At 61.0% G+C, this 55,686-nt stretch carries 54 protein-coding genes and 1 tRNA gene (1 of these 55 only partly in view); 13 read left to right on the forward strand and 42 right to left on the reverse strand.

Annotated features, from left to right (window positions below; translation table 11 throughout):
• From NW804_RS04255 to rpmJ, 13 genes are all read right to left on the reverse strand, one after another.
• Positions 1 to 332: Hsp20/alpha crystallin family protein (locus NW804_RS04255; RefSeq protein WP_414422942.1), on the reverse strand; the 332-nt coding region annotated here is incomplete at its 3' end.
• Positions 333 to 498: 166 nt separating this feature from the next.
• Positions 499 to 792: a PepSY domain-containing protein gene (locus NW804_RS04260; RefSeq protein ID WP_414395878.1), complete on the reverse strand. Its 294-nt coding sequence runs from the start codon at positions 790 to 792 to the stop codon at positions 499 to 501.
• A 72-nt stretch (positions 793 to 864) separates the two neighbouring features.
• Positions 865 to 3,498 carry a bifunctional aconitate hydratase 2/2-methylisocitrate dehydratase gene (gene acnB, locus NW804_RS04265; protein ID WP_414422990.1) on the reverse strand — a complete coding sequence of 878 codons (2,634 nt, stop codon included), beginning with the start codon at positions 3,496 to 3,498 and terminating at the stop codon, positions 865 to 867.
• Positions 3,499 to 3,559: 61 nt separating this feature from the next.
• Positions 3,560 to 4,642, reverse strand: a complete 1,083-nt coding sequence (gene prfA, locus NW804_RS04270) for a peptide chain release factor 1 (protein WP_414395876.1) — start codon at positions 4,640 to 4,642, stop codon at positions 3,560 to 3,562.
• Positions 4,643 to 4,695: 53 nt separating this feature from the next.
• On the reverse strand, positions 4,696 to 4,920 hold the full coding sequence (gene rpmE, locus NW804_RS04275; RefSeq protein ID WP_414395874.1) for a 50S ribosomal protein L31: 225 nt from the start codon (positions 4,918 to 4,920) through the stop codon (positions 4,696 to 4,698).
• Between the two features lie 78 nt (positions 4,921 to 4,998).
• On the reverse strand, positions 4,999 to 5,412 hold the full coding sequence (gene rpsI, locus NW804_RS04280) for a 30S ribosomal protein S9 (RefSeq protein ID WP_414405850.1): 414 nt from the start codon (positions 5,410 to 5,412) through the stop codon (positions 4,999 to 5,001).
• On the reverse strand, positions 5,409 to 5,864 hold the full coding sequence (rplM, locus tag NW804_RS04285) for a 50S ribosomal protein L13 (protein WP_414410439.1): 456 nt from the start codon (positions 5,862 to 5,864) through the stop codon (positions 5,409 to 5,411). Before rplM ends, rpsI begins: the two co-directional genes overlap by 4 nt.
• Positions 5,865 to 5,869: 5 nt before the next feature.
• Positions 5,870 to 6,715: a tRNA pseudouridine(38-40) synthase TruA gene (gene truA / locus NW804_RS04290; protein WP_414410438.1), complete on the reverse strand. Its 846-nt coding sequence runs from the start codon at positions 6,713 to 6,715 to the stop codon at positions 5,870 to 5,872.
• A gap of 5 nt (positions 6,716 to 6,720) precedes the next feature.
• Positions 6,721 to 7,071, reverse strand: coding sequence for a 50S ribosomal protein L17 (gene rplQ / locus NW804_RS04295; protein ID WP_414395870.1), 351 nt, complete (start codon positions 7,069 to 7,071; stop codon positions 6,721 to 6,723).
• A 66-nt stretch (positions 7,072 to 7,137) separates the two neighbouring features.
• The gene (locus NW804_RS04300; protein ID WP_414410446.1) at positions 7,138 to 8,130 is read right to left on the reverse strand and encodes a DNA-directed RNA polymerase subunit alpha; all 993 of its coding nucleotides are present in this window, start codon (positions 8,128 to 8,130) and stop codon (positions 7,138 to 7,140) included.
• 115 nt (positions 8,131 to 8,245) lie between these two features.
• Positions 8,246 to 8,632 carry a 30S ribosomal protein S11 gene (gene rpsK / locus NW804_RS04305; protein WP_414395869.1) on the reverse strand — a complete coding sequence of 129 codons (387 nt, stop codon included), beginning with the start codon at positions 8,630 to 8,632 and terminating at the stop codon, positions 8,246 to 8,248.
• Positions 8,633 to 8,690: 58 nt separating this feature from the next.
• Positions 8,691 to 9,074 (reverse strand): 30S ribosomal protein S13, encoded by a 384-nt coding sequence (rpsM, locus tag NW804_RS04310; RefSeq protein WP_414395867.1) that lies wholly within the window; start codon positions 9,072 to 9,074, stop codon positions 8,691 to 8,693.
• 149 nt (positions 9,075 to 9,223) lie between these two features.
• Positions 9,224 to 9,340, reverse strand: a complete 117-nt coding sequence (gene rpmJ, locus NW804_RS04315; protein ID WP_414395865.1) for a 50S ribosomal protein L36 — start codon at positions 9,338 to 9,340, stop codon at positions 9,224 to 9,226.
• Positions 9,341 to 9,470: 130 nt separating this feature from the next.
• Here rpmJ and NW804_RS04320 point away from each other — a divergent pair, with 130 nt between their 5' ends.
• From NW804_RS04320 to NW804_RS04340, 5 genes are all read left to right on the forward strand, one after another.
• On the forward strand, positions 9,471 to 11,375 hold the full coding sequence (locus tag NW804_RS04320; RefSeq protein ID WP_414422943.1) for a carboxypeptidase regulatory-like domain-containing protein: 1,905 nt from the start codon (positions 9,471 to 9,473) through the stop codon (positions 11,373 to 11,375).
• A gap of 60 nt (positions 11,376 to 11,435) precedes the next feature.
• On the forward strand, positions 11,436 to 12,491 hold the full coding sequence (locus tag NW804_RS04325; RefSeq protein WP_414422944.1) for a carboxypeptidase-like regulatory domain-containing protein: 1,056 nt from the start codon (positions 11,436 to 11,438) through the stop codon (positions 12,489 to 12,491).
• A gap of 78 nt (positions 12,492 to 12,569) precedes the next feature.
• Positions 12,570 to 14,183: a phospholipid carrier-dependent glycosyltransferase gene (locus NW804_RS04330; RefSeq protein ID WP_414422945.1), complete on the forward strand. Its 1,614-nt coding sequence runs from the start codon at positions 12,570 to 12,572 to the stop codon at positions 14,181 to 14,183.
• A 107-nt stretch (positions 14,184 to 14,290) separates the two neighbouring features.
• The gene (locus tag NW804_RS04335; protein WP_414410434.1) at positions 14,291 to 15,343 is read left to right on the forward strand and encodes a Gfo/Idh/MocA family oxidoreductase; all 1,053 of its coding nucleotides are present in this window, start codon (positions 14,291 to 14,293) and stop codon (positions 15,341 to 15,343) included.
• 26 nt (positions 15,344 to 15,369) lie between these two features.
• Entirely contained in the window at positions 15,370 to 16,257 is an 888-nt protein-coding gene (locus tag NW804_RS04340; RefSeq protein WP_414422946.1) for a sulfite exporter TauE/SafE family protein, read from the forward strand.
• Here NW804_RS04340 and pheA read toward each other — a convergent pair.
• Together pheA and NW804_RS04350 are read right to left on the reverse strand one after the other, a co-directional pair.
• Complete coding sequence (pheA, locus tag NW804_RS04345) at positions 16,248 to 17,162, reverse strand: prephenate dehydratase (RefSeq protein ID WP_414422947.1); 915 nt, start codon at positions 17,160 to 17,162, stop codon at positions 16,248 to 16,250. The genes NW804_RS04340 and pheA overlap by 10 nt on opposite strands.
• Positions 17,163 to 17,166: 4 nt before the next feature.
• On the reverse strand, positions 17,167 to 17,544 hold the full coding sequence (locus tag NW804_RS04350) for a late competence development ComFB family protein (protein WP_414419880.1): 378 nt from the start codon (positions 17,542 to 17,544) through the stop codon (positions 17,167 to 17,169).
• A gap of 461 nt (positions 17,545 to 18,005) precedes the next feature.
• Here NW804_RS04350 and gap point away from each other — a divergent pair, with 461 nt between their 5' ends.
• Positions 18,006 to 19,019, forward strand: coding sequence for a type I glyceraldehyde-3-phosphate dehydrogenase (gene gap, locus NW804_RS04355; RefSeq protein ID WP_414395850.1), 1,014 nt, complete (start codon positions 18,006 to 18,008; stop codon positions 19,017 to 19,019).
• A gap of 4 nt (positions 19,020 to 19,023) precedes the next feature.
• Here the strand turns inward: gap and folK are convergent, their stop codons facing one another.
• The 7 genes from folK to NW804_RS04390 form a co-directional block, all read right to left on the reverse strand.
• A complete protein-coding gene (folK, locus tag NW804_RS04360; protein ID WP_414422948.1) occupies positions 19,024 to 19,530 on the reverse strand; it encodes a 2-amino-4-hydroxy-6-hydroxymethyldihydropteridine diphosphokinase in 507 nt (168 codons plus the stop codon).
• Positions 19,527 to 19,898, reverse strand: coding sequence for a dihydroneopterin aldolase (gene folB, locus NW804_RS04365; protein ID WP_414419883.1), 372 nt, complete (start codon positions 19,896 to 19,898; stop codon positions 19,527 to 19,529). The genes folK and folB overlap by 4 nt, the downstream gene beginning before the upstream one ends.
• Complete coding sequence (folP, locus tag NW804_RS04370; RefSeq protein ID WP_414422949.1) at positions 19,885 to 20,754, reverse strand: dihydropteroate synthase; 870 nt, start codon at positions 20,752 to 20,754, stop codon at positions 19,885 to 19,887. Before folP ends, folB begins: the two co-directional genes overlap by 14 nt.
• Before the next feature lie 420 nt (positions 20,755 to 21,174).
• A complete protein-coding gene (gene ychF, locus NW804_RS04375; protein WP_414410427.1) occupies positions 21,175 to 22,266 on the reverse strand; it encodes a redox-regulated ATPase YchF in 1,092 nt (363 codons plus the stop codon).
• 115 nt (positions 22,267 to 22,381) lie between these two features.
• The gene (gene rlmD / locus NW804_RS04380) at positions 22,382 to 23,776 is read right to left on the reverse strand and encodes a 23S rRNA (uracil(1939)-C(5))-methyltransferase RlmD (RefSeq protein WP_414405836.1); all 1,395 of its coding nucleotides are present in this window, start codon (positions 23,774 to 23,776) and stop codon (positions 22,382 to 22,384) included.
• Positions 23,777 to 24,020: 244 nt separating this feature from the next.
• Positions 24,021 to 25,328 (reverse strand): O-antigen ligase family protein, encoded by a 1,308-nt coding sequence (locus NW804_RS04385; protein ID WP_414422950.1) that lies wholly within the window; start codon positions 25,326 to 25,328, stop codon positions 24,021 to 24,023.
• Positions 25,321 to 25,686, reverse strand: coding sequence for a 2Fe-2S iron-sulfur cluster-binding protein (locus NW804_RS04390; protein WP_414395836.1), 366 nt, complete (start codon positions 25,684 to 25,686; stop codon positions 25,321 to 25,323). Before NW804_RS04390 ends, NW804_RS04385 begins: the two co-directional genes overlap by 8 nt.
• A gap of 112 nt (positions 25,687 to 25,798) precedes the next feature.
• Here NW804_RS04390 and NW804_RS04395 point away from each other — a divergent pair, with 112 nt between their 5' ends.
• The gene (locus NW804_RS04395; protein ID WP_414395834.1) at positions 25,799 to 26,251 is read left to right on the forward strand and encodes a phosphomannose isomerase type II C-terminal cupin domain; all 453 of its coding nucleotides are present in this window, start codon (positions 25,799 to 25,801) and stop codon (positions 26,249 to 26,251) included.
• 9 nt (positions 26,252 to 26,260) lie between these two features.
• Here NW804_RS04395 and NW804_RS04400 read toward each other — a convergent pair whose 3' ends face one another.
• The 3 genes from NW804_RS04400 to NW804_RS04410 form a co-directional block, all read right to left on the reverse strand.
• Positions 26,261 to 28,144 (reverse strand): M48 family metalloprotease, encoded by a 1,884-nt coding sequence (locus tag NW804_RS04400; RefSeq protein WP_414422951.1) that lies wholly within the window; start codon positions 28,142 to 28,144, stop codon positions 26,261 to 26,263.
• The gene (locus NW804_RS04405) at positions 28,104 to 28,646 is read right to left on the reverse strand and encodes a hypothetical protein (protein ID WP_414419889.1); all 543 of its coding nucleotides are present in this window, start codon (positions 28,644 to 28,646) and stop codon (positions 28,104 to 28,106) included. Before NW804_RS04405 ends, NW804_RS04400 begins: the two co-directional genes overlap by 41 nt.
• Before the next feature lie 420 nt (positions 28,647 to 29,066).
• Entirely contained in the window at positions 29,067 to 29,513 is a 447-nt protein-coding gene (locus NW804_RS04410) for a Fur family transcriptional regulator (RefSeq protein WP_414395828.1), read from the reverse strand.
• Between the two features lie 260 nt (positions 29,514 to 29,773).
• Between NW804_RS04410 and NW804_RS04415 the strand changes: the two genes are divergently transcribed.
• Together NW804_RS04415 and NW804_RS04420 are read left to right on the forward strand one after the other, a co-directional pair.
• Positions 29,774 to 30,154, forward strand: coding sequence for a hypothetical protein (locus tag NW804_RS04415; protein ID WP_414395827.1), 381 nt, complete (start codon positions 29,774 to 29,776; stop codon positions 30,152 to 30,154).
• A gap of 31 nt (positions 30,155 to 30,185) precedes the next feature.
• The gene (locus NW804_RS04420; RefSeq protein WP_414422952.1) at positions 30,186 to 31,391 is read left to right on the forward strand and encodes a D-alanyl-D-alanine carboxypeptidase/D-alanyl-D-alanine-endopeptidase; all 1,206 of its coding nucleotides are present in this window, start codon (positions 30,186 to 30,188) and stop codon (positions 31,389 to 31,391) included.
• Positions 31,392 to 31,447: 56 nt separating this feature from the next.
• On the opposite strand, the gene NW804_RS04425 is transcribed toward NW804_RS04420, so the two are convergent.
• The 6 genes from NW804_RS04425 to NW804_RS04450 form a co-directional block, all read right to left on the reverse strand.
• Positions 31,448 to 31,520: transfer RNA gene (locus NW804_RS04425), tRNA-Ile, on the reverse strand.
• A gap of 79 nt (positions 31,521 to 31,599) precedes the next feature.
• On the reverse strand, positions 31,600 to 31,854 hold the full coding sequence (locus NW804_RS04430; protein WP_414422953.1) for a DUF3134 family protein: 255 nt from the start codon (positions 31,852 to 31,854) through the stop codon (positions 31,600 to 31,602).
• A 62-nt stretch (positions 31,855 to 31,916) separates the two neighbouring features.
• A complete protein-coding gene (locus NW804_RS04435; protein ID WP_414422954.1) occupies positions 31,917 to 33,257 on the reverse strand; it encodes a UDP-N-acetylmuramoyl-tripeptide--D-alanyl-D-alanine ligase in 1,341 nt (446 codons plus the stop codon).
• 76 nt (positions 33,258 to 33,333) lie between these two features.
• Positions 33,334 to 33,831, reverse strand: coding sequence for a type II 3-dehydroquinate dehydratase (aroQ, locus tag NW804_RS04440; RefSeq protein ID WP_414405828.1), 498 nt, complete (start codon positions 33,829 to 33,831; stop codon positions 33,334 to 33,336).
• Entirely contained in the window at positions 33,809 to 33,940 is a 132-nt protein-coding gene (locus NW804_RS04445) for a hypothetical protein (protein ID WP_414395819.1), read from the reverse strand. The genes aroQ and NW804_RS04445 overlap by 23 nt, the downstream gene beginning before the upstream one ends.
• Before the next feature lie 93 nt (positions 33,941 to 34,033).
• Complete coding sequence (locus NW804_RS04450) at positions 34,034 to 34,234, reverse strand: hypothetical protein (protein ID WP_414405827.1); 201 nt, start codon at positions 34,232 to 34,234, stop codon at positions 34,034 to 34,036.
• Here NW804_RS04450 and NW804_RS04455 point away from each other — a divergent pair.
• Positions 34,233 to 35,534 (forward strand): Era-like GTP-binding protein, encoded by a 1,302-nt coding sequence (locus NW804_RS04455; protein WP_414422955.1) that lies wholly within the window; start codon positions 34,233 to 34,235, stop codon positions 35,532 to 35,534. The genes NW804_RS04450 and NW804_RS04455 overlap by 2 nt on opposite strands.
• Positions 35,535 to 35,539: 5 nt before the next feature.
• On the opposite strand, the gene lipA is transcribed toward NW804_RS04455, so the two are convergent.
• The 6 genes from lipA to NW804_RS04485 form a co-directional block, all read right to left on the reverse strand.
• Complete coding sequence (lipA, locus tag NW804_RS04460; protein WP_414395812.1) at positions 35,540 to 36,394, reverse strand: lipoyl synthase; 855 nt, start codon at positions 36,392 to 36,394, stop codon at positions 35,540 to 35,542.
• A gap of 105 nt (positions 36,395 to 36,499) precedes the next feature.
• Positions 36,500 to 36,997 (reverse strand): DUF4079 domain-containing protein, encoded by a 498-nt coding sequence (locus NW804_RS04465; RefSeq protein ID WP_414395810.1) that lies wholly within the window; start codon positions 36,995 to 36,997, stop codon positions 36,500 to 36,502.
• 30 nt (positions 36,998 to 37,027) lie between these two features.
• Positions 37,028 to 38,071: a phosphotransferase enzyme family protein gene (locus NW804_RS04470; protein WP_414422956.1), complete on the reverse strand. Its 1,044-nt coding sequence runs from the start codon at positions 38,069 to 38,071 to the stop codon at positions 37,028 to 37,030.
• Positions 38,064 to 38,618 (reverse strand): thioredoxin domain-containing protein, encoded by a 555-nt coding sequence (locus NW804_RS04475; protein WP_414419897.1) that lies wholly within the window; start codon positions 38,616 to 38,618, stop codon positions 38,064 to 38,066. The genes NW804_RS04470 and NW804_RS04475 overlap by 8 nt, the downstream gene beginning before the upstream one ends.
• Before the next feature lie 74 nt (positions 38,619 to 38,692).
• On the reverse strand, positions 38,693 to 38,878 hold the full coding sequence (gene rpsU / locus NW804_RS04480; RefSeq protein WP_414395804.1) for a 30S ribosomal protein S21: 186 nt from the start codon (positions 38,876 to 38,878) through the stop codon (positions 38,693 to 38,695).
• A gap of 79 nt (positions 38,879 to 38,957) precedes the next feature.
• Positions 38,958 to 40,199 carry a trypsin-like serine protease gene (locus tag NW804_RS04485; protein ID WP_414422957.1) on the reverse strand — a complete coding sequence of 414 codons (1,242 nt, stop codon included), beginning with the start codon at positions 40,197 to 40,199 and terminating at the stop codon, positions 38,958 to 38,960.
• 180 nt (positions 40,200 to 40,379) lie between these two features.
• Here NW804_RS04485 and NW804_RS04490 point away from each other — a divergent pair, with 180 nt between their 5' ends.
• The 3 genes from NW804_RS04490 to NW804_RS04500 are packed head-to-tail and all read left to right on the forward strand — an operon-like array spanning position 40,380 to position 44,963.
• Positions 40,380 to 41,558, forward strand: coding sequence for a 1-deoxy-D-xylulose-5-phosphate reductoisomerase (locus tag NW804_RS04490; RefSeq protein ID WP_414419899.1), 1,179 nt, complete (start codon positions 40,380 to 40,382; stop codon positions 41,556 to 41,558).
• Positions 41,559 to 41,617: 59 nt separating this feature from the next.
• Complete coding sequence (locus tag NW804_RS04495; RefSeq protein ID WP_414419900.1) at positions 41,618 to 43,387, forward strand: ABC transporter ATP-binding protein; 1,770 nt, start codon at positions 41,618 to 41,620, stop codon at positions 43,385 to 43,387.
• Positions 43,388 to 43,439: 52 nt separating this feature from the next.
• A complete protein-coding gene (locus NW804_RS04500; RefSeq protein ID WP_414422958.1) occupies positions 43,440 to 44,963 on the forward strand; it encodes a UDP-N-acetylmuramoyl-L-alanyl-D-glutamate--2,6-diaminopimelate ligase in 1,524 nt (507 codons plus the stop codon).
• Here the strand turns inward: NW804_RS04500 and carA are convergent.
• From carA to hpsA, 5 genes are all read right to left on the reverse strand, one after another.
• Positions 44,952 to 46,151, reverse strand: a complete 1,200-nt coding sequence (carA, locus tag NW804_RS04505; RefSeq protein WP_414422959.1) for a glutamine-hydrolyzing carbamoyl-phosphate synthase small subunit — start codon at positions 46,149 to 46,151, stop codon at positions 44,952 to 44,954. The two genes, NW804_RS04500 and carA, sit on opposite strands and share 12 nt — an antisense overlap.
• 73 nt (positions 46,152 to 46,224) lie before the next feature.
• Entirely contained in the window at positions 46,225 to 46,785 is a 561-nt protein-coding gene (locus tag NW804_RS04510; protein ID WP_414422960.1) for a Tfp pilus assembly protein FimT/FimU, read from the reverse strand.
• A 5-nt stretch (positions 46,786 to 46,790) separates the two neighbouring features.
• Positions 46,791 to 47,930, reverse strand: coding sequence for a type II secretion system protein J (locus NW804_RS04515; protein ID WP_414422961.1), 1,140 nt, complete (start codon positions 47,928 to 47,930; stop codon positions 46,791 to 46,793).
• Between the two features lie 70 nt (positions 47,931 to 48,000).
• The gene (locus NW804_RS04520; protein ID WP_414422962.1) at positions 48,001 to 48,726 is read right to left on the reverse strand and encodes a prepilin-type N-terminal cleavage/methylation domain-containing protein; all 726 of its coding nucleotides are present in this window, start codon (positions 48,724 to 48,726) and stop codon (positions 48,001 to 48,003) included.
• A 57-nt stretch (positions 48,727 to 48,783) separates the two neighbouring features.
• Positions 48,784 to 55,686, reverse strand: the 3' portion of a protein-coding gene (gene hpsA, locus NW804_RS04525; protein ID WP_414422963.1) for a hormogonium polysaccharide biosynthesis protein HpsA. It continues 528 nt past the right edge of the window; 6,903 of the gene's 7,431 nt are visible here — the last part of the coding sequence; the start codon falls outside the window, past its right edge; its stop codon occupies positions 48,784 to 48,786.

Consider the following 55,686-nt stretch of genomic DNA (forward strand, 5'->3'; position numbering starts at 1 on the left):
ATCCGGCTGGGCAGCGGGATCACCCGTTGGAAGCGCCCGTAGCGGAACTCGCTGCGGGTTACGCCTCTGTCCTCGGAGCGTTTCTCAAAGCGCCGCTCACCGCTGATGGAGACTGCCTCCGCCGTTGCTTGGATATCCAGATCTTGGGGGTTCAGGCCGGGCAGCTCCAGCCTCAGGGTAATGGTCTCCGGATCGTCGTGCATTTCCACCGCCGGCACGAAGGCAAACGCCTCGGTCTCCGTAGGACGAGCCATCAGCCGGTCAAACAGACGGTTCATTTCCCGTTGAATTTCGTCAATTTCCCGAAAGGGATCCCAGCGAACAAGGGCCATATCCACCCACCTCCTGAGGAGATTTTGGTTGATTTTCTTTAAGCTTTGCCTCGGAGACTTTAGCATAGCCTCCGTACATCAGCTTAAGCCGTCTGGCCCAATCAAGGTGTAGAGTTTTCTAGAAATCTGTTGGGGTATTTCCCCTACGAAAAGCAAGCAAAAGCCCTTAGGGCTCTGAACGCCGATAGGGGCGGTGGGAGCTTGTTTGCAACCACAGGCTCAGGCCAGTAGCTACCATAACCAACAGACCCAGTCCGTTTAAGAACGGGTAAACCCCCTGCAGATCAAGGGGGCCCCACTGCCCTTTGTGGATTTGGATGAGCCAGGAGTAGTCGAAGTTTCCGGTGAGGCGGGCCATTTGATAGAGGGATCCCGTTACCACCGTTACCAGCAAGGGCAAGGCCACGATAGGGGCCAGGGCACGGTGGATGCGGCGGAGGATTCTTTGACTAAGGGCCATTAGGCTTGCTCCCAGGTAAGCGCCACCATCCTGCCATGGTAGCAGGCTCGACGCCTTTGCCCCTCTGCTCACTCAAGACTGGATCCCCACCGCCTCTTCCAGCTTGGGCATTTGCTCTCTGGGGATGATCCGTCCCTCGTCCTCAAAGCCAGGGATCTCGTGGAAGTTGAGGTAGCGGTACACTTCGCCGGCAAAGGGCTGGATCTTGGTGGCAACGATCTGCCGGTATTCCTCCACCGTTGGGATCCGCCCCAAGAGGGCGCAGACAGCAGCCAGCTCGGCGGATCCCAGATAGACCCGCGCACCTCTGCCCATGCGGTTGTCAAAGTTGCGGGTGGAGGTGGACATGACGGTGGCTCCATCGGCCACGCGAGCCTGGTTGCCCATGCACAGGCTGCAGCCAGGCATCTCTGTTCTCGCTCCAGCAGCGGCAAAGATGCTGTACACCCCTTCAGCACGCAGTTGCGCCTCGTCCATGCGCGTGGGGGGACAGATCCACAGTTGGCGCACCTTAACCCGCCCCTGGCCTTCCAAGATCTTGGCAGCGGCGCGGTAGTGGCCAATGTTGGTCATGCAGGAGCCAATGAACACCTCGTCAATGTGGATGGGCGTATCGGGGTTGCCGGCCGCGTGCTGGGCGTGGACTTCGCTCAGGGTCATTACTTTATCGGGATCGTTGGGGGCACAGACAATTGGCTCGGTGATGGTGCTGAGATCAATCTCGATGACGGCGGCGTATTCGGCGTCGGGATCCGCTTCCAGCAGGGTGGGATTGGCCAGCCAGGCCTCCATCTTGGCAATGCGCCGCAGCAGGGTGCGGGCGTCCTGATAGCCGCGGGCAATCATGTTTTTCAGCAGCACCACGTTGGAGCGCAGGTACTCGGCAACGCTCTCAACGCTTAGCTTAATGGTGCAGGCGGCGCAGTTGCGTTCTGCCGAGGCGTCGGTAAACTCGAAGGCTTGCTCCACCTTCAGATTGGGCAGGCCCTCGATTTCCATAATTCGCCCAGCGAAGACGTTTTTCTTGCCCTGCTTCTCGACGGTAAGCAGCCCCCGCTGGATGGCCACGTAGGGAATGGCGTGAACAAGGTCCCGCAGAGTAATCCCAGGCTGCAATTCCCCCTTAAAGCGCACCAGCACCGACTCCGGCATGTTGAGGGGCATCACCCCCATGGCCGCGGCAAAGGCCACCAGACCCGATCCAGCGGGGAAGGAGATGCCCAGAGGAAAGCGGGTGTGGGAGTCGCCCCCCGTGCCGACGGTATCGGGCAGGAGCATGCGGTTGAGCCAGGAGTGGATGATGCCATCGCCTGGCCGCAGGACAACCCCTCCCCGCGAGGCAAAGAAGTCGGGCAGCTCTTTGTGGATTTGGATGTCCACCGGCTTGGGATAGGCGGCGGTGTGGCAGAAGCTCTGCAGCACCAGGTCGGCGCTAAAGCCCAGACAGGCCAGCTCCTTGAGCTCGTCGCGGGTCATGGGGCCAGTGGTGTCCTGGGATCCCACGGTGGTCATCAGGGGCTCGCAACTCGTGCCAGGACGCACCCCTGGCAAGCCACAGGCTTTGCCCACGATTTTCTGGGCCAGGGTATAGCCTTTGCCCGTGTCGGGGGGCGGGGTGGGGCGGATAAAGAGAGGAGAAGGATCCAGCCCCAGGGCCTGGCGGGTTTTGTCGGTGAGGGCCCGGCCAATCAAAAGGGGGATGCGGCCCCCGGCCCGCACCTCGTCCGGCAAGGTTACAGGCTGCAGGGAAAAGCTGGCGAGAATTTCGCCCGTCTGGGAGCGGATCACGCCCTCGTAGGGATAGATCGTGACCACCATGCCCGTCTCCAATGGGGAGACATCGCACTGGATGGGCAGAGCGCCCGCATCCTCGGCGGTGTTGAAGAAAATCGGTGCAATCGTGCCCCCCAGGATAACGCCCCCGGCCCGCTTGTTGGGCACATAGGGAATGTCGTGGCCAATGTGCCAAAGGAGGGAATTGAGGGCGGACTTGCGGGAGGATCCCGTGCCCACCACATCCCCCACAAAGGCCACCGGATGGCCGCGGCGCTTGAGCTCAGCAATGGCAGCTATGGCCCCCGGTGCCCGCGACTCCAACATGCTCTGGGCGTGAAGGGGGATGTCTGGGCGGGTGGTGGCGTGGGCGGCAGGGGAGAGGTCGTCGGTGTTGATTTCGCCGGCAACCTTGAACACCGTGACGGTGATGGCCTCAGCTAGAGGCGGCTTGGCAGTAAACCACTCCCCAGCGGCCCAAGAGTCGAGCACCTGCCGCGCATAGACGTTGCCGGCCTGGCTCAGCTCCAGTACGTCGTGAAAGGCATCGAAGACCAGCAGCGTGTGGCTGAGGGCGCGGGCCGCCGCCGCCGCGATCTCCTGCCGCCTATCCTGCAGCAGCTCCAGCAGTACCTGGACGTTGTAGCCCCCCAACATCGTGCCCAGGAGCTCCACTGCCCGCAAGGGAGGAATGAGGGGGGAGCGCACCTCCTCCTTGGCCACAGCGGCCAAAAAGCCGGCCTTCACATAGGCTGCCTCGTCCACCCCCGGCGGGACGCGCTCCGTGAGGAGGTGCAACAGAAAAGCCTCCTCTCCAGGCGGGGGATCCTTAAGCAGCTCGCACACCTGGCTGGTCTGGGCGGCATTCAAGGGCAGTGGCGGGATCCCTTGCGCCGCACGGGCGGCAGCGTGTTGGCGGTACTCAGCCAGCATGAGGATTCCTTGGGTCACTGACGCAGGCATTATTCTACCGCCAGAAAGAACCCAGCCCTCCTCAAGAGAGCTCCGCCAACAGCTCCTTTTGGTATAGGCCAATACAAGCTTGGATTAACTCGTCCAGCTCCCCTTCCAAAATTGGCTCGAGCGGGAAATTTTGGTTGAGGCGGTGGTCGGTAACCCGATTGTCCTTGTAGTTGTAGGTGCGAATTTTTTCTGAACGGGCTCCTGTTCCTACCTGCATGCGGCGGGCGGAGCTAATGGAGGCCTGCTGCTCGCGCAGCTTCATCTCGTAGAGCTTGGCCCGCAAAATCTGCATGGCCCGCTGCCGGTTTTGCAGCTGGGAGCGCTCCTCGGTGCAGAAGACCCGGATCCCAGTGGGCTTGTGGAAGAGATCCACCGCCGTTTCCACCTTGTTCACGTTTTGTCCCCCTGCCCCGCCGGAACGCGCTGTCCTAATCTCGATATCTTTGGGATCGATGACCACCTCCACCTCGTCCGCTTCTGGCATTACCGCTACCGTGGCCGTCGAAGTGTGGATGCGCCCCTGGGCTTCCGTGATGGGTACCCGCTGGACCCGGTGCACACCGGCCTCGAACTTGAGCTTGCTATAGACTTGATCGCCGCGGATTTCCAGGATGGCCTCTTTGTAGCCGCCCATGTCGCCCTCAGAGAGGCTGACCAAGCGCACTGACCAGCCCATCTTCTCGGCATAGCGGGTGTACATGCGGGCTAGATCAGCTGCCCACAGGGCTGCTTCCTCTCCCCCAGTGCCAGCGCGGATCTCCAACATGATGTTCTTTTCGTCGTTGGGATCCCGGGGCAGCAGCAGCAGGGTAAGCTTTTCCTCCAGTTGCTCCTGACGGGCGCGCAGCTGCTCCAGCTCTGCCCTTACCATTGCCTCCAGCTCCGGGTCAGAGGCCGCCTCGCGCAAAAGCTCCTCCGTCTGCTTGAGGTCGCGAGTTAGCTTTTGCCAGTCATGGAAGGCCTGCACCGTTGCTTCCAGGGAGGAGCGGGCCTTGGCGATTCGCTGCAGCTCCGCAGGGTCTGTCGCCACCTCGGGATCCGCCAGGCGCACCGTCAGCTCCTGGAAGGTAGCTTCGACATTTTTGAGCTGCTCGATGAGTTGAGCAGAAGCCATAGGTCTAAGTCAGCAAGGAACCCAAGCCGTCCTGAGCAAGGCAAGGGAAAGCTCTACTGGGCTTTCTTGCCACTGCTCATGCCGTACTTGCGCATGAACTTCTCCACTCGCCCTTCGGTGTCGATGATCTTTTGGGTGCCGGTGAAGAAGGGGTGGTTGCCAGACCAGACTTCAACCCTGAGCTCTGGCTTGGTGGATCCCACCGTCATGACCACCTCGCCGTTGCAGATGACTTTGGCCTCGGGGTACCACTGGGGGTGAATGCCTTTCTTGGGCATGAGAGCCTCCTCCCTGGGTGGATATAAGCCTGTAATAAATGTCTATCAACCCAATACCTACCGCCGCAATGCCGGCCCTTACCGCTTCGAGTACTGAGTAGCCTTGCGGGCTTTGCGCAAGCCGTACTTCTTGCGCTCCACAGCGCGAGGATCGCGGGTGAGGTAGCCCTCGGCCTTGAGGGGGCCGCGGTTGGAGGGATCCAGCTGGCAGAGGGCGCGGGCTACCCCCAGCTTGATGGCATCGGCCTGGCCGTGGAGGCCGCCCCCATGGGCTCGCACCAAGATGTCGTAGGAGTCCTCTAGGCCAAGGAGCTCCAGCGGCGCCTTGACGCTGGCCAGGAACGCCGCCTGGTACTGCAGGTACTCCTCGCCAGGCCGGTCGTTGATGATGATCTTGCCCGTGCCAGGAACCAGGCGCACGCGAGCAATGGCAGTTTTGCGGCGCCCAGTTCCCCAGTAGACGGCTCGCGGGTTGCTGGCTGTCTGGGTCATGCTTGGGCTCCTGGGATCGTGTGGATGGGATAGACCTGTGGCTGCTGGGCCTGGTGGGGGTGGTGGGGGCCGGCGTACACTTTCAGCTTGGTAAATTGCCGCCGCCCTAGGCGGGTGTGGGGCAACATCCCCTTCACCGCTTTCTCAATCACCCGCTCTGGCAGGCGGGCTTGCAGTTGGGCAAAGGTCTCCACCTTCATCCCGCCGGGACGGCCAGAGTGGCGGCGGTAGAGCTTTTGGGTGCGCTTTTTGCCGGTAACCACCACTTTCTCAGCGTTGATGACGATCACGTAGTCCCCCGTATCCAGGTGGGGGGTGAAGTTGGGCTTGTGCTTGCCGCGCAAGAGGTTGGCCACCACTACCGCTAGGCGGCCAAGGCGCTGGCCAGCTGCATCAATTACGTACCAGCGCGGGGCTAAGGTGGAAGGGGTAGGAAGGGGAGTCTTGTTCATGGCAGCTAGGAGAGAGAAGGGACAAGAGAAAGAACACCTGCCGGCCAAGAAAGGGATCCCCAGAAGGGCAGAGACTGCGGAAAGCGTTGGCCAAAGGGATCCCTAGCATAGCCCACATCCAACAGGCACAGGCCCTGTGGAGGGGCGCTGTAGCGGGTGCGCATCTGGCTCCAGTCGTTGTGTTGCCAGAGGTGGACAAATTGCTGGGGGCTGAGCTCGCCCCGGCCCACCACCTCGAGAGACCCCACCAGCAGCCGCATCATCCGGTAGAGGAAGCCGCTGGCCTGCACTTCGATGCTGATGAGATCCCCTACTCGTTGGCAGAGCACCTCCTCCACCCGCACCCACGAGTGCGGTCGATCGGATCCCCGCCGGCGGAAGGCTTCCAGGTTGTGCTCCCCCAAAAGGGAGCGTAGCGCCTCGGCCATTGGCTCCACCTGCAAAGGCGAGCGCACTTGCCAGCTAAAGGGCCGCCAGAACACATCTGGCCGCTCGCGATTGAGAATGAGGTAGCGATAGCGGCGCCACCTGGCGGAAAAGCGGGCATGCCAGTCCTCGGCCACAGGCGCTGAAGCCAGTACCACTATATCTTCCGGTAGGCAGTCGTTGAGCACCCGTGCCCACTCCGTGGGCGGAATGCCGCAGGTGGTGTCGAAGTGAGCTACTTGGCCAGCCGCATGTACCCCGGTGTCGGTGCGCCCTGCCCCGTAGAGGGTAACGGGGTGCCCGGCCCGCGAGGCAATGGCCTCCTCTAGTACCCCTTGTACGGTGCGGTGGCCCGCTTGCCGTTGCCAGCCGCGAAAGTCCCTGCCCAGGTACTGAATCTTTAGGGCAATGCGACGGCTTTGCATGAAGCCTACACCAACTCGATGACGGCCATTTCTGCCCCATCGCCCCGCCGGCGCACGGTGCGCAAGATGCGGGTGTAGCCTCCCGCTCGATCTCGGTAGCGCTCGGGCGCCTGCTCAAACAAGGAGCGCACCAGATCCTTGTCGTAGATGTAGGCCAGGGCCTGCCGCCGCGCTGCCAGGGAGCCGTCCTTGGCTAGGGTAATCATCTTCTCGGCTGTGGCCCGAACAGCTTTGGCGCGGGCTTTGGTGGTAACAATTCGCCCTTCCCGTAGCAAGGCCGTGGTCAGGGCCCGCAGCAGAGCCTTGCGTTGGTCAGCAGGCTTGTTGAGATGAGGAGTACGACGGCGGTGGCGCATGGTAGCCTCTGCTTTTTGTCCTCGAGTTTCAGGCAGCTTGGGGTTTCGAGCCCCACCCTAGGCAGGCTAGGTTCTGCTCCTTTCGCGGGGCAGCGTCAGGCCAAAGCGGTTTTTCAGAGCCTGCACCACCTCTTCGGCGGATTTTTGGCCAAAGTTTTTGATCTCCAGCAAATCTTCCTCGGTATGGAGCAGCAGATCCGCCAGAGTGTGGATCTGGGCTCGCTTGAGGCAGTTGTAGGCCCGCACCGAAAGCTGCAGCTCCTCGATGGGGATTTGGTTTTTCTGGGTGTCCTCCGCTGGCTGGGGGGCTGCTGGGGTGTCAAAGCTAACCTCCTGCAGCGGCGAGAACAGACCTACCAAAATGCGAGCTGCTTGGCTAAGCGCTTCCTGGGGAGTAAGGCTGCCATTGGTCCAGATCTCCAGAACTAGGCGATCTTTTTCCAAAGACTGCCCCACCCGGGCTGGCTCGACGGTGTAGTTGACCTTGCGCACCGGCATGAAGACGGAGTCAATTTGGAGAAAGTCAATGGCCATGGATTTGCTGTCGGCGTAATCGACGGCGCGATAGCCCCGTCCACGGCCAATCATGAACTCCATCTCCAGGATGGCTCCCTCCGCCAGCGTGGCAATGTGGTGACGGGGGTTGATCACCTCTACGCCGCTGGGCAGCTGCAGCTTTTCAGCGGTCACTTCCCCCGGCCCCTGCGCTACTAGGCGGCCCACCTGCGGCTCAGGAGAGCTGGAGCGCAGAACCAGCTCCTTCATGTTGAGCAGGATCTCCATCACGTCTTCCCGCACCCCGGGCACGGTGGAAAACTCGTGGCTTACCCCGGCAATGCGCACGGCCGTCACTGCCGTGCCTTCGAGGTTGGAAAGCAGCACCCGGCGCAAGGCGTTGCCTACCGTGATCCCCTGACCGCGCTCCAGCGGCCCCAGGGCAAATTTGCCATAGTAAGCCCCATTGGCTTCCTGATGGGATTCGAGGCACTCAGTCTGATAGGGAGCAGCACTGGCTGCTGCTTTGCTGGTTGAATGGTGGAGGGTTCGGCTGGTTGGCATCATGGCGTAGCCCTGTCTGTCTGGCTAGCTATGCGTTGGAGAAGGTAGTCCCCCTCTGGTGCTAGGGGGCTAGGATTCCAAAAACAAGCTCTTGGCTTCCCTAAAAGTCGGGATCCTAGACGCGCCGCCGCTTAGGGGGCCGGCAGCCGTTGTGGGGAATGGGAGTGATGTCACGAATGAGGGTGATTTCTAGGCCTGCCGCCTGGAGAGCTCGAATGGCTGTCTCTCGACCGGCTCCGGGACCGCTGACCATGACCTCAATCTGCCGCATGCCGTTCTCCATGGCTTGCCGCGCTGCGCTCTCTGCTGCCACCTGGGCGGCAAAGGGAGTACCCTTCTTGGCACCTTTGAATCCAGTAGAACCTGCCGAAGCCCAACACACGACGTTGCCGTTGGGATCGGTAATGGTGACGATGGTGTTGTTAAAGGTGGACTGGATGTAGGCCACGCCGTTGGGGATATTTTTCTTGACCTTGCGTCCGCGCCGTTGCTGCTGAGCCATGACCTCTGCGTCCTTGTTGACTTAAAGTAAGGTGTACGGAGATTGGGGGGAACAGGACTTACTTCTTGGCTGGCGGTTTCTTCTTGCCAGCTACCGTTTTCCTAACTCCTTTGCGGGTGCGGGCGTTGGTGCGGGTGCGCTGGCCACGCACGGGCAACCGCAGGCGGTGACGCCGACCTCGGTAGGTGCCGATGTCAATGAGGCGCTTGATGTTCATCGCCTCCTGACGGCGCAGATCCCCCTCCACCTGGTACTCGTTTTCCACCACAGCCCTTAGGGCGGCTATCTCCGCGTCGGTGAGGTCGCGGGTGCGGGTATCGGGGTTGATGCCCGTCTTGGCCAGAATTTGGCGGGAGCGGGTTAGCCCAATGCCGTAGATGTAGGTGAGGGCAATCTCAATTCGCTTGTCTCGGGGGATGTCAACGCCCGCAATTCGTGCCATGGTTAGGGGTACCTTTCCAACAAACTCAAGTAAACTGGCTTCCTAAAGTTGAGTTGTTGCAGTCGGGAAGCGTCTTGCCAAAGGCATGGCTTAGGCTGCACCAACTGCCCCTTGTCTCTAGCGCTGCCTCACTCCTCCGTCCCCTACTTTTACCCTTGCCGCTGTTTGTGCTTTGGGTTGGCAGGACAAATGACCATCACCCGGCCACGGCGGCGAATGACTCGGCACTTTTCGCAGATTCGTCGGACGGAGGGCCGCACCTTCATGGCTATCCTGCCAAAACCAGCGAATATCCATTCTAAGGTCACCGGGACAAGCTGTCAAAAATCGTTTGGGCTTTCTCAGTGGGTTGGCTATGCTGGTTGGGCAGAGGAGCAGAGCAGGGCTGGGGATCAAATGCGCTGGCAGTGGCTGATTGTGGTGAGCGGCCTGCTAGGTCTGGGATCTACGGTTTGGGCCCAGGAGATGCCGGTGGCCTCTCAAGACGCTGCCAGCCCCCTGAGGGCGGAGAAGTTATTACCACTCCCCAGCTCGGCGGATCGCATTGACGGCGTGCCGGAGCGGGGCTGGCTGGCGGTGGGGCTGCTGGAAGCCCAGGCGGTAATGCTGCTGGATGGGTCGAGCGGGGATCCCCTGTGGCAAGTGGCGGTGGGTTTTGCCCCCAGCGTGGTGCGGGTGGATGCGCCACGGCAGGTGGTCTATGCCTCTGGCCTCGAGGCTCCTGGGGTGGTGGCCCTCGATCTGCCAACTGGGGAGCTGCTCCGGACTTATGAACTGCCGGCAGGAGTCTTGGATATGGCTGTGGATCCTGCCAGGGGACGGGTTTTTGCCTCCCTGCCCGCCGCCCAAAGCTTGGCGGTGATCCATTGGGGGGAAGCGGAGCAGCCTCAGGCTCGCCACTTGCCGCTGCCCGGCCCCCCTTTGGCTTTGGCCTATGACGCCCGGCAGGGAGTGCTATTTGTGGGCCTGGGTGGCGGGGATCCCCTCAGTGTGCTGGTGGTCAACCCCGACAATGGCGAGCTGCTGGCCCGCTGGCGCGGCGGCCATACTCCAGAGGCAATGGCGTTGGATGCCCAGCGGCAACGCCTGGTGGTGCTCAACTCGGGTAGCCAAGAGCTGACCGTGCTGGATCTAAGCCGCAGCGGCAAGCTCCTGCAGCGAGTTGGCCTAGATTGGCGGCCGACGCGGCTGGCCCTTTCCCCCGATGGGCGCTGGGCCTACGTGAGTGCCCGCAGCAGCGACCGCCTGCAAATTGTGGATCTAGAGGCGGGGCGACTGGTTACCTCCCTACGGCTGGAGGGACAGCCGACAGGCTTGGCGATGCTGGGCGATGGGGATCTGTGGGTGGTGGCGGCAGGGATCCCAGCTCTGCACCGTCTAGAAGCTCAAGTGGGCAAGAGCAAGACGGAGGCCCGCCAGGAGGAGCTTCCCTCTGCAGGCCAGCGCGGTGTGGTGACGGGACGGGTGCTGGATATTGCCGGCCAGCCTGTCCAGACTGGGGTTGTCCGCCTTGCTGCCACCGCCACCCAACCCCAACAGACAGTTCCCATTGCCGCCGACGGCACCTATGTCTTGCCAGAGCTGCCGGCGGGGCTGTACCTGGTGGATGTGGAGGTGCCAGGGTTTCCCCCCACTAGCACCCAGGTGGAGGTGCGGGCTGGTTTTGTGTCCACCCAAAACATTCGCCTGCCGCCAGGGCAGCCGGCCCACCAGCCGGAGGGCATTGGCCTGTTGCCGGATGAGCCGGTTTACTCGGATGAGCTGGCCCGGCACCTCAGCGTTGCCCTTCAGGAGCTGCAGCCACAGCGGCCCGTGATCCTCCTAAAGGGACCGCTAGGGCCAGATCCCCGCTTTGAGCCGCTCCTGCCACTTGTCCAGGGCCTAACCTTGTTGGATCGGGATGAGCGCTACACCGCCGACTTGGCCAAGCTAAAGGCCATCGGCGACGCCCTCGGCTTGCGCTACATTCTCCTAACCCACCTGCAAATCTCGCGGGATTACAACCGACAGGGCAGCCCGCTGCTGAATATGGCCCTGCGCTTGCTGGCGCCGGCAATCCCGGTGGAGATCCCCAACTTTACCCCTAACCAGCTGCGCAGCCGTGGTGTGGTGGTGGTGGTGGACTTGCAGAAGGATCGGCCAGGGGATCGGGCTCGGTACTACGAGGCCTATGGGCGGGATGACGTGGGCGGGGAGCCGCTGTTTGAAGATGCAGCGGCGGGCCTGTTTCGGCTGCAGGTGCGCAACATGGTGCCCCTCTTTATCCAGCAATGGCAGGCCAATAACCCCTTTGCTGGGTAAACTACCCCACGGCTAAATCTGGGGGCTGCCGCGCCGCCTCCTTCAGTGAGGAGCTTGCCTGTGGAGAACCCCCTGCAATTGGCGGACGTCGTCATGGCTGTTCTCGTTTTCCTTTTCTCGCTGCAGCGCAGGATTGGCCGGGGCGGCCTGGCGCTTGGCAGTTGGCTAGCCCTGGCTGCGGAAGTCTCGGCCCAGGCTCTGGCCACCCCCCCTCTCCCTCTGACGGCGTTGTTTCCCCACCGGGATCAGGCGGAATCCCAGGCGCGTCTGGTGGGGCAGGTGATCAACAGCCTGGGGCAGCCGGTGGCCGGGGCGCAGGTGCACTTAGAGGGCTTGGAGAACCTCGCTCAGCCCATCCAAACGGACGAGCAGGGCGCCTTCGAGCTCAACCAAGCCCCGGCTGGGCGCCGGCTGCTGACGGTGTGGCACCCCGATTACGAAAAGGCAGAGCAGGAGATCCTGCTGCAGGCAGGCCTGACCACCCCTGTGGAGGTGGTTTTGCAGGTGCCCCTCCGGCCCCAGCCGCGGCGTCGCCTTGGCATTTTGGGGGTGGGAGGGCTGGACCATACCCGGCTTTTGAGCCAGCGCCTGGCCATAGAGGTGGTGCGCCTGGGCCTAATCCCCAACACCGAGAAGGTGGTGCCCCTGGACAACCGCCGCCTGCAGCCGATCCTGCGCCAGGTGGGCTGGCCCATCTACGAGCTGTTTGAGTGGGATCGCCGCAAGCCAGAAGCGGTGAGCCGGTTTTTCGACTACCTAGGCCTGGAGGCCATTGTCATCGCCCGCGTCGATGTCCTCACCCGCCCGACTTCGCCCACTGAGGTAAGCCTGCGCTCCCGCAGCCGCCTGGAGCTGTGGAGATTTGACGAGCAGGGCAACCTCGTGGCGGAGGTTCTGGCGGAGGCCAGCCGCAACCAGGTGGAACGGGGCAACCTCAACGCCGACGACCTGGCCCAGCTCTACCAAATCCAGGTCACGCAAATGGCCGCCGAAATTGGATCCCGCTGGAAAAAGAACCACCCGCTGGCTTCTTACCTAGAGCTGACCCCAGGCGAGGCCCCAGTGCCACCTTCGCGCCTGGATACGGCCGTGGAGCTGGTCATTCCCCCCTCCTAGGGGCTTTAACTGGGGGCTGGCCTAGCAACGGCGGCAGGTTAAAGTAGCACTGAGGATCCCTGCTGACGTCTCCTGCCCATGGCTTCACCCCACCAACCCGCAAGGCCGGAAAGGGATAAGCCCCCCCTTGCTGCCTCTGCCCGCGAAGGGGTAGCCGCTGGCAACTTGCCCCCAGAGGCAGCAACTGCCGCTCTAGCTGCAATTGGGTCCGCAGGAGAGCGCCGCTGGCTGCTGGGGGGAGCGCTTGGGATCTTTCTGATGAGCCTGGGGCTGCGCCTATGGCGACTGGCCGAGTTGCCGGCGCCGGTGTTCGACGAGGTGTATTTCCCTCAGTTTGCCCAAAATTACCTCGACGGGAAGCCCTTCTACGACGTACATCCGCCCCTGGGGAAGTACTTCATCGCTCTCAGCATCCAACTCTTTGGCCGCAACGAGTGGGGCTTTCGCCTAGCTACCGCCTTGTGCGGGTCCTTGATTCCGCTTTTGCTGGCTGGCTTGGCCTATCGCCTCACCTACCACGTGGGCTTTGCGCTCCTAAGTGGGGCTCTGCTGCTCACGGACGGGGTGTTTCTGGTGGAGTCCCGCTTTGGCCTGATTAACGTGTACTTGGTTGCCTTTGGCCTGGCGGCCTCGATTTTGCTCCTAAGCGGGCTGGAACGCCGCGGTTGGCAGCGGACTCTTCACCTCACCGGCTCCGGCATCCTCCTGGGGGCGGCGGCTTCTGTGAAGTGGAATGGCCTCTGGTTTGCTTTCATGTTTGCCCTCCTGGGGATCCTGGTCTGGGGGGTGGTCTGGCTGCGCCCGCAGTGGATCCCAAGGCTGGGGATCTTGAGCCAGATCCGCCGCCTGCGCTGGTGGCACTATGCCTTTTGCTTTGCCCTTGCGCCGCTGGCCTTTTATGCCATCCAGTGGATCCCACACCTGCAGCTCAACCCGCAGCAGGGGCTGACGCTGGATTGGAGCTGGACCGGGATCCAGAACTACTTTCGCTCTCTAGTGCTCATCAATCAGGCGGTTTACAGCGGGCACCTGCATGCTGATCTTGTGGTCGATGAGAACACCTCCGTCCACCCCTATTGCTCCACCAGCTTGCGCTCCCTGGTGGCCTGGTTCCCAGCGCTACGACCTTGGCTGACCACCCCCTTGGCCTCGGCGGGGGCCTGGTCTTGGCCAATTATGGGCCGCCCGGTGGGCTACTACTTCAGCAGTCAGGGCAACCTGTGGCGAGCAGTCCATGGCCTGGGCAATCCCTGGCTGTGGTGGCTGGGGACAGGCTCGATCCTGGTGCTGGTCTGGCGCGGGATCCGCCGCTTCCACGGCCTGGAAGCCTTTATCTTAATTGGCTACGCGGCCAACTACCTGCCCTGGTTCCTCGTCAGCCGCTGCGTCTTCATCTACCACTACATGAGTGCTCTGGCATTCAGCACCCTGGCCCTGGCCTGGCTGGTGCTGCTGGGCTGGCGGCACTACCGTCGCTTCTGGCGGCGGGTGAGCTGGATGGCGGTGAGCTTGGTTTTGGCGTCTTTTCTCTTCTTCTTCCCTGTTTGGTTTGGCCTTCCCCTCAGGCCAGACCAGTTTTATGCGCGCATGTGGTTCCGCCCCACCCCGACACCGCTCTTCTGCTTTAGCCCCCAGGCCTGCGAGCGAGCACCCCTACGCCTGCCGCCTGTTCCTGGCTTGAACTGGATTTGAGGGGGGCATGGTAAGCTTTGGGCAGTTTGTCTAGGAGAAGCTGGGCTTCCTTGCCGGAAGGCGGGGTGTGGTTTGTTAAGCGCTTGTGGTGGAGGTAGTGGTAACCTATGGCTCGATCCTGCCCGCGTCCTGCCAACTCTCCCCGCCGTTACCCTGGCCAGCCGGTTCCTGTCGGCGTCATCGGGGTCGGCAACATGGGCCAGCACCATGCTCGCGTCTTTAGCCTGATGAAGGACGTGCAAGTGGTGGGCGTGGCCGACATCAACGTGGAGCGGGGCCTGGATGTAGCCAGCCGCTATCGAGTCCACTTCTACGAAGACTACCGGGAGCTGCTGCCCCACGTGGCCGCCGTGGCCATCGCCGTTCCCACCGTTCTTCACCACGAGGTGGGTATGGCCTGCCTGGAGGCGGGGGTACACGTGCTCATTGAAAAGCCCATTGCCGCCAGTATTGCCGAGGCAGAATCCCTGGTCAACCGCGCCGCCGACTGCAATTGCATTCTGCAGGTAGGACACATCGAGCGCTTCAGCCCCGTCTTTCAAAGGCTGGGGCAAGTTTTGCAGCGCGAAGAGCCGCTGGCTTTTGAGGCCCACCGACTCAGCCCCTATTCCGACCGGGCCAGCGACGTGTCGGTGGTGTTTGACCTGATGATCCACGACATCGACCTGTTGCTGGAGCTGATCCCTTCCCCTGTAACCCAGATTACTGCTAGCGGCAACCGCGCCTCCAACTTAGGCTATCTCGACTACGTCACAGCCACCCTCACCTTTGCCAACGGCGCCATCGCCACCCTCACTGCCAGCAAGGTTACCCACCGCAAGGTGCGCACCATCGCCGTCCACTGCAAAAATGCCCTCGTGGAAGCCGATTTTCTCCACAACGAGATCTCGATTTACCGCCAGGGAGGCGGCAGTAGCCACGACTACGGCCAGGCGCCCTACCCGCGGGAGGGCCTTATCGAGAAGGTTTATATCGAACCTATTGATAAGCTGCATGCCGAGCTAGAGCATTTCATCAACTGTGTGCGGGGCGGTAGCCAGCCTTCGGTGGGCGGGGAGCAGGCCCTAAAGGCCCTAAAGCTGGCCTCGGAGGTGGAGCGGATTGCTCTGGACGGCTGTGCCTGGCGCGAAGCCAAGCCTCGCTGCAGTTTCTTGCCGTAGCTCCCTAGGGGAGGAGAGCCAAAGCCTTGGTAGGAAAAAATCTAGCTTTGGCAATGGGCGGCGTGGCAACAGGGATCTTGGCCGGCCTTTTGGGTATCGGCGGCGGCACGATCCTGGTGCCCTTGCAGGTCAGCTTGGGGATCCCGCCGCTGCAGGCGGTTGCCACGAGCAACTTTTCCATGCTCCTCACCTCCCTCGCAGGCAGCTTCCAAAACTGGCGCAGGGGAATGCTGGATCCCAAGCGGGTGATTCTGCTGGGGATCCCGGCTCTGTTCACAGCCCAAGGGGGGGCAATCCTTGCCAGTCACCTGCCCGGCTATCTGTTACTAGCGGCCTTTGGGGTGCTGTTGCTAGCGAACATTTACCTGGTGGAGCTGGGCAAAACCGCGGTCGCCCACGCCCAAGGGTTGGGGAGGCCAGGTGCTGCGGCCGGCAGGACGAAGTCCCCCGATGCAGGGAAACTCGGCAACCGCTCTGCTATTAGGATCCCGATGCCTCCCTGGCTGGCCCGCATCCTGACCGGAGGCGCTGCCGGCTTGTTGGCGGGGCTTTTCGGCATTGGCGGTGGCATTATCCTGGTACCGCTGCAGATCCTGCTGTTGGGGGAAGCCCTCAAGGTGGCCATCCAAACCAGCTTGGGTGTGATTGGGATTACAGCCGCTGCTGCCACCTTCGGCCATGCTGGCCTGGGCGATTGGATGGCGAACGCCCTGGGCTTTGGGGAGGGCACCCTCCGCCAGAACGTGCTCTGGATTCCCGGCCTCATCTTGGGGATGGGGGGATTAGCCGGCGTTCAGGTCAGCACCCGCCTCTTGCCCAGATTGCCCGAGGCAGTGGTCAGGCTACTGTTGCGCAGCTTTCTGGCCCTGGTTTCTCTCTACGTTTTTTGGGAGGCCTGGCAAAGCTACGAATAAACCGGATTGCCTTGGCCAAGCAGATCCCTGTAGTTCTGCTTGCTGAGGTCATGGACAGGGTAGCTGCCAAAAAGTTTGAGGATCTCGGCAATGGCCTCCAAGGCCGCAATGACCTCATCAGGCAGATAGGGTTGGCCGACCGGGTTTTCCAGATCGACAAAGAAGACGTAGGTTCCCGCCGATTTCTTGGTGGGGCGGGACTCAATGCGCGACATGTTCAGGCCCCGCTCGGCAAAAACTTGCAGCGGCTTCAGCAGCGCTCCTGGCACATTGTGGGGCAGGCTAAAGGCCAGGGAAGTGTGGGATCCCCCCGGTGAAGATCCGCAGCGGCCCACCACCCAAAAGCGGGTGGAATTGTCCGGGTGGTCGTTGATTGGGCAGGCCAAGACCGGCAGTTGGTAGAGCTCTGCAGCCCGCTCTGAGGCGACGACAGCAGATTTGGGCTGGCTTTGCAGCCGCTCCAGTTCTTCGGTGGTGGAGCGGGTTGGGATCAAGGTGGCCTGCGGCAGGTGGGATCGCAACCAAGCCTGACATTGGGCCAAAGCTTGCGGGTGGGAGTAGACCTGCTCAATCTGCTCTAGCCGGGAGGCACAGCTGATGAGGGCATGGCGAATTGGCAGGATGAGCGCCTGGCGAATGCTTAGCCCTTCCAGTTGCCAGAGGGCATCTAGGGTCATCGAGACGCCGCCCTCGACGGAGTTTTCTACCGGCACCACTGCCCAGGCCTGCTCGCCGGCAGCCACCGCTTCCAAGCAGGCGCTAATGGTGGGGTAGGGCACCAAGGGGTGGGATCCCTGGCTGTGGAGGTGGGGCTGCTCGGGACAGGCCAGCAGGGCGGCTAGCTCCGTATAGGTTCCGGCAGGGCCTAGAAAAGCCACTGGCGCAGACGAGACGATGGAGTCCATCCCTTCAGCTTTCTTGTTCAGAATTGCTGTCGGCTAGCTCTAACTCTACCGTCTTGGCGTTGCGCAGCTGCAGGGGGCAGTCAGGTTCTGGACAGAGAGGATTGGCCGCCACCCGCTCCATGGCCTTGGTCACTTCCAGGCGAATTTGCCTCTGCAACTCCTGATCCGCCTGGATAGCCTCTAGGGTGTATATAGAGCCTTCAAAACTAGTAGTGTAGCGGGGCTGGAGGTTGTTGAGGGCCAGCGCAGCGGCATCGTGACAGAATCTTTCGCACAAGCAGTAGCGCTGCTGGCTTTCCATGAGCAGCAGCTCATTCACCATCTCCAGAACAGCCCGCTCCATCTGATTTTCCAGTTTCTTCAGAGGTTTGCGTGCTTCCATGGGTGGGATCCCCTCGCCGTTGTTTTCGTTGTCTTAAAAGTCTTATAAAGGCTTAAGGCCGCTGCCAACCTCTCTGGAAAAGTTGCCGCTCTTTGGCTGGGAAATAAAATAACTTCTCCCGCTTTCCTTCCTTCACATAGAGATGGGACTCGGGACTTGTGTTCCCAGTTTCGGGAGCGCTTGCACTAACGTACCCCAAAGCAACGCGGTTATCAACTTGCGTCTCAAAGGGTCTGGGGGGGGAAGAACTAGTCGCCCGGCCAGGGAAGTCCGACCCTAGATTCCCGGGTCAGCCTCCTGCTGCAACCCTGCCTTAGAGCCTTGCAAGAAGCCGGCCATACTAAGCCTATACTAAGCCTCCCCTTCCAGCGGCTGGGAGTGTCACTCTATCTCTAGGGGACTGGCGTCTCCTGCGCTACAGCCCCCAACCCGTCGTCCTAGACTGCTACTGGAGGATTGCTATGACCACACGGGTAGCCATCAATGGATTTGGTCGCATTGGCCGCTCGTTTTTGCGAGCGCTGCTCTCCCAGCCAGAGCGGGGGCTGGAGGTGGTAGCGGTTAACGACCTAACCGAGCCGGAAAATCTGGCTTACCTACTCCAATTTGACTCTGCCTACGGCCGCCTGCCCCAGACGGTGAGCGTTGCCGATGGCCACCTGCACGTCGGCAGCCACAAGATCCGAGTTCTGGCAGAACGGGATCCGGCGCAACTGCCCTGGAAAGATCTGGGCGTCGAACTGGTAATAGAGTCCACTGGCCTGTTTACCAAGCGGGAGGGAGCAGCCAAGCACCTGGAGGCTGGCGCCAAAAAGGTGATCATCTCTGCTCCTGCCAAGGGTGCCGACCTAACAGTGGTGATAGGGGTCAACGACGACCAGTACGACCCCGAGAGGCATCACATCGTCTCCAACGCCTCCTGTACCACCAACTGTCTGGCGCCGCTGGCCAAGGTCTTGCTGGATCGCTTTGGCATCGAGACGGGCTTTCTCACCACGTGCCATGCCTACACTGCCACCCAGGCCATTGTGGATCGCCCGGATCCCAAGGACTATCGCCGGGGCCGCTCGGCGGCGGTGTCGATTGTGCCTTCCACAACAGGGGCAGCTACGGCAGTTGCCGAGGTCTTGCCTGCCCTGAAAGGGAAGATGGACGGCCTAGCGCTGCGGGTGCCCACCCTAACCGGCTCGATCGTGGACTTTGTGGTGCGCACTGAGCGGCCCATTACCAAAGAGGCGGTTAACCAAGCTTTTGTCGAGGCTGCTGAGGGGCCGATGCGCGGGATCCTGGCCATTGCCCCGCCGCACATTGTCTCGGCAGATATCATCGGCGATCCCCACTCTTCAATTGTGGATCTGGAGTCGACGATGACGCTAGGGGATCGCACAGTGAAGGTGCTCTCCTGGTACGACAACGAATACGGCTACGCCTCGCGGCTGGTGGATCTGGCAGCCAAAATGGCGGCTGCACTGTAGAGCTTTAGTCCCAGCCTAGGTCGGTGCGCTCGAGCCAGGAGCTATCCAGGGCAGCCAGCGCCTCGGCTGCAGCTATGCCGGTTTCCGGGTGGCGCCAGTGGGGATTGATTTCGCACAGGGGGGCCAGGACGAAGGGGCGCTCCATCATGCGAGGGTGGGGCAGGGTCAGGGCGGGGCTGTTGAGAATCCAATTGCCCATGGCCAGCAGATCCAAGTCCAGCGTTCTGGCCTCCCAGCGTATGCGCCGCACCCGTCCCGCTTCCTGCTCGATGGCCAGCAGCGCCCTGAGCAACTCCAGGGGGGATTGGTAAGGCGGAAAGGGATCCAGGGCCACCACGGCGTTGAGGTAGTCGGGCTGGCCCGGCGGCCCTCCTTGGGCGGGGCTGCGGTAGAGGCTGGAGCGGGCCACCACCTCTCCCAGACGCGGCAACTTCTGCATGGCCGTGCGCAACTGCTGCAGCGGATCCCCGAGGTTGCTCCCCAGAGCTATGTAGGCCAGGTCAGGCTTCATGGAGGGGTGGAGCGACGGCGGACGATCTCCACGTACACATCGTCAAACAGCCCTGGCAGGGGGGCTTGCGGCTTGTGCACCCGCACCGTCAGGGCTTCCACCTGGGGATAGCTCTGCCACAGCCGCTCGGCAATCCGGTCTGCCAACGTCTCAATCAACCGGTAGCGCTGCTGGGTCACCTCTTCCCGCACTGCCTCGTACACCTGGGCGTAGTCCACGGTGTGGGCCAAGTCATCCTCTTGGGGAACCAAGGCAAGCTGCAGCTCCACATCCACTACAAAGCGCGCCCCCAACAGGGCCTCCTCAGGACGATAGCCGTGGTGGGCATGGAAGCTAAGACCCCGCAGCACCAGCCTAGCTTGGCTCACCGTGCAGCCCTTCCCAAGCCGCTAGAGCGGAGACATGGGCGGGGACGTTGTGCGCCCGCACCAGGGTAGCGCCCCGGCTGGCGGCAAAGAGATGTACGGCTACGCTGGCGCTATCCCGCTCTTTGGGCACAGCAATGCCGGAAAGCTGGCCGACAAAACTTTTGCGCGAGGCTCCCACCAAAACGGGGTAGCCATAGGCCACTAGCCGCGGCAGGGCTCTGAGGAGGGCAATGTTCTGCTCGGCGGTTTTGGCAAAGCCCAGGCCAGGATCCAAAATGACACTGGGCACACCGGCTGCCAGAGCCCGCTCCGCTTGGTCCTTGAGAAAACCAAAAACTTCTCCCTCAAGGTCGTCGTAGTCGGTGAGCTGCTGCATGGTGCGCGGCTCTCCCCGCATGTGCATGATGACCGCTGGAACCCCCTTCTCGGCACACACCTGCATCATCTGTGGATCCCGCAGCCCGGTGACATCGTTGATGATGTGTGCCCCCGCTGCCAGAGCAGCAGCAGCCACCTCTGCTCGCCGTGTATCGACGCTGAGGAGAATTCCGGATCCTTCTAGAGCCCGAATCACGGGCAAAACCCGGTCGCACTCCACCTCTACCGGCACCGGCTCCGCCCCCGGCCGGGTAGACTCGCCGCCGATATCCACAATCAGAGCTCCCGCTGCTGCCATGGCCTTGGCCGCTTGCACGGCTGCCTCCACGGATCCCCACTGGCCGCCGTCGCTGAAGCTATCGGGGGTTACATTGAGTACCCCCATCACCGCCACTCCCCGCCAAGAAAGACAGTACCCCTCCTCTGTCCGTTCCGCTCCAGGCAGGGGACGCCGGGAGATCAAGCTAGTAACGCCCATAACTCTTGTAAGCTACTTCGCTGTCAGAGCGGCTGCCCAAGAGGGAGGAAGTGCGAGCCTAGCTGAATTCCCTTGCTCTGTTGGGACGCAGACTGCTTGGAGTGGCACGGCATCTGGGTGTATCCGTCCTAGTAGGAGGATTGAGGGGGGACATCACCTGAGGTTGACAAGGAGGGATCCCCTGCCAGCCAAAGAGTAGCTTCAGCAGAGGAATCCCTCCTGCTTGAGCTAGAACATAATGTCGTCTTCCGAACGACCCCAGATGCACCAGATGATGGAAGCAAAAATTGCCAGGTAAACCCAGGCCATTGGCCCGTATTGCAGCAGGTCCATCAATGCGTCCCTTAAAGCAATTGTTTATCTAGTCCAATTATTGTGATGTTTCGTTACAGCGTCAACGGCTTTCTCAGGAAAGGGCCCCTAGACATGGAAGCGGAAGAGCATTACATCTCCTTCCTGAACCACGTAGTCTCTGCCCTCGCTGCGCACCAAGCCCTTTTCTCGGGCAGCACTCAGGGATCCCGCGGCCACTAGATCCTCATACGCTATCGTTTCCGCCCGGATAAAGCCCCGCTCAAAATCCGAGTGAATGACCCCCGCCGCCTGGGGAGCAGTGGCACCGGCAGGGATTGTCCAGGCGCGGGTTTCTTTGGGACCAGAGGTAAAGTAGGTGCGCAGGCCCAACAGCTCGTAGGTGGCGCGGATCAAGGATTTCAGCCCCCCTTCTTTCACCCCCAGCGACTCTAGATAAGCCTGTCGCTCTTCAGGCGGCAACTCCACCAATTCCGCCTCCACCTGGGCCGAGACCACCACCACACGCGCCTCCTCTGCCTGGGCCACTTGCCGCACCTGCTCTACCCAGTCGTTGCCAGTGGCTAGCTCCGTTTCTGCCACGTTGGCGGCGTAGATCACCTTCTTGCGGGTGAGCAGCCCCAAGCCTTTGATGGCGACCTCCTCCTCTGCGCTAAGGGGCACCAGGCGAGCCGGCTTGCCCTCGTCCAGAGCAGCCTGCAGCTTCTCCAGGGCCTGCAGCTCTACTTGAGCCGTTTTGTCAGACTTGGCCTGCTTGCGCACCCGTTCCAAGCGTCGCTCAATCTGGGCCAGATCCGCTAGAGCCAGCTCTAGGTTAATCACCCCTATGTCTCGCACGGGATCCACCGAGCCAGCCACGTGGACAATGTTCTCGTCTTTAAAGCAGCGCACCACATGCACGATGGCGTCCACCTGGCGGATGTGGGAGAGAAATTGGTTGCCCAAGCCCTCCCCCTTGCTGGCACCAGCCACCAGCCCGGCAATATCGACAAACTCGATTTGGGCGGGAACAATGGCCGCCGAGCCACTGATCTTAGCCAGCACCTCCAGGCGCTCGTCTGGCACGGCCACCCGTCCGATGTTGGGCTCGATGGTACAGAAAGGAAAGTTGGCCGCCTCCGCTTTGGCATTTTCGCAGAGAGCGTTGAATAGAGTCGATTTGCCCACATTGGGCAGGCCGACAATTCCAGCTCTAAGCATTGAGAGTGGGAGGGAAAAAGTCCGTTGCGAAACTTTACTTTGACGTTAGCATTTGTCGCCTCCGGCTAGTGCGCCTACCCAGAGGGCAGCTCCGCGGCAAGCTGGGCAAGGTTCCTCAGACCCGTTCCAAAAAGACCACTCCCTCTACATGGCCTGTTTGGGGAAAGAAGTCAGCAGCTCGCCATTGGGTTAGGCGGTAGGATCCCTCGGCCATGAGGATTTGCAGGTCGCGCGCCAAGGTGGCAGGATGACAGCTAATGTAAACGATCTGCCGGGGCCGTTGCTGCTTTAGGATCTCAAGCACCTGCCGCTCGCAGCCCCGCCGCGGCGGATCCAACACCACAACATCGGCAGGAGGCAGAGTCGGCAAAACCGCTTCTACTGCGCCCTGGAAAAACTGGGCCGAAGTGATGCCGTTGAACTGGGCATTGTAGCGGGCCTGGGCCACCGCCGCGGGCAGGACTTCCACCCCCATCGCCCGTTTGGCCCGCTGGGCCAAGAGCAGGGTTAGGGTGCCGATGCCACAGTAGGCATCTAGAACGGTCTCCTCGCCGCGCAGATGGAGCTGATCCACTATCCAGGTAAAAAAGGCCTCCGCCTGCTCTGTGTTGACCTGGAAGAAGGAGGTGCTATCAATCCAAAAGGAAAGACCGGCCAGTTCTTCCCGCAGGGATCCCCGTCCAGCAATGACCTCCGTTTGCTGGCCAAAGATGACGTTGGTGCGGGCTGGGTTGAGGTTGAGGCAGACCCCCACCAAGTCGGGGTAGCGCTGCATCCAGCGTTTGGCCCACCTTTCCAGGTGAGGTAGGTCGCGGCTGCAACTCACTAGAGTGAGAAGCACCTCGCGGGTGCGGCGGCCAATGCGCAGGCCCAGATGGCGCAACTGGCCTTGGTGGCGGCTTTCGTCGTACACACTCCAGCCGGTTTCCTGCAGATCCCGCTTGATTTCCCTCAGGAACACGTCCAGTCGCTCGTCCTGGACAGGGCACTGGTTGAGGTTTACCAAGCGGTGGCTGCCCCGTCGGTAGTAGCCCATGCGCAGCGGCTGGCCCTCTGCTTTGGCAATGGGGTAGGTGACCTTGTTGCGGTAGCGCAGCGGCTGCGGGGATCCCAAAATGGGGACGGGCTCCGGCAGGGAAAGGCCGCCAATCCGCTCTAGCGCGTTGCGGAGAATTTGCTGCTTGGTGGCCAACTGCTGCTCGTAGCTGACGTGCTGCCACTGGCAGCCACCGCACTTGTCGGCAACAATGCAGGCTGGACGCACTCGGTGCGGCGAGGGAGTAACGAGCGAACGAATTCGCCCGACCAGGTAGTTGCGCTTGATCTCGAGAACCTGGGCCACCACCCGATCCCCGGGCACGCCTTGGGCTACAAACACCACCCGTCCCCGCCCGTAGCCAAGCGTGTGGGCAATGCCATCTCCTTCGGGAGTTAGGTCGGTGATCTCCAGGGATAGGAGATCCCCTGGCTTGATGGGATCAGGGGCCAGCAAGGGGATTGGCTGCTCCATGGAAGAAGGTGGGGCACTCCAGATACCACTGAACTTTTTCGGAAATGGGTTAGCAACAGCTTTTTACTCCCCTTCTGGAGAGGCATGCTCTCACCTCCCATCCCCTCTCTCCGAGGAAAAGGGGAGATTGGATGAGGGGGGACGTGAGTCAATCGTGGGTGAGACAATCCAATCGATACGCAAGAAAATCCGGCAACCGAGACAGAATAAACAGAGTAATCCCAGAAAACGCAAGGACGAAACTCTATTGTGGCATTGGCTGGGACACCTGGCTTGGGAAGGGAGCCGCTGGAACTCCATTTTGCTCGCTGTGGAGCGGATTGAGGCTGGCTCCCCAAACGGCCCCCAAAAGCAAGGTCATCAACAGGTGAAGGCGGCCATCCAAGATCACCACGTCCACTATCCCGGCAGCAAAAAACGCTGTTAGGGCCAGCACCATGCCCAGAAGGAGCCCCTCCTGGGAACAACGCCAGGCTCGCCAGCCCCGCGCCAAGATCCAGCCCCACAAGGCCAGATAGCCCAGCAGCAGAGGGATCCCGCCTTCCGCCGCCAAGTGCAAGTACAAGTTGTGGCAGTGGCCTAGCAGCTCGGGCGGGTCCTGGGCATTGTAGAGCTCGGGAAAGCTCTGCCAGCCCCAGCCGGTCAGGGGCCGCTCCCGCACCATCTGCAGGGCAAAGCGCCAGGCATCGAGGCGGTTGGCGGTTGAGCTAAAGTGGGGGGCCTGGGGATCCCAGGTGTCCGCCAGACGGCTCCAAATCAACGAAGGCACAACTGCCCGCCAGCCGGGCCAATCCAAAGCCGCCGCCAAGCTGGCTAGCCCCAGGCCGGCCAAGAGGGCGATCCCCCACCAACAGCGCCGCAGCACCAACCCAATGAGTAGAGCCAATCCCCCTGCCCCCCAGCCGCTGCGGGAGGCTGTCAGCAGCAACAGCAGAGATCCCAGCCCCAGCATCGCCACTAGCCCTGCTCGGGTGAGGCGGGATCGAGTTACCCCCCACAGCCCTGCCGCCAAGCACAGGTGGATCACTAGGTAAATGGCCAGGAGGTTGGGGGAGGTAAAGGCCGCTGCCGGTCGCTCCCCGCCAGCCACTCCCGTAATCCAGAGCGGCCCCAAGAAGAGATGGCCCTGCCACCCCCACAGGACCTCTCCCCAGCCCAACAGCAGCATCAGCCCACTGCCCAGCACCAACACCTGCGCTAGGCGCCGGCGACTTTCAGGATCGGCCAGCGCTGCCCCAAAGGCCGGCAGCATCAGCAGAAAGGGCCAGTAGTTAAACATCCCCGGCAAGCTCAGCCGCCAGTCTTCCCCCAGCAGCGCCGTTGCCACTGCCGCCGCGCTCAGCAGGCCCGCCAAGCCCAACAAGGGATCCCGCCGGATCTGCTCCCAGTAGCGGCCATAGCTCTGCACCGTCCCCACCGCCGCCAGCAACAGACTAGGGGCCAGGTTGACTGGGATCAGGGCCGCCGACCCCAACAGCCAGCCCTGAGGTTGCGAAGGCCGGGGATCCGGCAACAGGTCTTTAGAGGCAACTGAGGCAGAGAAATTACTCATCGTCGATGGGGATCCCCGCTCGTACCCGCCCCTGGCCAAAGTAGCGGCCAAACTGCAGCTCGTAGACCTCGTCTTCGTCTTGGGTTTCCACCCACAGCTCGGAGCGGGCATAGCCCACGCACAGCAGCCCGTAGCCCTGCTCCTTCAGCTCCCGCGAGATCCCCATTGCCTCCGGCTGGTAGAGGGATCCCCGCCGGATCCGCACCGCACAGGTGGTGCAGGCACCGTTGCGACAGGCAAAGGGAAGCTGGATCCCTTGGGCTTCGGCAGCCTCCAGGATATATTGGTCGGCGGGCACCTGGATGAGATAGTGGGCGTCTTTCTGGCGGTCGTGGATGTGAACCGGGTAGGAACGCATGGAGGAGCAAGATGAGGAGACTTCTCCATGATCCCACAAGACTTGAGGGGAGTTGGGCTACTTTCCAGCTCCGTAGGATAAGCTGAAGGCAGGGCGCCCAGGAGAGCAGCCTATGCTAGAAACCCCTAATTCCCCCATGCCCTCAGAGGAAAAACTGCCAGCCACCTTCTCGGCTGAAGTTTTTCACAAGCTCCTCGAGAGCAATACGGAAACTCGCCCCTGGGGCAGCTTTACGGTGCTGGACGAGGGCCCTGGCTACAAAATCAAGCGGATTGTGGTGCTGCCCAAGCGTCGTCTTAGCTTGCAGATGCACTACCACCGCAGCGAACACTGGATCGTCGTTGCCGGCACCGCCAAAGTAACCTGCGGCAACGAAGAGCGGCTGATCACCACCAACCAGTCTACCTACGTGCCCCCCTGCACCAAGCACCGCCTGGAAAACCCCGGTGTCATCCCGTTGGTGATCATCGAGGTGCAAAACGGCCAGTACCTGGGCGAAGACGACATTGTCCGCTTCAGCGACGACTACGCCCGTGCTACCGGTGAGCAAGCGACTGCCTCCTGAGCAGGCCCCCTAGAAAGGGGAAAAGGCCATCAACAGCAGGGCACCAAGCAAGCCCAGTGCCACCTGCACCGCCTGCCCAAAAGGAGGGTGGCTGGTCACCACTTCGCCATAGCGGCTCTGGAAGCGGGACAGATCCAGATAGGGAGCCACCCCCCGCCGGAACCACCCGACCACTGTTCCCTCTTTGCCGATCAGCCCTGCGGCCTGCCTGGCCCCAAACAGGAAGTTGCCCAGTGGCCCAAAGCGGGAAGCGTAGCGCAAGAACATCATCCCCGTCTCATCCTGGAACTTGAGGTCGGCGCCAAGGCGATAGCCCGGATTCCCCCGCCCAATTACCCGCCCCTGCAACTGCATTGGCAACCCGCGCAAGGGGCTGGTGTAGGGGTTGCTCAGCGCCTTCAACACCGTCAACGCCGGCGGGTTCTCCAAGCTGGGGTACATCACTGGCATCTTCAGCAGCAGGCCCAGGCTGGCTCCCGCCAGGGCCAGGCCGGCAAACATGCCGTAAGATCCTGCCTGTAGAGCTGGGATCCCAAGCCCCATTCCCAAGATTGCTCCCAGCCACTCGGCATTCAACAGCAGCATGTCTAGGAGGAAACTGCCATAGAGCTGCTGGCGGTTGAGCTGCTTGCCTTGGGCCACCACGCTGGCCATATCGAACTCCACCGGCAGATCCAGTTGCTCGGCATAGGTGGCTAGCGCCCGCACCCGCTTGCCGGTGAGGGGATGGGTGGAGTTCAGCTCCATCCACCAGGCCCAGGGGTTAAACAGATCCCACAAAAACACCCTGCCCACCTGGCTGGGATCCGAAGCAAGCCGGTAGGCTGTCCCCACCGTCCCTGCTGCCTTGGCGTCGTAGATCCCCAAGGCCCGCATCCCCTCCAACAGGCGGGTGCTGCGCCGACGAGTTTCCTCGTCCTGCTCCCGCTCTCCCTCCTGAACAATGCCCAAGGCAATTTTCACCAGAGCCCGTGCAAGGGCATTGGGGTTGCCGGTGGTTTCGGCAGCAAAGTAATCGGCAAAGTACTCCCGCACCCGCGACAGATACAGCACCAAATAGGAGCCAGCCACGTAGAAGAGGTAGGCCACCAGCGCCAGGAAAGCCAGGTTTTTCCCCCCTCTGCGGTTACGGCCCTCACTGCTCCCGCGATCGCGCACATAGACATAGAGAAGGTAGAGGAGCTGCAATAGCGTGGAAGCTAGGGTCATGACAGCGAAATCCCAGTGGATAACATGCCCCAGCTCGTGGGCATAGACCGTGGCCACCTCTTCATCTTCCAGGTAGGTAAATAGGCCCTCGCTGACAACAATGCGGGCGTTATTGGGCAGGCTGCCATAGGTGAAGGTGGTGGGGTTTTGATCGGGGATCAGACCCAGCTTCGGCTGCTTTAGCTTGTGCTGCCGGCAGACGCGTTCAATCACCTCCGCGCTTTCGGGGCTGCGGCGCTCAATTTCCCCCAAGCTCACCCACTGGGTGCCGTAGAGGCTCTGCTGGATCCAGTCCATCACCCAGGGGGACAAAAAGAAGACTAGGGCGTTGAAGGCCAGGGCAAGCAAAACGGCGAGAAGGAAAGAGCCGAAAGAGAGCCCTCCTTCCAGGGTGCCGAAAACAGCCAGGGCCAGCACAAACACCATGCCAAACAATAGGCCTAGGGTCAGGCCTGCGGCCACTGTCAGGTTGCCGGCAAAGCTGGCCAAAACCAGCGCCACCCCCCCTTGGGGAGCGCGATAGTTGCGTTTTGCCTGGCCGGTTTTGCGGCCTGAGGCGGCGGGATCCAAATCAGCCAAGGTGCGGCTAGGGCTGAAACAGTAGCGGCTTAGCCAAATGCTCAGCAGGCGCAGCTCATAGGGGCTAAGACTCTTCAGAGGTTCCAGCCACAGAGATGCTTCCACTGACAGCGTCACCGTGGAGACAGCGCTGGGGTTGCGAAACAAGGTGGGCAGTAGGGGGCAGCACCTCCTCTTTTTGCCCAGAAGTGAGGCCGTGAAAACCCAAGACTGCCTGGCGCACCACGCTGGAGGGTTGGGGCAGGTCGGCAGTGAGCAACTGGCGGTCTAGGACAAAGCAGTAGTGGCTGAGATCTGGCTGCAGAGTCCCTTCTGTGGCTAGCCCTGGCCCCAGTCTCACCTGCGTCTTCCAGTCAGCCTGCTGCTGACCCATAGGGCGACTGTAGAGAGCTAAGCGCTTGACTTGGGGGTAGCGGCTAGCTACAGCCTTCCGGAACCAAGCGGTTAGCTGCTCGTAGTTGAGGGCAGCATGGGCAGGGCGATTGAGCATGACCACCAAAGCATAGTCCCCAGGGCTGTCTTGGAGGGGCTGGGCCTTGACTTGGACTCTCAGGCGCAGATCGGCCAGGGCCCTCTCCAGCCAGTGCGCCACTTCCTGCTCGTTCATAGTCATCTCCCGCAGTAGGGGGTTGACGTTCTCCTCAGCCCTGAAAGGCGGGGATTCTCCCCCTACTTGCTGTGCTACACAGCGTGCGGCTTGTACCGCAAGATCTCAACCAGTGTCCGTTTGTCCTAGGTCTAGAGGATCACCAGCGGTGGGCTGCGCTTGCCGCTGAAGAGGAGTGGCAGATGGGCTCTTCCCCTGCACCCGGTAGGAGCAATGCTGCCAGGGCGGTTTGGCCTCGGGTCGCCGGCACTGGCGCCACGATCTACTGAAGTGCCCAGTTTGAGCTTGCAGACGGTGTCCACGGCCAAGGCTAACGGGCTGAGTTGGTAACAACAGGTGGCTTATCCCCCTCCCAGCGGCAGCACTGCTCCACTAGGTCGGAGAGCAACCTAAGCAAAGCTCAGCCTTAGAAGTTTTTGGCTACACAATCGAGCGCTGTCCCTCGGGGCTAATGCCAATGATGGTGAGCTGGCAATCGAGCAGCTTAAAGCCGTATTTTTCCGCCACCTTTTGGCTGATGCTGAGGATGGCATTGTTTTTAAACTCAATGACCTTGTTGGTTTTAATGCAAACCAAATGGTGGTGGTGGCGGGGAGCCGGATGGTTGATCTCGTAGTGTTTGTGACCTTCCGTCAGCTCCAGCTCCCGCAAAATGCCCATGCGTGTCATTAGCTTGACAGTGCGGTAGATAGTGGAGAGGCTAACTTTATGACCTTCTTCCTGCAACTTCTTGTGCAGCTCCTCGGCACTCAGGTGAGTCCCCTCGGGTAGGTTTTGAAAGGTCTGTAGGATAATCTCCCGTTGCCGAGTGGCTCGCCAGCCCCTCGCGTTTAGCTCCGCCTTGAAAGCTTCTTCCGTATAGACCATGACCCTGCCCCTCCACTCCTAGGCAACGCGGCCGTGACCGTCAATAAGTTCTGTAATTGATAATAGCTTCTGATAGCTTCCCTAAGAGCCCTGCCAGCGGTTTTCCCTCCTGGAGCAGTTGCAGCGTCTGGTCTAGCTTGTCCCCCTAGGATGAGCTAGCCTACTCTTGCAGCATCTTGCTGGCGGCAAGTTTGGGCTACCATGCTCAGGAAAAGGCCTGTCCTAGCAGTGTTGGCAAGTATTGAGGAAGGCAGAAAAAGATGCGCTTTGAGCAGCCCAAAACCTATTCCATTTCTCTAACTGGCTGGGGTTTTTGGCTGGGATCCCTGGCCGTGGCAGCTTTGCTAACCGGCCTCGGCCTGGGCTGGCTGATGGTTGGCTTGGTAGCCCTGCTTTTGTTTTTGCTCTCTCTACCGCTGTTGGTGCTGCTGGCCTTCCGCTGGTGGGCCCGCCGCTGGATTACGACAGATCGCTGCCCGGTCTGTGGGTCAGAGGCGCAAGCTCTTGAAGGCAGCCACTTCTTTTGTCCCAGTTGTGGCGAGCCCCTGTTTGTTGCCGATGGATACTTCCACCGGCAAACGCCCCCTGGCACCATCGACGTGGAGTCTGGGGAAGAGAGCAGCTGGGAGTTACCCAGCTGAAGGATTTATCCTCGCGGCGCTTTGAGGGTTGATGAGCCGGTGGAGACGCGGAGTAAGAGCAGGGGTTGGGCTGCTCTCAGCAGCAGGGCTTTGGCTAGGGGCGCTGCCCTCTTCGCCGGGATCCCTACAACCTCAGGTGCAAATCCATCTAGCGCAGTTAGCTAGGCGGGGGTTTTCGCCTAGGGGGCAGGGGGTTTGGCTGCAAAGAGGCGACCAAGTTTTGGGGCAGCACCAGGGATCCACCCCTCTGCCGGCCGCCTCGCTGACTAAGGTGGCCACTACCCTGGCTGCTTTGCAGCAGCTTGGCCCGCAGCACCGCTTTGTTACCACCTGGTTGGCCACTGGCCCCCTAACCGCTAAGGGAGTTTTGCAGGGGGATCTCTGGGTTTTGGGAGGAGGGGATCCTTTTTTCGTGTGGGAAGAGGCCTTCTTGGTGGGCAACGCCCTCAACGCCCGGGGGATCCGCCAAGTGCGCGGGGATCTGGTGGTGGTAGGCCGCTTTTACATGAACTTTTCCCTGGATGTAGCCCGCTCGGGAGCTCTGCTGCAGCGGGGGCTGGATGCGCGGCGCTGGCCGCCAGAAGCCCAGATCCAGTTTCAAACCTTGCCTCCCGGCACACCCAAGCCCCAGGTGGAGATCTTGGGCTCGGTGCGGATTGCCCAGCAAATCCCAGCTAACGCCCAAGTTTTGCTCAGACATGAGTCGCCCCCCCTTATTCACTTGCTCAAGCTGATGAATCTCTACAGCAACAACTCCATGGCCGAGATGTTGGCCACGGCGGTGGGGGGAGCAGACCAGGTGGCTCAACTGGCCCGTGAGGCCGCAGGGATCCCGCCTGCCGAGCTACAGCTAGTTAACGGCTCGGGGTTGGGAGTGGAAAACCGCATTTCTCCACGGGCCAGTGTGGCTTTGTTTCAGGCAATCCAACTGCTTCTGGAAAAGCAAGGGCTTTCTCTAGCCGATGCTTTTGCTGTCGTCGGCCAAGATGGGGGAGTGTTGGAGCGGCGGCTGTTGCCGGAGGGGATGATTGCCAAATCCGGCACCCTCAGCGGCATCAGCACCTTGGCGGGAGTCTTGCCAACCGAAAGGGGGGACATTTGGTTTGCCCTGATGAACAGCGGCGCCCCTTTGGCTGACTTGCGTGCCTGGCAGGAACAATTTCTCAGCCAGCTCCAGTCCCAATACGGAGCCCCCGCCACCTTGCCTGAGCGTTGGAGGGAGGGAAGATCCCACTAGGCTTGAGCTTCCACGCCGCAGCGAGTCAGTTTCAGCCAGGGGGATCGCTTTGCCAGTGGGGCGTACAGGAGTCGAACCTGTGTAAGGCAAATTATGAGTTTGCTGCCTAAACCGCTCGGCCAACGCCCCTTCTCTCTCTACTTTAGCGCCCCTAGCTCTATTTCGATCCTCCCCCCAGCAGAGCCTCGCAGCGCCAGCTGACTCTGACCTACTCCTCTTCCTCCATCTCGAAGTCCTCGACGAAGTCGTCGCCGATCAAGTCGTCAATCTCCTCGAGATCGTCGTCTAGGGTAATCTCAGGAACTTCAATTGGCTGTTCCAGCAAGCGACCTTCCTGGCGTAGCCAGTCCAAGATAGAGAGGCCGCCCCTGGAGGGCAGGAGCACCGGAGGTTGATCCCGCGGCTCCTCCCGCAGAGAAGGGTTGTGGTAGTACATACTGTCCAGGCAAAGGGGGTTGATCAAACCTGAGCTGCTCCCCTCAAGCGGGGAGGTGAGTCTGGCTAGCGGCTATTTCCTAGCTTAGCCTAGGCCTGCCAGGCCTGCAAAAAGCGCTGCAGCACCCGCTCCAACTGGATGGCTCGCGCTGCTTTAAATAGCAGCCGATCCCCCGCCTGCACCTGGTGCAGCAAGATTTCCAACAGGGTTGATTCGTCCCTACAGCGCTCTACCTGAGCCGCTGGCCTCTGCTCAATGAGCGGCTGCATTTCCCCCTCGGGATCCAAAAGCAAAAGCCGCTCCAACCCCAAAGGAGCAGCAGCGCGCCCCACCTCTGCGTAAAGGTGAGGGGCATGCTCCCCCAGCTCCCGCATGGGGCCGAGAATGGCCCAGCGCCGTTTTCCGGGGGTTTGGGCCAGAAGCTGGAGAGCCGCGATCATGGCCTCTGGCGAGGCGTTATAGGTCTCATCCCAAATTTCCACATCTCCTGCCAGCTTGAGGTGGCGGTTACGCCCCTCCAGGGGCGTGGGCAAGAGGATAGGCTCTCGCAGGCGTTCCCAATCCAACCCCAAGCTGCGCACAGTGGCCAGCACCCCCATCCAGTTGAGGGCATGGTGCCTGCCTGGCAGGGGCACCGGCAAGGTCAAGCCCTCCACGGTAACCGTCTGCGCCTGCGGATCCCACTGCCCTCGCAGCTCACCTTGGTCAAGGCCGTAGGTGAGGGTTGGCCCCGACCACACCCTGGCGGCAGTGGCCAGCAGCAAGGGATCCTCACCGTTGAGCAGAGCCACTCCCCCTTGGCCTAGCTCTTGCAGCAGCTCGCACTTGGCGGCGGCAATGGCCTCGCGGGATCCCAGTCTGCCGATGTGGGCAGTGCCGATATGGGTAATCAAGGCGTGGGTAGGCTGAGCCGTCTGGGCCAGGCGGCGAATTTCGCCGGGGCCGCGCATGGCCATTTCCAGCACGGCAAACTGGTGCTCAGGTCGCATCTGCAGCAGTGTCTGGGCCACGCCGATGTCGTTGTTGTGGTTGGCTTCGCTTTTGAGAACGCTGCCGTAGCGGGAGAGGGCAGCCGCCAGCATTTCCTTGGTCGTGGTCTTGCCCACTGAGCCGGTGATGGCCACCACGGGAATGGCAAACTGCTCCCGCCAGGCTCTGGCTAGGCGCTGGTAGGCAGCTAGGGTATCTGGAACCCGAAAGTGAGGTGCAGCCACCGGCTGCTGGCTGATGACGGCAATGGCCCCTTTGCTCATGGCGTGGGGAATGAAATCGTGCCCGTCAAAGCGCTCTCCCTTGAGGGCAACAAAGATCGACCCGGGCTGCAAGCGGCGGCTGTCGGTGCAGAGGGTCTGAACCGGCCAGCTCAACAGCTGAGGATCCCCTTGCAGAGGGGTTTGCAGCAGCTCGGCCACAGCTTGTAACGTCAGCATGGGGGTCAATGAGTTGAGCCTGGCTATCGCGTAGGATAGCCAAAAGAAGGCTCACCTGCTTCTCCAACCAAGTTAGCTAGGCTGCTGGCATCCGCAGGTGTTGCACGAGCGCCTGTAGTCCTAGCAAGTAGCTATGGGCCCCAAATCCGCTGATTTGCCCAAGGGCTACAGCCGCGATGTAGGAGTGCTGGCGGAAAGGCTCGCGGCGGTAGATGTTGCTTAGGTGAACTTCTACAGTAGGCAATCCCACAGCGGCAATGGCGTCGCGCAGAGCAATGCTGGTGTGAGTATAGGCGCCTGGGTTGATCAAAATGCCGGCATGCTGCTGGCGAGCGCGGTGAATGGCGTCGATGAGCACTCCCTCATGGTTGGACTGGAGGATCTCCAGCTTTACCCCCAGCAGCTCTGCTTGCCGATGCAGAGCCTGATCCACCTGCTCCAGGGAAACTGAGCCGTAGATGCTGACCTCCCGCTCCCCCAGTAGGTTAAGGTTGGGGCCGTGCAACACCAAGATGCTCAAAAGCTCGCCGCTGGTGGCTAGGGCGGTCGGATTAACGACGACGAGGGGATCCATTTTCTACCGGAATGGGTGCAGGTTGGGGCTGAGGACTTCCCAGCAAAGCGTCAATGACACGTTCCACCCACTCGCGGATCTTTTCGAGAACCTTTTCTACCCAATCCATCCGACCTGCCTCGTAGGAGTTACAAAGCTCTCGGGGGAGTTTAACCCGTGGACTTCCATGATAGCGCTTCTTTCCAAGAAACAGGGAAATGCCCTAGTGGAGAGCACCTAAAAGCAGAATGTCCACGGCCAGCAGGGCCCCAGCAAAGGCTAGTAGGCTGCGCACGATCTGGCGTTCTTGCTTGGAGCGATGGGATCCCCCCAGCCGCAGCCAGCGCAGGGACTTGGGAAAGCGGTAGAGCATACAGAAAGCTCCTCGAGCCACTTGGGGAGTGTTGACGCTACAAATAATCATGCCCCATTCTCCAAGTGGCCGATCCCACCTAACTTCCCTTCGCTGGGGGGGAAGCTGGGCTGCGGTGGCCAATTCCCTTTGGAGTGATTTTCTGTCGATGACCACTCCCCTAGCCCAAGCCGAAACGGTTTTTCAGCGCTGCTGGGATCACTGGCAACCGCTGGCCAAGCGTCCCGACCTGCAGCCGGAGCTGAAGGCTCTGTCTGCTCTGCGCAGGCGACTGAGGGCGCGGTTATTTTCCATTGCCGTGTTTGGGCTGGTCAACCGCGGCAAGTCAGCAGTCGTGAATGCCCTAGTTGGCGAGGCTCGGCTGGAAGTGGGGCCCCTAAATGGCGTGACTCAAAAGCCGCAATCGCTGCTGTGGCGACCGGGGCCAGGGATCCCTTGGCAAGTGCGGCTCATCGATACGCCTGGCTTAAACGAGGTCAACGGAGAAGCGCGCGAGCAGTTGGCCTGGGAGGTGGCCCGGGCGGCGGATTTGATCCTGTTTGTAATCGCCGGCGACTTGACCCAGCTGGAGTACCAGGCGCTACTGGAGTTGCGCACCCTGCACAAGCCCCTCCTGCTGGTGTTGAATAAGTGCGATCTCTACTCGGAGGCGGAGCTGCAGGCAATTCGCGAACAAATTAGCCGCCACCTGGGCTGGGTGTCGCCGCAGGAGATCCTGACAGTGTCCGCTTGCCCAAAACCCCAGAAAGTCCGCACCCACTGGCCAGATGGCCGCGTCACCCTGGACTGGGAGCGACCTGCCCCCCAGATCGAAGCTCTGCAAGGCCAAATTGTGGAGATTTTGCAGACGGAGGCGGAGTCCCTCCTGGCCCTCAATGGGCTGAAGCGGCTGGAGCGCCTCCAGGCTCAGCTTTGGCAAAAGCAGTGGCAGTATCACGCCCGCCATCTGGAGCAGTGGGGTACAGCCTGCGCCCTTGGCAAGGGGGTTGCCGTGGGCTTAGCGCCCCTGGGCTTGGATCTGCTGCTTGCGCCCCTCCTGGATAGTCTGTGGCTGTTGGGCTTGGGGATGCGGCTGCGCCTGCCCTGGGGATCCCTCCGCAGGGCTCTAGAGGACTTGGGGCGACCGCTGCTGCTTAATGGCATGCTGCTGCTGTTGGCCGAAGGGCTAGGCACCTGGCTGGGGGGCAGTTGGGGCAACGGTCTCCTGGCGGGAGTGGTGGCAGGGGCAAGCCTATACCGTCTGGGATCCCTGACGCCGCCCCTGTTGAGCCGCTGGGTCAGCGAAGGGTTTGGCCTGGGGGCCGTCCTGCGGGATCTCGTGGGCAGCAAAGAGCTAGCTGCCAAGGTCTAGGGGGCCTAGTCCTGCCCCATCTCGGCAGCGTGGTAGGAGCTGCGCACCAAGGGCCCAGAGCGCACCTGGCGAAACCCCATCTGGCGGGCAATCTCGCCCAGCTCAGCAAACTCCTCTGGCGTCCAGTAGCGCTGCACTGGGCGGTGGGCCAAGGAAGGCTGTAGGTACTGCCCCAGGGTGAGCCGCTCGCACCCCACTGCCAGCAGATCCCGAAATGTCTCCAACACTTCTTCGCGGGTCTCCCCGTGCCCTAGCATGAGGCCGGACTTGGTGGGCAGGTTCGGATCCAGCTCCTTCACGGTTTGCAAAACCCGCAGGGATAGGTCGTAGCCAGAACTGCGCCGCACTGCCTGCGACAGCCGCCGCACCGTCTCAATGTTGTGGTTGTAGCAGGCTGGCCTGGCCGCCACCACCCGGGCAATGCAGTCGCGATCCCCCCGAAAGTCAGGGGTAAGCACCTCGATCTGGATCCCAGGACAGCGCCGCCGGATGGCCTCCATCACCTCCACGAAGCGGCCAGATCCCTGGTCGGGCAGGTCATCGCGGGCCACCGAGGTAAGCACTACATAGCGCAGCCCCAGCAGCTCCACCGCTTCGGCCACCTTTTCCGGCTCTTCCGGGTCGAGGGGAGCAGGCCGTCCGCTGGCCACTTGACAGAAAGAACAGGCGCGGGTGCAGATCCCGCCCATCAGCAGAAAGGTGGCAGTCCTTTGGCTGTAGCACTCGGCCCGATTGGGGCAGCGTCCCTCCTCGCAGATGGTGTGCAGTCCCCGCTGCTTGATCACCCGCTGAACTGCCGAGATATCGCTGGCCTTGCCGATAGAGCGCTTGACCCAACTGGGGAGGGGGCTACCAGGCATGGGAGAACCGCTTGCTAGGGCTGAGTACCTGGGAAAGAAGCCTTATCCAAAGAGATAGCGTCCATCATGGTATGGACGCCTTCCCTGCCCTTGGCTGGAAAAGGGCTAGGTTACCTGAGGAGAGGCTAGCATCTGGTTGACGATGCGCTGCACGATTTGAAAGCCGGTTACCGCCTGCCAGCCCAGGATCCCCAAGATCACCACATTGAGCAGCAGGTGGACATTGCGGGCCCAGACCTTTTGGCCATCCTTCATCAGGGGTGCCAAAGCAGCAGAGGTGGTTACTAGGGCTACAATGCCCAGGCCGGCCAGCAGGTGGGGCCCAACAAACAGCTTGTGGCTTCTAATGTAGGTCACGGCCATGCCTCCCAGGGCCCCAAACACCATCAACAGCAAGAAGAGAGATCCCGCCAGGAAATGCCGCTGGCCAAACTTGCCCTTAATCAACTCCTTGCGCTCTTCCGCCGAGGCGGTGCGCAGCCGCCGCACCTGGAGACCCAGATAGAGAGTATAGAGAGCTAGGGCAGAGGCCAAAATCATCAGCACTGGGTGAAAGAAGGGCAGAGCCAATTCCAGCCAGCGGGGAAGTTGAATGGTGCTCATAAAAGCCACGCAAAGAAGAGGAAGTTGCCCCTAACTTAACCAATTTCCCTCTCCTGAAGCAAGGGCGTATATGGACTCCAACAGTTGGGGTGCTATCTGGGTTAGGTGCTGGTAGAGGCGGATCTGCCGCCGGCAGCGGGCGAGGTTGTGATCCCGGCGACTGGCGTAGCGCTGCGGATCCCAATTCCAGTAGCAGTCCTCGAACCAATCCAGCAAAAAGCGCATCCCCAACTCCAGCGTCATCAACTGGATCCCTTGCAGAAGGAGCTCTGGCTGCAGAGCGCGCAGGTTGCCGGTTTGGGCGTAGCCGCGCAGCCCTGCTAGGATTGCCTCGGCCTCAACGGCCTCCCCTCTCCGGCCCCAGGAGCGCAAGGCATCTCCTAGCTCAACGTACAGGTTGTGGTCCATAAAGGTGTCGAGATCCACCAGGCCAGCAAATTTTCCCCTTTCGTCAAACAAAAAGTTGTTGAATTTGAGATCGGCATGGATAATCTGAGTCGGAAGTCCTGGCGGCAAAAGCAACCTGGGCACGGTCTCGACAAAAAATTGCCACTCTGCCCTTATTTCCGGGTCGGGGCTGCGCTGGCAGAGCTGCTGCCAAAAATAGGCCGTGTCGTGAAAGTGAGGGATCTGAAAGCGAAAAGAGTAGTGCCATCCGGCCAAAAGGCGATGTAGGCGCCCAACTGCCGCCCCTGCTTGCTCCAAATAGCTCCAGGCAGGAGGAGTTGAGTAGGAGGAGCCCGGCAGGCAGTCCATAACCCGCCACAGCCCTCCCCCCCAGCTTAGGTGCAGGGAGCCATCGCGGGCGCGGCGGAATTGGGGAACCGGAAAGCCCTGCTGCCGTAGCCAAGAGCCAATGGCCTGGCCATCTTCGGTAACCGCCGGGTCAAATTGGGGATGGAGGTGCTGGACAACGAAGGATCCCTGGCCTGCCTTGAGCTTCCAGGTTTGGTGAACAAGGCCCCCACCGAGGGCTTCGAGCAGCTCGGGCTCCCCTAGTTGAAAGTGGCGAACCAAGGGATCCAGCCAGGCAAAATCGGGCGTAGGCAAATCACCCGCCCAAGTCCTAGCCATGGGTGCGCGGATCCGGCTGAGCGGGGAGGACAGGCCCACCCGGCTGCAGGGCAGACACTGGCCCAGGCTGGGTCAGCGGCAAGGGATCCCCGGCTGCCAGAGCCAGCAAGTTGGCCCGCAAAACCGAAGCTGGCTGTTCACCAATGGCTGATCCCACCACTTCCCCTTGGCTGTCCAAGAAGAGAAAGTGAGGGATTCCGTTGACCCGATAGCGGCTTAGCTCTGGCAGCCACTTGGGGTTGTCCACATTGAGCATGACGAAGTTAATCTGCTGGGCAAATTCCTTTTTCAGGTTGGCCAGAAGAGGCGCCATGGAGCGGCAGGTGATGCACCAGTCGGCATAAAACTCCACCAGGGAAGGCTTGCCGTTGGCCTGGGCTTCCTCCCAAGGCACAGCCTCTGCCGCCAGCGCTGCCAAGCTCGTGCCCGCCTGACGCGCTTGGTTGGCCAAAAACAGACCTGCTGCCAAAAGCACGGCTATGGCGGCAACCAGGCCGTTGCGCAGGCGTTTTGCCCAGTTTTCCCCCTCGATTCCTTCCTTTGCCATGACAGTCTTCCTCCAGGTACCTCCAGGTAAGAGAGGGGGAGCTTTGTTCTCGATTGCAGCTCTGAGGCAAGTTGTCAATTGGCAGCTTTACGGCGATTGCGACGGGCTGCTACTGCTTTCCGCTTGCGCTTTTCCAGGCTGCTTTCAAAGTGCCGATGGTTGCGCAGATCCCGCAAAATGCCCGCCTTGGCAACTTGGCGCTTAAAGCGACGCAGCGCCGACTCAATCCCTTCGTTTTCGCCGATTGTCACCTGGGTCATAGAGAGATCGTCTCCTTCCTGAATTAACTGGAGTTGTCACGGTCTCTATCCTAAACTATCTCTTGCCCGCCAATGGCGACTACTGGGCACGGCTGGCAAAGGTAATCCCAGAAGCTACCTCCCCCTCCCGTAAGTTCACCATCACGGAGGCCGTTGTTCGCCTGGGGGCCCTGCCGATCACCGATTCCACAAACCCGACAAAGCTGGATACCCGTGTATACACCCCATAGAGATTGGGCTGGGCGCAACCTCGGCCAAAGCTGACGATCCCGGCTAGGGCAAAGCCAGCGTCGCTGGGCACCAGCAAAGGGCTGCCGCTATCGAACTGACAGGTATCCACACCCCCCTCAGGAAAACCGGCGCAGAGCATGGTGTCTAGAATGGTGCCGTCGTAAGACTGGGGCGCGTTGCACACCTCGTTGTGGACAATGGGAACTTCAGCCTGCTGTAGAGCCACGGGCAAGCTGCCGAGATCCGGATCCTCGTCCTCGCGATGGGGGGAGGTGACTCCCCAGCCAAGGATGGTGGCGAAAGTACCAGGGGCAGTCAGGTTGGTTTGGTCGGGTTGCACCAGCGGCAGGGTAGGCAGGTCCACTGGCCGAGAGAGGCGCACCAGGGCAATGTCATTCCCCCCCTGTCCCCCTCGTACGGGGTCGTAGTTGGGGTGGATAACAATTTCCGCAGCCCGAATTCGCTGGCCAGCGCCCAATTGCAGACGGGTGGTTCCAAACAACACATCCAGGTTGCCTTCATTCACATCCTGCTCGCCTTGATTGAGGAAAAAACAATGGGCAGCGGTGAGCACCCACTCCGGGTCAATTAGAGATCCCCCGCAAAACTGCGCCTGAAAAGGATCCGGCGTAGTTGCCCTCAGCAAAGCCACCATCCAGGGAAAGGCCTCCTCCGGCTGAGCTGGCCTACCGCCGACAACCCGCGCCAACCCTGAGTGCGGCGTGGTGAACACCCGCCCTGGCGGCAAAAGGGCAGTGGCGTGGTAGGTGCCGGGGGACAAGTTGGAGAAACGAAAGTTGCCGTTGGCATCGCTGACAGTGCTGGGTTCCCCTGGATCGAGGCGTCCATTGCTGTTCAAGTCCAGAAAGGTGGTGATGCCCGGCAGCCCTGGTTCCCCTGGATCCCACAGACCATTGCCGTTGAGATCGTCGAAATGGGATCCCTCGATGCGCCCTGCAGGAGGGGCTGGAAGCGGCGGGGAACCCCCACCACCACAGGCACTTATGCTCAGGGCCAAACCCAACCCCACCAGAACAGACCAAAAGTGGGACAGGCCAAAGGGAAAATGGGAGCGCAAAGGATAAAGCATGGTCATTCTCCAAGGCTAGACGGTTACGCTAGCCAAGTATATCCTAACCGAGGAAGCCTAAAGATTGGGACTCCTGCGCCCAGCCTCCAAGACTCCTTGTTTGGGCAGGCTGTAGGAGGGTGAGTCTGCGCTGAAAGAGTGTTACGCTCTTTAGCTAGGTGCAAAGGGATCCTTACAAGTATGCAAGCCATCACCCTGCTCGGCTCCACCGGCTCCATCGGCACCCAAACCCTGGACTTGGTGGCTCAGTATCCTGATCGCTTTCGGGTTGTTGGCTTGAGCAGCCACAGCAACGTCACTCTTCTGGCCGAGCAGGTGCGGCGGTTTCGGCCTCAAATTGTAGCCATCGGGCGGGAGGAGCTGCTGCCGGAGCTGCGATCCCTGCTGAGCGGCCTGCGGCCCCTGCCAGAGTTGGTGTCAGGAATGGAGGGGCTGTGTCAGGTGGCGGCCCACCCCGAGGCTCAGCGGGTGGTGGCGGGGATCGTCGGCTGTGCTGGCCTGTTGCCTACTCTGGCTGCCATCCGCGCCGGCAAGGACATTGCCCTGGCCAATAAAGAAACCCTGGTGGCAGGCGGTCCGGTGGTGCTGCCCCTGGTGCAAAAGCACGGCGTGAAGCTCATCCCCGTGGACTCGGAGCATTCGGCCATCTTTCAATGTCTGCAGGGAGTGCCAGCGGGATCCCTGCGCCGCATCTGGCTGACCGCCTCAGGGGGAGCCTTTCGCGATTGGCCGGTGGAGAAACTGGATCAGGCGACGCTGGCCGATGCTCTCAAACACCCCAACTGGGTGATGGGGCGCAAGATCACCATTGATTCAGCCACCCTGATGAACAAGGGCCTGGAGGTGATCGAGGCCCACTGGCTGTTTGGCCTGGACTATGACCGGATCGAGATCCTCATCCACCCCCAGAGCATTGTCCACTCCTTGGTCGAGCTGGCAGATACTTCTGTTCTGGCCCAGTTGGGCTGGCCGGATATGCACCTGCCCATTCTCTACGGCCTCAGTTGGCCGGAGCGCCTCTCCACCCCCTGGGAGCCTCTTGATTTGGTAAAGCTGGGATCCCTTACCTTTAGGGCGCCGGATCACCGCAAGTACCCCTGCCTACAACTGGCTTATGCTGCTGGGCGGGCAGGAGGAACCCTGCCAGCGGTGTTGAATGCGGCCAACGAGGCGGCGGTGAACCTCTTTCTGCAAGAGCGCATCCGCTTTCTGGATATCCCTCGCCTTTTGGAGCAGGTGTGCGAGCGGCATCAGGTCATTGCCAATCCCAGCCTGGAGGACATTCTGGCAGTGGATGCCTGGGCGCGACAGCAGGTGGAACTCTTGGCGCAGCAGGCCCCAGCCCAGGTTCTAGCCTGATCCCTACCAGGGGGATCCGGCCCAGCGCTAGAGTGGGAAAAGGCTTGAGGAGCACCTGAGTGGCCAGATCCCACTGGCAACAGTTGCTTCACTATCTACGCCCCCACTGGCAGCAGGTGGTGTTGGGCATTGCCTCCCTGCTGGTGGTCAACAGCCTGGGGGTGTTCCTGCCCTGGTATGTCAAGCTGGCCGTTGATGATCTCAGCCAGAACCTGGCCACCCTGGCGCCCAGCCGCATCGCCCTCCACGCCCTGGTGGTGTTGGGTGTCTCCACCCTGATGATGGTTATTCGCATTGCCTCGCGGGTGTGGATGTTTGGGGCAGGACGGCAGGTGGAGTTTCGCCTCAAGCAGGCCATCTTCGAGCATTTGCTCACCCTGCAGCCTTCCTATTTTTTTGCCCAGCAGACCATCGGGGACATCCTCACCCGCATCACCAGCGATGTGGAAAATGTCCGCCGCCTGTTGGGCTTTGCCCTGCTTAACTTGGCCAACACGATCTTTGCCTACGGCAGTACGCTGCCGGCCATGTTTGCTATTGAGCCGCGTCTAAGCGCTCTGGCCCTGTCGGTGTTTCCGGTGATGCTGGTGCTGGTGAAGTTAAGCAGCAACCGCCTGCAGCAGGAGCAGCTTCAGGTGCAGCAGGAGCTGGCGGATCTCAGCGATCTCATCCAGGAGGACGTAAACGGCATCACCTCGATCAAGGTGTACGCCCAGGAAGAGCACGAGCAGCAGGAGTTTCGTCGCCGCAATGACCGCTTGTTGCAGGCCAATTTGCGCTTGGCCCTCACCCGCAACCTGCTGTTCCCTTCTCTGGTGGCTTTGGTTAGCCTCAGCCTGTTGTTGCTGCTCACCGTGGGCGGGCCCCAGATTGCCGCGGGGCGGCTGACGATTGGGGATTTCTCGGCGCTCACCCTCTACGTAGAACGGCTGGTGTTTCCCACCGCTTTGCTGGGCTTTACCCTTACCGCCTACCAGCGAGGCCAGGTTAGCCTGGAGCGGATTGACGCCTTGCTGCGGGTAGAGCCCACCATCCGCGATGCCCCGGAGGCTTTGCCTCTCCTTTTGGAGAAGGTGCAGGGACGTATCGAGGCTAGGGGTCTAACTTTTGCCTACACCGGCACAGGATCCCCAGCGCCAGCTCTACAGGATCTGCACTTTTGTCTCGAGCCGGGCCAACTGGTGGCGGTGGTGGGGCCAATTGGGGCGGGCAAGTCCACCCTGGCCAATGCCCTTCCTCGCCTGCTGGAGATCCAGCCGGGGCAACTGTTTTTGGACGGACAGGACATCACCCAGATCCAACTGAGATCCCTGCGCCGGGCCATCGCCTATGTGCCCCAGGAGAGCTTTCTATTCAGCGCCACGGTTCGGGATAACATCCGCTACGGCAAGCCGGACGCTGAAGACTGGGAAGTGGAATGGGCCGCCAAAGCCGCCCACATCCACGCCGAGATCCTCAACTTCCCCAAGGGTTACGACACGCTGGTGGGAGAGCGGGGCATTACCCTTTCCGGCGGCCAGCGACAGCGGGTAGCTCTCGCCCGGGCTCTGCTAATGGATGCGCCAATCTTGGTTTTGGACGACTGTCTTTCCAGCGTGGACAACCAGACCGCCCAGGCCATTCTTCGCCACCTGCGCCAGGCCACGGCTCAGAAGACGGTGCTCTTTATCACCCATCGCCTCACGGTGGCGGTGGAGGCAGATCAAATCTGGGTCATGGACAAAGGTCGCATTGTGCAGCAGGGATCCCATGCCGAGCTGCTGGCCGACCCGCAGGGGCTCTACGCTACCCTCTGGGCTAAGCAAAAGCTGGAGGAGGCCCTGGCCTAGGCTGCAGTTAGCAGCTACCCTAACCAGCAAAGCGGTGGGGAGTGGCAAAAGCATGAGAAGTCTGGGTCAATTGCTAGAACAGGCCGGAATCCAACCCCAATTGGTCCAGGGATCCCTAGAGGGGGTGTGGGTAAAAGGCCTCTGCGCCGATTCCCGCCAGGTGCAGGCGGGGGATCTGTTTTTGGGGATGCTGGGATCCCGCGTCGATGGCGGCGAGTTTGTCGGGGAAGCGCTCACTAGAGGAGCGGTAGCGGCCCTTCTTTCCCAGGAGGCTTGGAAGAAGGTTAGCGGAGAGGCTGAATGGGGGAGTCAGCCCCTTCTGGTTTTGCCTCGCGTCGGCCTCAACAAAGCCGTGGCCCAGGTGGCGGCGGCCTTCTACGGTTTTCCAGCTCGCCAACTGATCCTAGTGGGGGTAACTGGCACCAACGGCAAGACCACCACCACCCATCTCATCGAGCATCTGCTGCAGGCTGCTGGCCGTCCTGTAGCCCTGCTGGGCACCCTCTACAACCGCTGGCCAGGCCACTATGAAGTTACACCCCACACCACCCTGTTTCCCCTAGAGCTGCAGCGCAGCCTGAGACAGGCCAAGGAAGCCGGCGCCGAGGTGGCGGTGATGGAGGTGAGCTCTCACGCTTTGGCCCAGGATCGGGCGTGGGGCTGTGCCTTTGCCGCTGCCGTCTGGACCAACCTCACCCAAGATCACCTGGATTTCCACGGCAGCATGGAGAACTACTGGCAGGCCAAGGCCACCCTCTTCCGGCCAGAGTATTTGCAGGGGCGGGCAGTGGTCAATGCCGACGACGCGGGCGGACGGCGGCTGCTTGGAGCCATTTCAGCCTCTCTGGAGCCCTGGGCCTATTCCCTTAAGCCCCTAGAAGGGATCCCCGGCCTATGGCCCAGCCAAGTTCACCTACATCCCACCGGCCTCAAGGCAACCCTGCACACCCCTATGGGCAGCTTTGCTGTGGAGGCGCCCCTGGTGGGATCCTTCAACCTTTCCAACTTGCTGGCGGCAGTAGGGGTAGCACTGCACCTGGGGATCCCCCCTGAGGCCATCCAGTCGGCCTTGCCCCGTTTTCCCGGAGTACCGGGGCGAATGGAGCGGGTGAGCCTGCCAGGGCAGGACATCACGGTAATCGTGGACTATGCCCACACCCCCGATGGGCTGGAAAACCTGCTCAAGGCGCTGCGCCCGCAAGTTCAAGGCCGGCTGATCTGCGTCTTTGGCTGTGGTGGAGATCGCGACCGGGGTAAGCGCCCGCAGATGGGCCGCATTGCCGCCACCTGGGCAGATCAGGTGATCGTGACCTCAGATAACCCGCGCACTGAAGATCCCCAACAAATCCTGCGGGATATCTTGGCTGGGATCCCTGGAGCCCCCTGGGCCGTGGAGGTGGATCGGCGGCAGGCCATTCGTCTAGCCATCCTCGAAGCTCAGCCAGGGGATACGGTGGTCATTGCCGGTAAAGGCCACGAAGACTACCAGATCCTAGGCACTGAGAAGATTCCCTTTGACGACCGGGAAGAAGCGCGCGAGGCCCTTGCTCTGCGTCTAGCCCATCTATCCCGCTAAACGGCGGTGCTGCAGCATCAGCTCCACAAACTCGCGGAAGAGGTGATCGGCATCGTGAGGGCCGGGGCTGGCCTCTGGGTGGTACTGCACCGAAAAGAGGGGCAACTGGCGGTGGCGGATCCCGGCCACCGTGCGGTCATTTAAGTTGAGGTAGGTGATCTCCACGTCCTCAGCCGGGATCGAAGCAGCGTCTACTGCAAACCCATGGTTTTGGCTGGTGATTTCCACTTGCCGCTCTAGCCCACAGGGATGGTTGAGGCCGCGGTGGCCAAACTTGAGCTTGTAGGTGGATCCTCCGAGGGCTAGGCTGAGGATCTGGTGGCCCAGGCAAATCCCAAACAAGGGCTTCCCGCTTTGCAGCAGCGCCTGGGCGGTGCGGATGGCCGCGGTCTCTGCCGCCGGATCCCCAGGCCCGTTGGAGAGAAGGATCCCGTCGGGGTTGTAACTCAAGATCTCCTCAGGAGTGGCGTGGGCCGGCAACACCACCACCCGGCAGCCGTAGCGAGCTAGGCGGCGCAAGATATTGCGCTTGATGCCAAAATCTAGCGCCACCACCCGCAAGGGGGGATCTGGGACCGGGATCCCTTGGCTGCGGCCATAGTCCCAGTCGGCAGGGGTGGGCTCCAGCCACTCGTAAGGCTTGGGCGTTGTAACCTCTGCCGCCAGGCTTAGCCCCTGCATGGAAGGGGCTTGGCGCACCTGCTCCAGCAACGCCTGCGGGTCCAGGATCTCGGTCGAAATAGCTCCATTCATCACCCCCTGGGAGCGCAGCCGCCGCGTCAAAGCCCGCGTATCCACCCCGGCAATGGCCGGGATTCCATGCTGTTTGAGGTAGTCAGGCAGCGTCCCCATGGCCCGCCAGGAGCTAGCTAGGCGAGACACGTTGCGGGCAATCACTCCCGCGACCTGGGGCCGGGCCGATTCTTGATCCAGCTCATTGACTCCGGTGTTTCCCAGCTCAGGGCAGGTAAAGGTCACAATCTGCCCCCGGTAGCTGGGATCGGTCATCACCTCCTGGTAGCCGGTCATGCCCGTGTTGAACACCACCTCACCTACCGCCGTGCCCGCTGCCCCAAAGGACCAGCCGGCAAAGGAAGTGCCATCGGCCAGCACGAGCAGAGCCGGCTGACGAGCTTGCCAGGGGAAGACTTTTTCTGGAGCTTCAAGAGTTGGGGAAGAGGTAAGCATAGCCAATGACCTACGGCAGCTTAGGACAGGAGCCTGGCAACCTTTCAGCCACGGCCTGACCATCCTACCCCAGCTATCCTTCCTCTGGCTCGCTGGTTACATTGCCACACTCCGGATTGTTGTCCTTGCGAAGAGTGCCGATCAAAGTGCTCACCACCACGCAGCGGTTTTCGCCCTGGGAGTAGGCGCTGCTGACCACAAAGCGTCCTAGCTGACGCGCTCGCCCTTCCGAGTCGAAAACAGCTCTGCCATCAGGGAAGTTGTTGCGTACCGTTACAAAGTTATTCAGGCGCACCCGCTGACAGGGGGTAGGCTCATCACAACGACCTTCCTCGTCTTGGATCACTAGCGTGGGAACCCTTGGATCCGCATTGTCGATCCCAACCACCCAAGCACGACCTTGGAGAGAGGCTTTGGCGTTAGTGCGGGCGGTGCGTAGAGCGCGCTCCACCTTGTTTTGGGCATCCTCCAGTTGGATCCGCGCCCAGATGTTGATCCCAGAAGGAACCGCCAGCCCGGCCAGAATGCCGATGATGACCACCACCGCTAGGACTTCTGTCAGCGTAAAGCCCCGGGATCGAAAAGGCTGAGCTCGGCCAATTGCTTTTTTCTCCAAGGCCAACATGGTGGACATTCCCCCTAGGAGAGCTGACGGTTGATAACACCGCGGGCAAGAACCCGTGTTTGCATTGGCAGCAAGTAGCGCGACACCTCTGAGATATCGACGCTGGTGGCATCTTGGATGTAGCGACGGAAAAGGCCAGGGTTGGCCCGCTCCATGGCCGTGGCGGTGATGTTGATGATCACATCCTGCGGTCGGTCAGCGCCGACGCTTTGCCGCACGCAGACATAGAAGCCCACGTCGTTTTCGTTATCTCCCAGCCCTGGGAAGGTGACGCCGTTGGGCCTGCCGCCACCAAAGGCATAGCCCTGCGGGCAAGCGGGTGCAACCTGCGGACTTCCCTCCCGGCTGCTGAAGATGTTGGAGACCAGAGTTGTCAGGCGGGGGCCTTGATTGCCTGCATCGGCAATACGCTCCTGGGGTGTTCCCTCCTGCTCGAGCCTTTGCAGAGCCTGCTGAGAGGGCCAGGCAAGAAAACCCTCCCGGAAAGGATCGGGATCAACCCTAAAGAATGGGCTGCGCCCGGCGCAGTTATTTTGACCCTCAGTGTTGAAGGGTTGCAACTCAAAACGGTCGATCCGCGCGTTGCCTTCCCAGGGAGTGCGCCCCGTTGGGTTGCCGGCGTTGTTGTAGTTGCGGCGTAGGTAGTACACCACCAGGGTGTAGATGCCGCGGCGGCTGACAAGAGTGTCCCAATCCGCATTTCTGCCGTTCTGATCGCGCGGGAACTCGGGAGGTGGCTGGTTTGGTAGGGTAGCATTGCCTCTTCGAATATCTTGCAAGGTGGGGTTGCCCTCGTAGCATCCCTGCGGGATCGGCTCTAGCTTCCAAAAGGCAACAACCGGGATAGCGTCATCGGGCCGGCGGATCCAGCCCGGCGCGTAGAGCCGTTGAATGACGTCCGGGATCCCGTCTCCGCTAGGCTGTTCGGTGTCGTTGTAAATGTAGAGAGCTTCTGCCAGATCCTGCTGGATATATTCCATGGCCTGGGTCAGCTCCGCCTGCACCTGGGTGCGGCCCGTCTCTTCCCGATCCAGCCGCATCGTCTCGATGACAATCATCGCGGTGGCCAGGAGAAAGATGGAGGCAACCAGCAGTGAGACCAACAGCTCAATGAGGGTAAACCCTCTGCTGGCTTGGCGGCGAAAGATCAACACAGGCCAACACCTCCATCTTTCAACAGGTTTTGCAGGAAGGAACTTAGGCTCTACCTCAGGGTACAGCAGGTCAGTTAGGCAAGGGGAAAGCCCGGCACCTCTGGTTGGGATTCTCGCCTCTGGCAATGGCTATCTGCCGGCAAACATCTCCCAAGTTGGCAGCAGGGTTAACTTCTACAAAGGAGGTGGCTAGTGGAAAGAGCCAGACATCGGCATTGGCCAAGTTCTGGTTAGCCGAAACCACCTCCGCCCTCAAGCCAGGCAGCGCTCGGCGAGTGTTTGGATCAAAAGAAAAGCGGTGGTAAACCCTCACCCCCATGCGAAAGCTGCAGGGCACCCCCTCAATGACCCTGTTTTCACGGCGGTCGATGCAAGGTGCCCCTGCGTCGCGGAAGGTTTGGATGACGTATTCTTCAGGGTTACGCCCCGGCACTTGGACCCGAGCCACGCGAATGGAATAGTTGTTCCCATCTGTGTCCATATCGGTAGGAGGTGGGGTATTTGCCAGCGGGTTGGCTCCCACCTTGGGCAGACGGGCCAGTTGAGCCGAATTCTGAAAAGCGCGAGGGTTGGCAGCCAGCTCGATATCCACCAGAGTGCGGATGCGGTCTACCTCTTCCTGGGCTAGGCGGCTGGCCAGCTCCACCCGCTCGCTCATGGCGCGCCGGTAAGCAATTACCGTGAGGGTAGGGGCCAGGGCGGCCATGGCCAGGGCCACGAGGACGACCGAAGCCAAGACTTCAATGAGGGTGAAACCCTCTGCTTGGTGTTGCTGCCAAAGCCGCCACTTGTTCATGGATCCCTCCCTCTTCTGCCCCTACCCTAAATCTGCCCCTGACCGGCCAGGTCAATATCAGTTAAACTCCTCGCAGCCACCAATCCGGGCAGACGGATCCAACTGCACACCCGGCTGATTCTGGAGTGCGCAGCGCAGCCGCCGCACGTACGGATCTTGTGGATCTAGCTCCCGCAAGAACTCGGTGCGCGTGTTGGAGGGGAATTGGAAGCGGGACGACACAGGGCCGGGGCGGCGGGCAATTTGCAAGCCCACGTCATAGCCGAAGCGGCGATTGGGTGGGAAGTAGTAGTCGAAGCCCCGCACAAAGGTTGGATCTGACACTAGGCTGGGCGGCTCGAAGCTGTGCTGTAGGAAGGGGCCGGTGGCGTAGGTGCTGTAGTTGAGCTGGATCATCGAGCCGCTAAAGAAGAGGTTGACATCTCTCCACAGCTCGTTGAGCCGCAGGAAGTTGTGCATGCCGCCGGCAGTTTGATCCAACCGCGAGGGCAGGGTACCACTGATGGCAGTGGCATTCACCCGCGTTTCCCTAGCTGGCTGCAGTTGATGGTTGTTTTCGCCAGTGTCGTTGCGGCGGCGCTGGTTCACATCGGTTGAAGCCAGCCCTTGGAAGCGGGGAATGGGAATGGGCCGCCGGGTCACCTCATCCAGGATCACTCCCAGCACCGGGTTGTCCCCAGCAAAGCCAGTGGCGGGCCTGTTCAGGTCCAGCGTCAACGCCTCCACATCCACCCAAGCAAAGGCGGCGGTATCATCAGTGCGAAAGTCACCGTCCCTTATTGTGGGGCCGTTGCGATCGATCTGAACCTGAACCCTCTTGGTTCCTCTTTCATCTTCATATAGCCTGACGTAGAAGCACAGGCCGTTGCGGATGTCTTCGTTTCCTTGGGTATCGATGTAGTAACCATTGCGATAGCTGGAGCTTGGAGAGTAGTTCTGAGTGTCACCTTCGTTTACCCAAGCGTAGGGGTTCAACACCATTTGGGGCTGGATTTCTAGTCCTTGCCTTCCAGGATCTAAGTCCTGCCCAAACAGCGGATCCCGATCCAGTACATCCCAAGGCTCGTTGGAGTCGCGAACGCCGTCGCCGTCTTCGTCCCGGAAGTTCAGTTGGCCGTCTCTGTTCCAGTCTTTGATGCGCAACGTGCTGGGGCGGCTAGCGGCGGTGTAGGCCTCGTAGCGGAAGCGGTCGTTGAAGTTGGGGCGGAACACGCCCGGCACCCAGAAGCCGCCGTCAGTATCTGGACCTTGATCCTCAGAGGGGCAGACTACGTCTTCATTGCCGCCAATAAGACCTTTGCGCCTTAAATCCTCGCTAAGGAGTTTGCGCCTTAGCTGTCGGGCCCACTCCGGGCTTCCCCTCGCAAACGAGCCTTCTAGGCGGGGCTCTATGATAGCCGGACGGATGCCGGGTTCGCGGTTGGGCTGAGAAATGGACTCAGAGAGGACGCCACCCCTTACCAAACCCCGACGGGCAGCATGAGCCGGCTCACCAAATATCCAATTGAAGGCCGCCTGCAAAGCCTCAGCAGGGCTAAGCCACCTGGGCGGCTTGGGCACCCCTGCTTTCACCTCTAGCACTGGCGAGAGCTGCGGCTCCAGGGCGATGGTTACACCTTCAGTAGAAGCCTTGGCCACACTGTGCACGCTGACTGTCTCGAGCTCCGGATCCGCCTGCACTTCCTGAACAGGGCGCAGCTCCACCGTGTTGGGCTTAACGGCTAGCCACTCGCCCAGAGGGCTCTTGAGGGGAGCTTCTGGGGCAAAGGTGCTCGGCCCGCAATTGCGTTGACATCTTAAGCCTGAAGGTTTCGTCTTCGTTTCGGTGGCTGGGCAGCCTGGGCTGCTAGCGTTGGCAATGAGGTAGCCTGTCTGGCTTTGGTCAAACCTTTTGACTGTGCCACAGGCGATTTGGTCGATGACCTCATTGCAACTAGCCGGCGTCCAAGGGCCCCAGCTGTAGTTGCAAATCTGCGGGCAAGTAACCGTTTGGGTTTCTATAGTAGTGGTGGTTCCGCAGCTTGAGGTGCAGGTCACGGTGCGGCTCTGAGTTATTGTCTGGCCGCCGTCGGCTGGCGTGCACGCAGGAGTCCATTTTGTAGAGGTGCAAGTAGCCCCCGGAGGTTGGCAGGTAACCTGTCGAGGTGATGGTGGCTTGCCTGGGCAGTAAGCAGGCAAGCTTGCTGTTTGGGTAATGGTTACAGGCTGACAGATATCGGTCGGGCAGGGGGGATCCCAGATGGGCTCGCAGGTCTGGCAATACGCCTGGTTAGGCTTAAGATCCACCCGAGGATCCGGCTGGCATGGCTTGTTGACTGGCTGCAAGGGCTTGAGGTAGCGCAGGTCGTAGTTTTCCAGAGGATGCCCATCTCCCTGGGTTGTAAGGCGGACAAAAGCATTGCCCTCGTTCTCGTAAGCTTGGATCTCCACTAGGTAGGGAGAAGGCCGCTCAGGGTCTGCACATTGCAGCTCCAGCCGGAAGCTCACCTGGTTGTTGTCGCTATCCCGCCACGCCTCGACGCCAACAGCATCGTTGTCTGGGTTTTCGTCTCCTGTCGTGTTCAGAAAGGTGTCGCCTGCGTTGAGGTAAAAACCTTGAAAGAAGGGTGTTGGCTCGCCTTCTCCAAGCCTATAGGCAGGGTTCCTGCGGATGATGATCCGGCCTCCATCGTCGGTGTTGAGGTTGTAGGTGGCAACCCCAGGCCAACGGGGATACAGCTCCCCGACCCAGCGCACCACGAAAAGGTCGTTGCCCCAGCTGTTGCCACTTCCCCATGATCCTCCTCTGCGCCGCCAGCAGGAGCGCCAGAAGCCTATGTTGCCCCTGTCTATGTCTAGAGCATCAGCGGGTTGAGGCGGATCCATATCCGGCTCGCTGCACTTTGGCATCCACAAAAAGTCAGCCTTGGGAAGAGCGGGTTGAGCATTCAGCTCTCCACCCCACCAGGGCCAGAGGAAGGGTGAGTTGGTGCTTATATATTCCTGGTTGGCAAACAGGTAGTAGAACCCACCCCAAACCGGCAGATTGGTACCGCTGACCCAGCGGGCAAAACTATCTGGCTGCCAGCCGGAAACCTGGCCATCTTTATCTGTTTCCAAAGCGTCCCGAATGCAGGCCCACCACCGTGAGGCTCGCTCGTCGTATGGAGTGTTCCAATCACCTGAGGGATCGCACTTTGGTCCTCCCTGGTCTTCTTCTCTCATGAAGGATTCATCTGGAACGCCAAGCCTCCAATGCTGAACAGGATAGATTGGATCCGGCCAGCGCACCGCCCGCAGGTAGGGCAAGTTAGCATCTGGAGCTCTCAGAAGCTCAGAGACAGAGACTTCAACGTCGGTGTTTGCAAACCCTGTTTCGCGGTTGTACAGGTTCTGCGGGCTAGTCAGCCAGCCGTTGTAGTACTCGGCCAACAGGCCGCCTCCTGGAGGGAGGGGACAAGGCTGGAGAGGAGCTATCAACAGCCAGCGGGAGGTATCCAACACCGGGTTGCCTAGAGCCGAGATGCGCACTCCAAAGTCGGCATAGCCTGGATTCCTGAGATCGGGTGAGCCCCTGTCGGGTGCCCGCAGAAGCCGCACCTCCGGCACGCCACCGCCTGCTGTCCAGTCGGCTTCATTGGAGTTTCTATCGGTGCTACCTCGGCGAGCAAAGATGGTGTCGCGGGCAAACACCTCTGGCCAGCCTGGCCGCCGCACGTTGCGCTCGAACTCGTCAACCAACTTCTGGGCTCGGTCGGTGTTGTCGAACCGGAGGACACCTGCACCAGGCCTACTGGGGCTCGGAGCCGGCCAGTTGTTGCCGCGGATTACCAGCGCTTGGTTGAGGAAGGAGGTGTTGAATCCCAGGTTATCCCTGTCGTTCTCACCCCTGAGACAGCCGTAGTAATCCCACCGCCGAGGGGCTGATGCGCGCCCACCGTTGTAGTCCTGCCTGGGGTTGTAGTTAACGCCGCCGCCATTGAGGGTGCCATCCTGGACAAAGGCATCATCAATGCTGCCATCGCAGAAGTCGGCAGAGAGAATGTTCACCGAGTCGCCCAAGACCTCGCTGGGCCGCCAGAGATCCTCCGCCGCCCGGGCAAAGCGCCGGTCTTCATTGTCATTGTCCCGCCGCCGCCCGTAGAAGTTGCTGTAGAGGCCATCCGCCCCGAAGTTGAGGAGAGTTTTGAACTCCTCCAGCCGCCGCTCGTTCCTCGTCTGGTGCAGGTTAAAGTCCCCTTGGATGTAAACAGGGTTGTCGGAAATAAAAGACAAGCCAAAGATCGCGTCGTCAGGGTTGAACCCACCCCGGGCCAGCACCGCCCCGTTGCGCAGCCGGAAGCCGTAGGGCCGCCGATCCGGATCCGCGTAGTAGTCCACCGGCTTAGGGCTAAGTCCGGCATTGGAAACAGGGGGATCCCAGACCGTTTGACCATTCGCCGTGCCGCGACCTGGCTGACCAGCGTTCATGATGCCGGCGCTGCCCAAAGTGCCGCGGGCGTTTGCGTTGCGCCATCTGGTTAGGTAGTTATTAAAAGTGCCCAAGGGTGGGCGGGCAATGGCATCCTCCCGTACCGCATCTTCCCGGAAGGCGTAGAAAATGCCACCCTCGCGGCCTTCTTGCACACCGGCAGGCAGCCAAGTGTCCCCGTTAATCAACCCCCTGGCCTGTCCGTTGACGTTGTTGGTCAGCAGGGCCAGGTCGATGTTGAGGGCCCGCACTGCCATCGCCTCGCGGCCATCGTAAAAGACGGAATCTTTGAAGGGCACGCGGTAGCACTCGTCGCCAATCCGAATTAACTCAAATCGGTTGCTGTTGGGGTGGTTGCCAAGTACTGGGCTTCTGGGGCATTCCTCTAAACGAGCATTGGGCAAGGTCCAGGCGTTGATCTTAGGCTGGGGCCTCAGCCTTATCAGTTCCAGATCTCCTAGGTTGTCCAGGTTGCACGTTGAGGGATCGCAAAGGGTTCGGTAGGTTACTGATCCTCTTTGCTGTGATCCTAAGAACGGTAACTCCCGTAAGAAGGGGTAGGCCCGCCTCCGCTCATCTTCAAGGGGATCGTTGGGGTTGGGGGGCACGCTGTGGTAAAAGGTCTCGCGGGGGAAGATGTAGCGCAGCGGCAGATAAAACCGGTTGGCCGCTTCTCGGTTCCCAGCTCGGCTGGCTTGGATGTCGTTCAAAAGGATTTGAGCTGTGGGATCAGGCTTGCTGGCATTGGCGGCATCCCGAATGCGCAGGATGTTGTCGGCCAGCATGCCCAGCATGCAGCCTGCCGTTTGCAGCGTGGTTTGGTCGGCTAGGCTCAGTTGGTCAACAGAGGTGCCTCGGTTGACCAGATCAATCGCCCGCCGCAGCTCGGAGAAGTTGCCAAAGGCGGTGATGAACGGATCCGGATGAATGCGGCCCGGCTCTTGCTTAGGTGGGTAGGCCCCGTCGGGATCGCCAGCAAAATTGGCCAGGTTGGTTAGCGCCGTCCACAGTGGGGTGCCAGGCCGTAGCTGCTCTTTCATTGGCGTGGGATCATATTCCCAAACGTTGGTGCCCTCGCCGGTAAAGAAGTTGATACCCAGTTGGTTGCTCTGGTCACCCGCGGGAAACGTAGAAGCCCGCTGCAAGCTCCAGGGAGTGCCGGGGTGAGCCACCGTGGCCAAGCAGGCAATGGGAAAGCGCCCCTGCTCATGGCTGTAGTGGTAAACGGCCGTGGCCTGCACTGCCGCTGGGTTATCCCGTAGCGTTAGGCGTTGCCGCGCCTCGTTGCTGATGAAAATGGCCTGCAGCTTGGTGGGATCGTTGGGATCCCCAGGCGGCACCAAAGGCAAAGGCAAAGAATCGGTGCGGGTTAGCTCCAGCCGCTGGCCCACGATCACCCGCAGACCTTCCACACGGGCCCGCCGCTCCCAATAGCCATCCAAGCCCACCTCGGAAAGGGCGCCTGGGGGTGGGTTGTCCTCGGTTAGAGATTCCCTCTGGTTGTTCCTGGCATCGGCAGGAATGGGATCACCGGCCTTAGCACGATACCTTTGCGCAAAGGTGTCCACGTCGCAGCCCCTCTGCGGGTCAGGTTCGACCGGTGGGCGGTCATAGCTGGCCTTGGGGCCAAAGCGGTTGTCGGCCCGATAGACATCGTCTACATAGGGAGGGCAGACCTGGTCTCTTTCTGATTGAAAGCCACCGGCTTTAACTCGTCCTCCCTGCTTGGCATTAATTGGGGAGACCGACCATCCCGCTGGATCCGGTGCATAGGTTCCGCGGGTGCGAATGCGGCCAAAAAGCTGGAGCTCCAGCGGATCCAGAGCTATCTTTTCCGGATCTTCATTGTTCTGAACTGAATCAAAGTTGAGGTTATTCAGACGGGACGTACTAGGTGCCCTACCTGGCACACCGGGGTGGGCATCGAAGATGAGGTTGTCGCTCACCTGCTGGCCGGCGTAGCCAATGGCCCCTGCCACCAGCTCTCCAAAGGCAGTGATCTCAGAGTTGTCAGCGGGCATGTAGAAGCAGGAGTGCTCCGAGCTGATGGCGAAAGCCCGGAACAAGTTGTTGGAGCCATACCGGAAAAAGAGGCTGCCCCCAGCGTAGATGGCGCCGTTCCAGTTGTAGCCGGGGGTGAAGAAGAACTCTACATCGCCGCGGCTAAAGACCCCCCACTTGTTGAGCAGATCCCGCCGCCGATCTTGCTGAAATTGCAAAGCCGAAACGGCGCGGGTGGTGGAGTCGGCGCCTTGAATCGGCAGGGTGACGGCAAAGACCTGGAAGGGCTTGTACAGCGCCGTGCCGACCTGGAACCAATCCCCCACGTTGGGGTTGACCGTCTGTTCAGCCGGAGAATCGGTACACCCCGCCAAGGCCGAACCCTGCAGTGGCCCACTGCGGATCAGCAGCCGCCGCGCCCGCTCAGTATCGGAAATGTTTTCCTGAAAGTCCTGGAGGTTCGTTTGCCCCGTAACCGGCGCTCGGCGGTTGTACAGAATGGTGTAGGC

The sequence above is a fragment of the Synechococcus sp. WC10meta genome, from assembly GCF_047461475.1.

Bases quoted from the DNA above. Each gene is read 5' to 3' on its own strand.
- NW804_RS04260 (WP_414395878.1), bottom strand. From the start codon at position 792: ATGGCCCTTAGTCAAAGAATCCTCCGCCGCATCCACCGTGCCCTGGCC.
- acnB (WP_414422990.1), bottom strand. From the start codon at position 3,498: ATGCTGGCTGAGTACCGCCAACACGCTGCCGCCCGTGCGGCGCAAGGG.
- prfA (WP_414395876.1), bottom strand. From the start codon at position 4,642: ATGGCTTCTGCTCAACTCATCGAGCAGCTCAAAAATGTCGAAGCTACC.
- rpmE (WP_414395874.1), bottom strand. From the start codon at position 4,920: ATGCCCAAGAAAGGCATTCACCCCCAGTGGTACCCCGAGGCCAAAGTC.
- rpsI (WP_414405850.1), bottom strand. From the start codon at position 5,412: ATGACCCAGACAGCCAGCAACCCGCGAGCCGTCTACTGGGGAACTGGG.
- rplM (WP_414410439.1), bottom strand. From the start codon at position 5,864: ATGAACAAGACTCCCCTTCCTACCCCTTCCACCTTAGCCCCGCGCTGG.
- truA (WP_414410438.1), bottom strand. From the start codon at position 6,715: ATGCAAAGCCGTCGCATTGCCCTAAAGATTCAGTACCTGGGCAGGGAC.
- rplQ (WP_414395870.1), bottom strand. From the start codon at position 7,071: ATGCGCCACCGCCGTCGTACTCCTCATCTCAACAAGCCTGCTGACCAA.
- NW804_RS04300 (WP_414410446.1), bottom strand. From the start codon at position 8,130: ATGCCAACCAGCCGAACCCTCCACCATTCAACCAGCAAAGCAGCAGCC.
- rpsK (WP_414395869.1), bottom strand. From the start codon at position 8,632: ATGGCTCAGCAGCAACGGCGCGGACGCAAGGTCAAGAAAAATATCCCC.
- rpsM (WP_414395867.1), bottom strand. From the start codon at position 9,074: ATGGCACGAATTGCGGGCGTTGACATCCCCCGAGACAAGCGAATTGAG.
- rpmJ (WP_414395865.1), bottom strand. From the start codon at position 9,340: ATGAAGGTGCGGCCCTCCGTCCGACGAATCTGCGAAAAGTGCCGAGTC.
- NW804_RS04320 (WP_414422943.1), top strand. From the start codon at position 9,471: ATGCGCTGGCAGTGGCTGATTGTGGTGAGCGGCCTGCTAGGTCTGGGA.
- NW804_RS04330 (WP_414422945.1), top strand. From the start codon at position 12,570: ATGGCTTCACCCCACCAACCCGCAAGGCCGGAAAGGGATAAGCCCCCC.
- NW804_RS04335 (WP_414410434.1), top strand. From the start codon at position 14,291: ATGGCTCGATCCTGCCCGCGTCCTGCCAACTCTCCCCGCCGTTACCCT.
- pheA (WP_414422947.1), bottom strand. From the start codon at position 17,162: ATGGACTCCATCGTCTCGTCTGCGCCAGTGGCTTTTCTAGGCCCTGCC.
- NW804_RS04350 (WP_414419880.1), bottom strand. From the start codon at position 17,544: ATGGAAGCACGCAAACCTCTGAAGAAACTGGAAAATCAGATGGAGCGG.
- gap (WP_414395850.1), top strand. From the start codon at position 18,006: ATGACCACACGGGTAGCCATCAATGGATTTGGTCGCATTGGCCGCTCG.
- folK (WP_414422948.1), bottom strand. From the start codon at position 19,530: ATGAAGCCTGACCTGGCCTACATAGCTCTGGGGAGCAACCTCGGGGAT.
- folP (WP_414422949.1), bottom strand. From the start codon at position 20,754: ATGGGCGTTACTAGCTTGATCTCCCGGCGTCCCCTGCCTGGAGCGGAA.
- ychF (WP_414410427.1), bottom strand. From the start codon at position 22,266: ATGCTTAGAGCTGGAATTGTCGGCCTGCCCAATGTGGGCAAATCGACT.
- rlmD (WP_414405836.1), bottom strand. From the start codon at position 23,776: ATGGAGCAGCCAATCCCCTTGCTGGCCCCTGATCCCATCAAGCCAGGG.
- NW804_RS04385 (WP_414422950.1), bottom strand. From the start codon at position 25,328: ATGAGTAATTTCTCTGCCTCAGTTGCCTCTAAAGACCTGTTGCCGGAT.
- NW804_RS04390 (WP_414395836.1), bottom strand. From the start codon at position 25,686: ATGCGTTCCTACCCGGTTCACATCCACGACCGCCAGAAAGACGCCCAC.
- NW804_RS04395 (WP_414395834.1), top strand. From the start codon at position 25,799: ATGCTAGAAACCCCTAATTCCCCCATGCCCTCAGAGGAAAAACTGCCA.
- NW804_RS04405 (WP_414419889.1), bottom strand. From the start codon at position 28,646: ATGAACGAGCAGGAAGTGGCGCACTGGCTGGAGAGGGCCCTGGCCGAT.
- NW804_RS04410 (WP_414395828.1), bottom strand. From the start codon at position 29,513: ATGGTCTATACGGAAGAAGCTTTCAAGGCGGAGCTAAACGCGAGGGGC.
- NW804_RS04415 (WP_414395827.1), top strand. From the start codon at position 29,774: ATGCGCTTTGAGCAGCCCAAAACCTATTCCATTTCTCTAACTGGCTGG.
- NW804_RS04420 (WP_414422952.1), top strand. From the start codon at position 30,186: ATGAGCCGGTGGAGACGCGGAGTAAGAGCAGGGGTTGGGCTGCTCTCA.
- NW804_RS04435 (WP_414422954.1), bottom strand. From the start codon at position 33,257: ATGCTGACGTTACAAGCTGTGGCCGAGCTGCTGCAAACCCCTCTGCAA.
- aroQ (WP_414405828.1), bottom strand. From the start codon at position 33,831: ATGGATCCCCTCGTCGTCGTTAATCCGACCGCCCTAGCCACCAGCGGC.
- NW804_RS04445 (WP_414395819.1), bottom strand. From the start codon at position 33,940: ATGGATTGGGTAGAAAAGGTTCTCGAAAAGATCCGCGAGTGGGTGGAA.
- NW804_RS04455 (WP_414422955.1), top strand. From the start codon at position 34,233: ATGCCCCATTCTCCAAGTGGCCGATCCCACCTAACTTCCCTTCGCTGG.
- NW804_RS04450 (WP_414405827.1), bottom strand. From the start codon at position 34,234: ATGATTATTTGTAGCGTCAACACTCCCCAAGTGGCTCGAGGAGCTTTC.
- lipA (WP_414395812.1), bottom strand. From the start codon at position 36,394: ATGCCTGGTAGCCCCCTCCCCAGTTGGGTCAAGCGCTCTATCGGCAAG.
- NW804_RS04465 (WP_414395810.1), bottom strand. From the start codon at position 36,997: ATGAGCACCATTCAACTTCCCCGCTGGCTGGAATTGGCTCTGCCCTTC.
- NW804_RS04470 (WP_414422956.1), bottom strand. From the start codon at position 38,071: ATGGCTAGGACTTGGGCGGGTGATTTGCCTACGCCCGATTTTGCCTGG.
- NW804_RS04475 (WP_414419897.1), bottom strand. From the start codon at position 38,618: ATGGCAAAGGAAGGAATCGAGGGGGAAAACTGGGCAAAACGCCTGCGC.
- rpsU (WP_414395804.1), bottom strand. From the start codon at position 38,878: ATGACCCAGGTGACAATCGGCGAAAACGAAGGGATTGAGTCGGCGCTG.
- NW804_RS04485 (WP_414422957.1), bottom strand. From the start codon at position 40,199: ATGCTTTATCCTTTGCGCTCCCATTTTCCCTTTGGCCTGTCCCACTTT.
- NW804_RS04490 (WP_414419899.1), top strand. From the start codon at position 40,380: ATGCAAGCCATCACCCTGCTCGGCTCCACCGGCTCCATCGGCACCCAA.
- NW804_RS04500 (WP_414422958.1), top strand. From the start codon at position 43,440: ATGAGAAGTCTGGGTCAATTGCTAGAACAGGCCGGAATCCAACCCCAA.
- carA (WP_414422959.1), bottom strand. From the start codon at position 46,151: ATGCTTACCTCTTCCCCAACTCTTGAAGCTCCAGAAAAAGTCTTCCCC.
- NW804_RS04510 (WP_414422960.1), bottom strand. From the start codon at position 46,785: ATGTCCACCATGTTGGCCTTGGAGAAAAAAGCAATTGGCCGAGCTCAG.
- NW804_RS04520 (WP_414422962.1), bottom strand. From the start codon at position 48,726: ATGAACAAGTGGCGGCTTTGGCAGCAACACCAAGCAGAGGGTTTCACC.